This window comes from Tsukamurella soli (assembly GCF_039541155.1).
Taxonomy (GTDB): domain Bacteria; phylum Actinomycetota; class Actinomycetes; order Mycobacteriales; family Mycobacteriaceae; genus Tsukamurella; species Tsukamurella soli.
Map to the genome: position 1 here is coordinate 1 of NZ_BAABFR010000035.1, position 49,483 is coordinate 49,483.

General features: G+C 70.4%; 43 protein-coding genes and 1 riboswitch. Of the genes, 17 read left to right on the forward strand and 26 right to left on the reverse strand.

Features of this window, described 5'->3' with window-relative positions; all coding sequences use genetic code 11:
* Nucleotides 1–625 (reverse strand): GTP-binding protein (locus ABD908_RS12580; RefSeq protein ID WP_344996006.1); only part of this gene is annotated, 625 nt, incomplete at its 3' end.
* Nucleotides 626–676: 51 nt separating this feature from the next.
* Here ABD908_RS12580 and rpmB point away from each other — a divergent pair.
* The 7 genes from rpmB to ABD908_RS12615 all read left to right on the forward strand — a co-directional run bounded on the left by rpmB (nucleotide 677) and on the right by ABD908_RS12615 (nucleotide 4,385).
* Nucleotides 677–913 (forward strand): 50S ribosomal protein L28, encoded by a 237-nt coding sequence (rpmB, locus tag ABD908_RS12585; protein ID WP_344996009.1) that lies wholly within the window; start codon nucleotides 677–679, stop codon nucleotides 911–913.
* Nucleotides 914–1,078 (forward strand): 50S ribosomal protein L33, encoded by a 165-nt coding sequence (gene rpmG / locus ABD908_RS12590; RefSeq protein WP_344996012.1) that lies wholly within the window; start codon nucleotides 914–916, stop codon nucleotides 1,076–1,078. It begins immediately after the preceding gene.
* Between the two features lie 22 nt (nucleotides 1,079–1,100).
* Nucleotides 1,101–1,406, forward strand: a complete 306-nt coding sequence (gene rpsN, locus ABD908_RS12595; protein ID WP_344996014.1) for a 30S ribosomal protein S14 — start codon at nucleotides 1,101–1,103, stop codon at nucleotides 1,404–1,406.
* A 10-nt stretch (nucleotides 1,407–1,416) separates the two neighbouring features.
* The gene (rpsR, locus tag ABD908_RS12600; protein WP_344996016.1) at nucleotides 1,417–1,665 is read left to right on the forward strand and encodes a 30S ribosomal protein S18; all 249 of its coding nucleotides are present in this window, start codon (nucleotides 1,417–1,419) and stop codon (nucleotides 1,663–1,665) included.
* Between the two features lie 31 nt (nucleotides 1,666–1,696).
* Nucleotides 1,697–2,632, forward strand: a complete 936-nt coding sequence (locus ABD908_RS12605) for an AEC family transporter (protein WP_344996019.1) — start codon at nucleotides 1,697–1,699, stop codon at nucleotides 2,630–2,632.
* 173 nt (nucleotides 2,633–2,805) lie between these two features.
* Nucleotides 2,806–3,702: a hypothetical protein gene (locus ABD908_RS12610; RefSeq protein ID WP_344996022.1), complete on the forward strand. Its 897-nt coding sequence runs from the start codon at nucleotides 2,806–2,808 to the stop codon at nucleotides 3,700–3,702.
* Between the two features lie 107 nt (nucleotides 3,703–3,809).
* Nucleotides 3,810–4,385 carry a DUF1707 SHOCT-like domain-containing protein gene (locus tag ABD908_RS12615; protein ID WP_344996027.1) on the forward strand — a complete coding sequence of 192 codons (576 nt, stop codon included), beginning with the start codon at nucleotides 3,810–3,812 and terminating at the stop codon, nucleotides 4,383–4,385.
* Nucleotides 4,386–4,389: 4 nt separating this feature from the next.
* On the opposite strand, the gene ABD908_RS12620 is transcribed toward ABD908_RS12615, so the two are convergent.
* The 11 genes from ABD908_RS12620 to ABD908_RS12670 form a co-directional block, all read right to left on the reverse strand.
* Nucleotides 4,390–6,369, reverse strand: coding sequence for a VWA domain-containing protein (locus ABD908_RS12620; protein WP_344996030.1), 1,980 nt, complete (start codon nucleotides 6,367–6,369; stop codon nucleotides 4,390–4,392).
* 18 nt (nucleotides 6,370–6,387) lie between these two features.
* The gene (locus ABD908_RS12625; RefSeq protein WP_385923522.1) at nucleotides 6,388–7,767 is read right to left on the reverse strand and encodes a sigma 54-interacting transcriptional regulator; all 1,380 of its coding nucleotides are present in this window, start codon (nucleotides 7,765–7,767) and stop codon (nucleotides 6,388–6,390) included.
* Nucleotides 7,768–7,942: 175 nt separating this feature from the next.
* Nucleotides 7,943–8,815, reverse strand: coding sequence for an SCO6745 family protein (locus ABD908_RS12630; RefSeq protein ID WP_425584376.1), 873 nt, complete (start codon nucleotides 8,813–8,815; stop codon nucleotides 7,943–7,945).
* Between the two features lie 875 nt (nucleotides 8,816–9,690).
* Entirely contained in the window at nucleotides 9,691–11,247 is a 1,557-nt protein-coding gene (gene purH, locus ABD908_RS12635; RefSeq protein ID WP_344996039.1) for a bifunctional phosphoribosylaminoimidazolecarboxamide formyltransferase/IMP cyclohydrolase, read from the reverse strand.
* On the reverse strand, nucleotides 11,244–11,918 hold the full coding sequence (purN, locus tag ABD908_RS12640; protein WP_385923519.1) for a phosphoribosylglycinamide formyltransferase: 675 nt from the start codon (nucleotides 11,916–11,918) through the stop codon (nucleotides 11,244–11,246). The genes purH and purN overlap by 4 nt, the downstream gene beginning before the upstream one ends.
* 60 nt (nucleotides 11,919–11,978) lie before the next feature.
* Entirely contained in the window at nucleotides 11,979–13,637 is a 1,659-nt protein-coding gene (locus ABD908_RS12645; protein ID WP_344996042.1) for a cell division protein PerM, read from the reverse strand.
* Nucleotides 13,638–13,823: 186 nt separating this feature from the next.
* Nucleotides 13,824–15,140 (reverse strand): DUF5336 domain-containing protein, encoded by a 1,317-nt coding sequence (locus tag ABD908_RS12650; protein WP_344996045.1) that lies wholly within the window; start codon nucleotides 15,138–15,140, stop codon nucleotides 13,824–13,826.
* 149 nt (nucleotides 15,141–15,289) lie between these two features.
* Nucleotides 15,290–16,192, reverse strand: a complete 903-nt coding sequence (gene sucD, locus ABD908_RS12655; RefSeq protein ID WP_344996048.1) for a succinate--CoA ligase subunit alpha — start codon at nucleotides 16,190–16,192, stop codon at nucleotides 15,290–15,292.
* Between the two features lie 11 nt (nucleotides 16,193–16,203).
* Nucleotides 16,204–17,367, reverse strand: coding sequence for an ADP-forming succinate--CoA ligase subunit beta (sucC, locus tag ABD908_RS12660; RefSeq protein WP_344996051.1), 1,164 nt, complete (start codon nucleotides 17,365–17,367; stop codon nucleotides 16,204–16,206).
* 111 nt (nucleotides 17,368–17,478) lie between these two features.
* Nucleotides 17,479–18,351, reverse strand: a complete 873-nt coding sequence (locus ABD908_RS12665) for a hypothetical protein (protein ID WP_344996054.1) — start codon at nucleotides 18,349–18,351, stop codon at nucleotides 17,479–17,481.
* 396 nt (nucleotides 18,352–18,747) lie between these two features.
* Nucleotides 18,748–19,524: an SDR family NAD(P)-dependent oxidoreductase gene (locus ABD908_RS12670; protein WP_344996057.1), complete on the reverse strand. Its 777-nt coding sequence runs from the start codon at nucleotides 19,522–19,524 to the stop codon at nucleotides 18,748–18,750.
* A 138-nt stretch (nucleotides 19,525–19,662) separates the two neighbouring features.
* Here ABD908_RS12670 and ABD908_RS12675 point away from each other — a divergent pair, with 138 nt between their 5' ends.
* Nucleotides 19,663–21,495, forward strand: a complete 1,833-nt coding sequence (locus tag ABD908_RS12675; protein ID WP_344996060.1) for a glycoside hydrolase family 15 protein — start codon at nucleotides 19,663–19,665, stop codon at nucleotides 21,493–21,495.
* A 26-nt stretch (nucleotides 21,496–21,521) separates the two neighbouring features.
* Here ABD908_RS12675 and ABD908_RS27645 read toward each other — a convergent pair whose 3' ends face one another.
* A complete protein-coding gene (locus tag ABD908_RS27645; protein ID WP_425584375.1) occupies nucleotides 21,522–21,989 on the reverse strand; it encodes a DUF7373 family lipoprotein in 468 nt (155 codons plus the stop codon).
* Here ABD908_RS27645 and ABD908_RS12685 point away from each other — a divergent pair.
* Together ABD908_RS12685 and ABD908_RS12690 are read left to right on the forward strand one after the other, a co-directional pair.
* On the forward strand, nucleotides 21,898–22,173 hold the full coding sequence (locus tag ABD908_RS12685; protein WP_344996066.1) for a hypothetical protein: 276 nt from the start codon (nucleotides 21,898–21,900) through the stop codon (nucleotides 22,171–22,173). The genes ABD908_RS27645 and ABD908_RS12685 overlap by 92 nt on opposite strands.
* A gap of 142 nt (nucleotides 22,174–22,315) precedes the next feature.
* Nucleotides 22,316–23,053, forward strand: coding sequence for a TM2 domain-containing protein (locus ABD908_RS12690; RefSeq protein ID WP_344996068.1), 738 nt, complete (start codon nucleotides 22,316–22,318; stop codon nucleotides 23,051–23,053).
* A gap of 19 nt (nucleotides 23,054–23,072) precedes the next feature.
* Here ABD908_RS12690 and ABD908_RS12695 read toward each other — a convergent pair whose 3' ends face one another.
* The 4 genes from ABD908_RS12695 to ABD908_RS12710 form a co-directional block, all read right to left on the reverse strand.
* The gene (locus ABD908_RS12695) at nucleotides 23,073–24,008 is read right to left on the reverse strand and encodes a TIGR03564 family F420-dependent LLM class oxidoreductase (protein ID WP_344996070.1); all 936 of its coding nucleotides are present in this window, start codon (nucleotides 24,006–24,008) and stop codon (nucleotides 23,073–23,075) included.
* A gap of 83 nt (nucleotides 24,009–24,091) precedes the next feature.
* Entirely contained in the window at nucleotides 24,092–24,982 is an 891-nt protein-coding gene (locus ABD908_RS12700; protein ID WP_344996072.1) for a hypothetical protein, read from the reverse strand.
* Nucleotides 24,979–26,334: a protein phosphatase 2C domain-containing protein gene (locus ABD908_RS12705; protein ID WP_344996074.1), complete on the reverse strand. Its 1,356-nt coding sequence runs from the start codon at nucleotides 26,332–26,334 to the stop codon at nucleotides 24,979–24,981. The genes ABD908_RS12700 and ABD908_RS12705 overlap by 4 nt, the downstream gene beginning before the upstream one ends.
* A gap of 6 nt (nucleotides 26,335–26,340) precedes the next feature.
* Nucleotides 26,341–27,006, reverse strand: a complete 666-nt coding sequence (locus ABD908_RS12710) for a vWA domain-containing protein (RefSeq protein ID WP_344996076.1) — start codon at nucleotides 27,004–27,006, stop codon at nucleotides 26,341–26,343.
* 206 nt (nucleotides 27,007–27,212) lie between these two features.
* Between ABD908_RS12710 and ABD908_RS12715 the strand changes: the two genes are divergently transcribed.
* Both ABD908_RS12715 and ABD908_RS12720 read left to right on the forward strand, forming a co-directional pair.
* Nucleotides 27,213–28,001: an LppX_LprAFG lipoprotein gene (locus ABD908_RS12715; protein WP_344996078.1), complete on the forward strand. Its 789-nt coding sequence runs from the start codon at nucleotides 27,213–27,215 to the stop codon at nucleotides 27,999–28,001.
* A 27-nt stretch (nucleotides 28,002–28,028) separates the two neighbouring features.
* Nucleotides 28,029–28,400, forward strand: coding sequence for a DUF4189 domain-containing protein (locus ABD908_RS12720; RefSeq protein WP_344996080.1), 372 nt, complete (start codon nucleotides 28,029–28,031; stop codon nucleotides 28,398–28,400).
* Nucleotides 28,401–28,447: 47 nt separating this feature from the next.
* Here ABD908_RS12720 and ABD908_RS12725 read toward each other — a convergent pair whose 3' ends face one another.
* The 8 genes from ABD908_RS12725 to ABD908_RS12760 form a co-directional block, all read right to left on the reverse strand.
* A complete protein-coding gene (locus tag ABD908_RS12725) occupies nucleotides 28,448–30,304 on the reverse strand; it encodes an acetoacetate--CoA ligase (RefSeq protein WP_344996082.1) in 1,857 nt (618 codons plus the stop codon).
* On the reverse strand, nucleotides 30,301–31,983 hold the full coding sequence (locus tag ABD908_RS12730; RefSeq protein WP_344996084.1) for an AMP-binding protein: 1,683 nt from the start codon (nucleotides 31,981–31,983) through the stop codon (nucleotides 30,301–30,303). The genes ABD908_RS12725 and ABD908_RS12730 overlap by 4 nt, the downstream gene beginning before the upstream one ends.
* 16 nt (nucleotides 31,984–31,999) lie before the next feature.
* The gene (locus ABD908_RS12735) at nucleotides 32,000–32,839 is read right to left on the reverse strand and encodes an HpcH/HpaI aldolase/citrate lyase family protein (RefSeq protein ID WP_344996086.1); all 840 of its coding nucleotides are present in this window, start codon (nucleotides 32,837–32,839) and stop codon (nucleotides 32,000–32,002) included.
* Nucleotides 32,836–33,348 (reverse strand): MaoC family dehydratase, encoded by a 513-nt coding sequence (locus ABD908_RS12740; RefSeq protein ID WP_344996088.1) that lies wholly within the window; start codon nucleotides 33,346–33,348, stop codon nucleotides 32,836–32,838. Before ABD908_RS12740 ends, ABD908_RS12735 begins: the two co-directional genes overlap by 4 nt.
* Nucleotides 33,345–34,496 (reverse strand): acyl-CoA dehydrogenase family protein, encoded by a 1,152-nt coding sequence (locus ABD908_RS12745; protein ID WP_344996090.1) that lies wholly within the window; start codon nucleotides 34,494–34,496, stop codon nucleotides 33,345–33,347. Before ABD908_RS12745 ends, ABD908_RS12740 begins: the two co-directional genes overlap by 4 nt.
* Entirely contained in the window at nucleotides 34,493–36,568 is a 2,076-nt protein-coding gene (locus ABD908_RS12750; protein WP_344996092.1) for an acetyl/propionyl/methylcrotonyl-CoA carboxylase subunit alpha, read from the reverse strand. Before ABD908_RS12750 ends, ABD908_RS12745 begins: the two co-directional genes overlap by 4 nt.
* A gap of 11 nt (nucleotides 36,569–36,579) precedes the next feature.
* The gene (locus ABD908_RS12755; RefSeq protein WP_344996094.1) at nucleotides 36,580–38,112 is read right to left on the reverse strand and encodes a carboxyl transferase domain-containing protein; all 1,533 of its coding nucleotides are present in this window, start codon (nucleotides 38,110–38,112) and stop codon (nucleotides 36,580–36,582) included.
* Between the two features lie 304 nt (nucleotides 38,113–38,416).
* Nucleotides 38,417–39,010, reverse strand: coding sequence for a TetR/AcrR family transcriptional regulator (locus ABD908_RS12760; RefSeq protein ID WP_344996097.1), 594 nt, complete (start codon nucleotides 39,008–39,010; stop codon nucleotides 38,417–38,419).
* A gap of 61 nt (nucleotides 39,011–39,071) precedes the next feature.
* A riboswitch (M-box (ykoK) riboswitch) is annotated at nucleotides 39,072–39,246 on the forward strand.
* A 289-nt stretch (nucleotides 39,247–39,535) separates the two neighbouring features.
* Here ABD908_RS12760 and ABD908_RS12765 point away from each other — a divergent pair.
* The 5 genes from ABD908_RS12765 to ABD908_RS12785 all read left to right on the forward strand — a co-directional run bounded on the left by ABD908_RS12765 (nucleotide 39,536) and on the right by ABD908_RS12785 (nucleotide 46,092).
* Complete coding sequence (locus tag ABD908_RS12765; RefSeq protein ID WP_344996100.1) at nucleotides 39,536–40,246, forward strand: MgtC/SapB family protein; 711 nt, start codon at nucleotides 39,536–39,538, stop codon at nucleotides 40,244–40,246.
* 6 nt (nucleotides 40,247–40,252) lie between these two features.
* Nucleotides 40,253–42,013: an ABC transporter permease gene (locus ABD908_RS12770; protein ID WP_344996103.1), complete on the forward strand. Its 1,761-nt coding sequence runs from the start codon at nucleotides 40,253–40,255 to the stop codon at nucleotides 42,011–42,013.
* A gap of 38 nt (nucleotides 42,014–42,051) precedes the next feature.
* A complete protein-coding gene (locus ABD908_RS12775; protein ID WP_344996106.1) occupies nucleotides 42,052–43,365 on the forward strand; it encodes an ABC transporter ATP-binding protein in 1,314 nt (437 codons plus the stop codon).
* 159 nt (nucleotides 43,366–43,524) lie between these two features.
* Complete coding sequence (locus ABD908_RS12780; RefSeq protein ID WP_344996109.1) at nucleotides 43,525–44,820, forward strand: DUF6986 family protein; 1,296 nt, start codon at nucleotides 43,525–43,527, stop codon at nucleotides 44,818–44,820.
* A 150-nt stretch (nucleotides 44,821–44,970) separates the two neighbouring features.
* Nucleotides 44,971–46,092, forward strand: a complete 1,122-nt coding sequence (locus tag ABD908_RS12785; protein ID WP_344996112.1) for a M23 family metallopeptidase — start codon at nucleotides 44,971–44,973, stop codon at nucleotides 46,090–46,092.
* Between the two features lie 455 nt (nucleotides 46,093–46,547).
* Here ABD908_RS12785 and ABD908_RS12790 read toward each other — a convergent pair whose 3' ends face one another.
* The gene (locus ABD908_RS12790; RefSeq protein ID WP_344996115.1) at nucleotides 46,548–49,049 is read right to left on the reverse strand and encodes a UvrD-helicase domain-containing protein; all 2,502 of its coding nucleotides are present in this window, start codon (nucleotides 49,047–49,049) and stop codon (nucleotides 46,548–46,550) included.
* Nucleotides 49,050–49,483 lie beyond the last annotated feature (434 nt).

Genomic DNA, 49,483 nt, shown 5'->3' on the forward strand with positions numbered 1-49,483 from the left:
AGATCGGCACGCCGGGCGCGAGCCGGCGGACGACGGCGCGCAACCGAGCCGGGTCGGGCGCGTCGCCCGCGACGACGACCGCGTCCGCGTACGCCACCTGCGCGAGGGCGAGCTGGGCGAGGGTGCGGTCGTCGTCCGACGATGTCGGGTACCGCTCGCCGACCTCCTCCTCGCCGAGAGCGTCGTCCAGCCAGGTCGCCGCGTCGATGATGCCGATCACCGCCACCACCTCGACATCCCGGCCGGCGGGCCCACAGACCTCGCCGACCATGTCGACCGCCACGTGGTCGATCGCGTCGCAGACGGACTCGGCCTCGAGCACCGGGTCCAGCGCGAGCACGATCCGCGTGACCCCGGACCTGCGATGCATCGTCCGCAGCAGCGGCAGCAGGTCTTCACGCAGCGTGCACGAGACGCAGCCGTGCGCCAGCGCCACCACACTGATGCGCTGGTCCGGGCGATCCCCGAGCCACGTCGTCTCGGTGCGCACCACGAGCCCCTCCGCCACACCGGTCAGATCGTGGTGGAGGACGACGGTGCCGGGCGCGGCCAGCTCGGCCGCGCGCACGGCCGCTCCCACCCCGGTGACGAGCACCAGCGGCGTCTTTTTGGTAACCGTTTCCATTTGCGCTACGGTAGCACTAACGGAATTCATTACCAATATCGAGGAGGGTAGATGTCCGCACACTGCCAGGTCACGGGGCGGGTGCCGGGTTTCGGCACGTCGGTCTCGCACTCACACGTCCGTACCAACAGACGGTGGAACCCCAACATCCAACGACGCCGCTACTACGTGCCCAGCCTGGGCCGCACCGTCACGCTGCGGGTCTCGACCAAGGGCATCAAGACCATCGACCGCCGCGGCATCGACGCCGTGGTCGCCGAGATCGTCGCGCGCGGGGAGAAGGTCTAGATGGCGCGCAACGAGATCCGCCCGATCGTCAAGCTCAAGTCCACTGCGGGCACCGGTTTCACGTATGTGACCCGCAAGAACCGCCGGAACGACCCCGACCGCATGGTGCTGCGTAAGTACGACCCGGTGGTGCGGCGGCACGTCGACTTCCGCGAGGAACGATGAAACACAGCCGAAAGGAACACTGATGGCCACCAAGGCGAAGATCGCCAAGAACGAGCGCCGCAAGCGACTCGTCGAGAAGTACGCCGAGCGGCGGGCCGAGTTGAAGGCCGTCATCGCGCACCCGGATACCGCGCCGGACGTGCGCCACGACGCCGTCGTCGCCCTCGCGCGGCTGCCGCGCGACAGCTCGGCCACCCGGGTCCGCAACCGCGACGCCGTCGACGGCCGCCCGCGCGGGCACCTGCGCAAGTTCGGCCTCTCGCGGGTCCGGCTGCGCGGGATGGTCCACGACGGACAGCTGCCCGGCGTCCGCAAGTCCAGTTGGTAGGAGGAAGACGATGGCGCGCAAGCGCATTGAGAAGCCCCGCGAGGCACCGAAGGCGCGCCGCAACGCGCTGCTCGCGAAGGGCGTCACCGAGGTCGACTACAAGGACTCGGTACTACTGCGGACGTTCCTCACCGAGCGCGGCAAGATCCGCGGCAGCCGGGTGACGGGCCTGACGCCGCAGCAGCAGAAACAGGTGGCGGTGGCCATCAAGAACGCACGGGAGATGGCGCTACTGCCGTACAGCAGCGGGCAGCGCTGAGCGTGCCACCCGGCCGGTAGCGTGATCGACTGTGACGGGGGTGTTGGCCGGGTTCGCGGTGATCGCGATCGTGATCGTGATCGGCTACGTGTCGGGCCGCACCGGCGTCCTCGGTGAACAACCGGAGCAGGTGCTCTCCCGCCTGGTCTTCTACGTGCTCACACCCGCACTGTTGCTCGACAAGCTCGCGACCACCGATGTCGCGGTGCTGTTCTCGGACCGCCTCGTGGTGTCGTCGGCGGCGGCGCTGGTGATCGCCGCGCTGCACTACGGCATCGCGCGCCTGCTGTGGCGGCGCACGCTCGGCGTGGCGACCATCGGCGCGCTGGCGTCGAGCTACACCAACAGCTCCAATCTCGGCATCCCCATCGCGGTGTTCGTGCTGCACGACACCTCGTACGTCGCTCCGCTGCTGCTGTTTCAGATCCTGGTGTTCTCACCGATCGCGCTGACGCTGCTCGATGTCACCGAGCGCCGCGGCCAGGGGCGGACGGTACCGACGTGGCGCACCGCGATCACCCCGGTGGCCAATCCGATCGTGGTCGGGGCGCTGGTCGGGCTGGCGATCTCCCTCATGGGGTGGCACCCGCCGAACTGGCTGATGAGTCCGGTCCAGCTGCTCGGCGACGCATCGGTACCACTGGCCCTGCTGGTGTTCGGCCTGTCGCTGGGCGGCGTCCGGGTGCTCGCGAAGGGCGACTCGCCGCGCCGCGACACCGTCCTCGCCTGCGCGCTGAAGATGGCCGCGATGCCGCTGGTGGCCTGGGCGATGGCACGATTCCTGTTCGGCCAGACCGGCCACGCACTGTTCGCGCAGACGGTGACCGCCGCGCTGCCGACCGCCCAGAACGTGCTGGTGTACTCGCTGCGCTACAACCGGGCCGTGACCCTCGCCCGCGACGCCGGACTGATCACCACCGCCCTCGCGATCCCCGTCATCATGGGCGTGGCGGCGCTGCTCACGTGAGTCCTTCGCAGCGGTGATACGCGCCACAGATCACTTCGATGCCACACCTTACGACCAGGTCACATTCACGTGACCGTCGCCGTTTCGGCTTGGGAAACGGCCCCTACTCATGGGTTAATGACCCCACACCCGGCGACCTCGCGTCGCCTACAGATGGGATGAGGAGACTACACATGGCGAACCAGAGCACGCCATCGGGGTCGGCCGCGTCGACCACTGCACGCGCGGTCGAGTCGTTCGTCGCCGCCGTCGAGGCACGCGGCGGCGAGGCCGAGGTGACGGCGCGCGGGAGCGTCAAGATCGTCACCGTCACCGCCGCTGGGAAGAGCACCGCCGTGCGGATCAAGGCCACGGGCAAGGACGAGTGGCAGGCCCGTCGCACCGAGTCGATCGCCGGCAAGGCGGGCGCCGACGTGTGGGCCCTGATCGATCTCGCCGACGGCGCGCCGGTCGCGCTGGTGGCCGCCGACGAGTACGCGAAGTTCGTGGCGAAGCTGATCGGCGCATGGGAGGCGAAGAACCCCGGCAAGGAGGTCACCGCCAACACGCAGTTCGCGGTGACCGGCGACGATGTCGCCGCGTGGGAGGACGCGTGGTCGCTCGTCGGCCTGGGCGCCGACGGCGCCCCCGCGAAGCCCGCGCCAGCCAAGCCGGCCGCCAAGAAGACTCCGGCGAAGAAGACCCCCGCCAAGAGCGCGGCCAAGCCCGCCGCGAAGCCAGCCGCCAAGACGCCGGCGAAGCCCGCAGCCAAGGCCCCCGCCAAGCCTGCGGCGAAGGTTCCGGCCAAGGACGCCAAGATCACCCCGATCGCCGAGCAGAAGGATGCGGCCGCCAAGGGCAAGACCCCGGCGACGATCGAGCCGAAGCAGGCCGAGCCGACGAAGCCCGAGCCGAAGAAGGCAGAGGTCGCGAAGCCCGAGCCGAAGAAGGCTGCGGCGAAGGAGACCAAGAAGGTCGAAGCCGCGAAGTCGGAGGACAAGCCCGCCGCGAAGAAGCCCGAAGGGCACAAGCAGCCGACGGGCATCGCCCTGCTGCTCAAGCGGCTGCCGGTCGTCGGCCGCCTGATCTAGCACCAGCCGCGCGCAACACCCGGCCCGGGTGCGACGGACGATCCCCGTCGCACCCGGGCCGCGGTCGTCTCCGGGCCCGGTGTGGACGGGCTCACTACGCTGGGAGCATGGGCGATCTCCCCGCGACCAACCGAGACCGGCTCCGGGCATCGGACGACGACCGCACTCTCGTGATGAGCCTGCTGTCCGATGCGCTCGGCACGGGCCGCATCTCGTTCGCCGAGTACGAGCAGCGGTCGCACGGTGCCGTCGAGGCCCGCACGTACGGCGACCTCGACCGGTTGGTCGCCGATCTCCCGCTCGCCGGGCCGGCACCCGCTCCCGCGGCGCGGGGTCACGTCGCCCTCCCGATGCTCACCACCAAGGTGGCGGTCATGAGCGAGGCCAAGGTCCGCGGCCCGATCGCCGTCGGCGCCGGGCACAGCGTGGTGGCGTTCTGGGGTGGCGCCGACATCGACCTGTCCGAGGCCACGTTCACCGCGCCCGAGGTCACCATCACCGCCGTCGCAATCATGGGAGGCATCAAGATCGTGCTGCCCGCCGCGGCGACGGTGCACGTACCCGGGGTCGGCGTGATGGGCGCGTTCAGCCACAAGAACCCGGGCCTGGGCGATCCCGCCGGGCCACGGATCACTGTGCGCGGCATCGCCTTCTGGGGCGGTGTGGACGTGATCCAGAAGTAGCGGATCAGCGCCGGCGCCGCGATCGCAGGTAGTCGGACACCACCGCCGCGCCGAGCCCGTCGAGGTCCGGACTCACCAGCCGCCCCCCTACGCGCCGCACCACCGAGTCGAGGAACCGCGTGAGCACCGGCTCGTCGCCGAGCTGGAAGATGGTGGTCTGCGCGCCCAGGGCCGCCGCCTGATCGAAGCCTCGCACCGTGAGCGCCAACGTCCGCGGCTGGGGCGGGTAGCCGAAATACGCCTCACCGTCTGGCTCGAGGTGCGCCGTGGGCTCACCGTCGGTCACCACCAGCAGCACCGGCTGCGCCGACGAGTGCTTGCGGAAGTGCTCGGCGGCCAGCAGCAGCCCGTGGTGCAGGTTGGTGCCCTGCTCGTAGACCCCGTCGAGCCCGGTCAGCTCGCCGACGGTGAGCCGCCGCGCGTGCCGCCCGAAACCGATCAGCGCCAGCTCGTCACCGCGGAACCGGGTCGAGATCATCTGGTGCAGCGCGAGGCCCGTGCGCTTCATGGGGACCCAGCGGCCCTCCATCACCATCGAGAAGCTGGTGTCCACGAGCAGCGCCACCGCCGCCCGCGATCTCGCCTCGGTCTCGACCACCTCGATGTCCCGTGCGTCGAGCCGCACGCGCACGCCACCGTCGGGGGCCCCGATCCGGCCCGCGCCGGCGGTCCGCAGGACCGCGTTCGACACCGTCCGCGTCGTGTCCCACGGTTGCGTGTCGCCGAACCGCCACTCCCGGGAAGCCCCGGTCGGCTCCCCGATGACGCCGGCGTGGTTGGTCTGCCGCTCCCCGCCGCGGGCGCTGATCTGCCCCGCGATGTCCCGCAGGATCGACTGCCCGAGCTGACGGATCGCCTTGGGAGACAGCCGGAGTGCGCCGTCGGGAGCCCGCTCGAAGTAGCCGGCGTCGCGCAGCGCGCGCTCGAGCTCCTGCAACGCTCGGGCGTCGACCGCGGCCTCGTCGCCGAGTTGCCGGGCCAGCGCGTCGACGTCGATGTCCTCCATCGCCGCGCCGGCGTGCTGCTGGGCGAGCTGGTCGGCGAGAGCGTCGAGCTCCGCGATGTCCTGCATGGCGCCGGTCGCGTCGCCGAGCCCCATGCCCTGCCGGCCCTCGAACTGCTCGCCGCCGTACCAGTCCTCGCCGGGACGCGCCTGCTGCAGCGCCCCCGACAGCCGGTCCAACGCCTGAGCCAGCCCGGGCGTACCGAATGCGCTCTGCGCCAGCTGATCCAGCTCCGCACGCTGCTCGTCGGTGAGGCTGTTGCGCAGCCGCTGGGCGGCGGCCGCACGCTGGGCGAGCGAATCGATCAGCTCGTCGACGGTGCGCGGGTTCTCGGGGAAGTACTCGCCGTGCTGGTCCATGAACCGCTGGAAGTCCTCGGGCGTGTCCTCGCCCCGGTTGTGCTTGTCCAGCAGCTCGTTCAGATCGTCCAGCATGTCCTGGACGGCTTGCCGATCCTCGTCGGTCGCGTTCTCGAGCGCTTGTTTGATGCCCGCGAACTGCTGGTCCAGCAGCTCCCGGCCGAGCAGATCCTTGATCTTCTCGTAGTTCTCGCGCGCCTCGGGCGAGCGCCACTCGAAATCGCTCAGCTCCCGCACCGCCTGCGCGGTCGACGGTGGCAGATCCTCGAGCCGCATCTCCTGGAACCGGGCGTCGTCGTCCAGCGCCCGCGCGAGCTCCTTGCGCTCGGCGAGCACCGCATCGTCGAGCAACCTGCGGATGTCCTCGAACGTCTTCCCGAGGTTGTTGCGCTGCAACAGCTCCCGCCGACGCCGATGCACCTGCTCGGCCAATCTGTCCAGGCCGCGCTGCTGCTTCGAGCCGCGCCGCAGGTACTCCTGCAGCGCGCGCCGGGGCGACACGCCCTCCATCACGTCGCGGCCGATCGCGTCGAGCGCGTCCCGCAGGTCCACCGGCGGCGCGAGCGGATCGGGGCCGCCGGTGTAGCGGCTGTAGCGCTGCAGGCGGTGGTGTCTGGCCATGATCTCTCCTGACCCGCCCTAGCCGTACACCGTCTGGCCCGACGAGTCGGACTCCTTGCCGATCCGCCGCGCCAGATACAGCCCCTCCAGGGCGAACTCCGCGGCGGCCGCCCGCTCACCGTCGGACTGCGCGTCGAGCCGCTCGTACACGGCGGCCAGCGCGGTCACCTCGGGGAGCTCCTCGAGCAGCTCCTTGGCGGTCACCTCGTCCCCGGTCACCACCGGGCCGCTCTGCTCGAGCGCGGCGACCAGCGGACCCAGGTCGAGGCCGCCCAGGTGCTCGCGCGCGGCCTCGGCGGTGGCCCGCCGCAGCAGGTGGGTCAGCACCGCGATCTCGCGGCCCTCCTCACCCGCCTCGAACTCGACCTTGCCGCGGAGCACCTCGATCACGGTGTCGAGGTCCACGACCCGCGCCACCGGCAGATCCTCGCCGCCCAGCACGGCGCGGTGCAGCGCCGCCGCGGCCACGGTCTCCTGAGCGGCGATCGCGAACCGCGCCGACACGCCCGACCGCTGGTCCACCGACGACGACTCGCGCAACCCACGCGTGAACCGCGCCAGCACCTCGGTGAGGTAGGCCGGCACCGTCGCCACGATGTCGGCCTCCTGGTCGATCACGGCCACCTCATCGTCGAGATCGATCGGGTAGTGCGTGCGGATCTCGGCGCCGAAGCGGTCCTTGAGCGGCGTGATGATGCGGCCGCGGTTGGTGTAGTCCTCGGGGTTGGCGGACGCCAGCAGCAGCACGTCCAGCGGCAGCCGCAGGGTGTAGCCGCGCACCTGGATGTCGCGCTCCTCCATCACGTTGAGCATCGCCACCTGGATGCGCTCCGCGAGGTCGGGCAGCTCGTTCACGGCGACGATGCCGCGGTGGGCCCGCGGGATCAGGCCGAAGTGGATGGTCTCGGGGTCGCCCAGGCTGCGCCCCTCGGCGACCTTGATCGGGTCGACGTCGCCGACCAGATCGCCGACGGACGTGTCCGGGGTAGCGAGCTTCTCGGAGTACCGCTCGCTGCGGTGCCGCCACGCGACGGGCAGATCGTCGCCCAGCTCGCGGGCCCGGCGGATCGAGGCCGGGGTGATCGGGTGGTACGGGTGCTCGCCCAGCTCGGCGCCGTCGATGACGGGGGTCCACTCGTCGAGCAGGTTCACCAGCGTCCGGATCAGCCGGGTCTTCCCCTGGCCTCGCTCGCCGAGCAGCACCACGTCGTGGCCCGCGAGCAGCGCCCGTTCGAGCTGGGGGATGACGGTGTCGTCGAACCCCTGGATCCCCTCCCAGGGATTACTGTCCGATCGCAGCGCGCTGATCAGATTGTGTCGGATCTCGTCCTTGACGCCGCGGTAGACGTGGCCGGATGCCCTCAGCTCGCCGAGGGTCGTTGGTCGTGCATCGCTCACCCGAACCACGCTACGCCCGGCCCCGGGTACCGGCCACGCGACGAGTTCGCCCCGCAGCCGGTGTACGCCCGGCCCCGGTGAACACCCGGACCCGGTGTACGCCGGCCGAGAGACCACTCGCGCGGGAGCGGATCCCCCGTTCCCGGGAGCGTCCCCCGCTCGCCGTCGACGCCGATCAGCGCCGCTTCGTCCCCGGCAGGATTCCGGCGTCGATCACGGCCTTCACCACCGGCCGGGCACGCTCGATCAGTGCCGCCGCGTCGGGCCCGGCGAACGCGGCGCCCGTCACCACGTCGGTGCCCGCCTCGATCTCGCGGTACAGCTGCAGCCCGTCGGCGGTCAGCCGGTGCCCCGCGTCACCGTCGACGCGCTCTACCAGTCCGCGCGCGGCCAGCCGATCCACCGAGGCGTCCCATTCGCCGTCGGACCAGCCCCGGGTGCCCTGATAGAACCGCCGGCCCAGCGTCCTGCGCCGGATGCCGGCGTCGTCGGGAAGCCCGGCCTCGTGGAAGGTGCCCGCGTCGATGCCGTCCAGGCCGTGCCGGATCAGCTCGGCGATGTGGTTGTCGCCGCGCCACTCCCGCAGCACCGAGATGTGTCGCCACAGCGCGAGCGACGGCGAATCCGGTACGGGCGTACCTGCCCACGCTGCCGCGAGGGGCCGACCGGTCAGCGGCAGCTCATCGACCAGCCGCCCGAGCCCGCGCGCCACTTCCTCGACCGGCGGGCCGATCGCACCGAGGATCGCCCGGTACTGCTCGTCGAGCATCGTGTAGCGGGCGTCGTCGATCTCGGCCAGGCCGACGGCGACGGCGTTCCGCCAGGCGACCGCGATCAGCGCCGGCGAGAAGTTGTAGAACGTCGCCGCCACCACGGCCGCAGCGCACTCCCCCAGCGGCGCCCCCCGCGCGCCGACATAGAAGGCATGCCCGTCGAGGCCGAGTTCCGCGGCCGCCACGTGGATCGCCGGGTTGAAGTAGGCGACGACGTGATACGGCTCGAGTGTCTCGTACGCGGTGCGTGCGGTCTGGGCGGGGGTGAGCGTCATACCCCAACCGTCGCCGGACGCCGTCGCCGCTGTCAACCGTCGTACGATCGGACGCAGTCGAGGGTATCGCGACGCAGACGTTCGGCGAGTCGCAGATGCAGTCGGGCGGCCACCCGAGCACGCCGACGATCTCGCGCGACTCCGCGGATGCGAACTACGTGGTCGTCTCGAACACGCTCGCCGAGCGCATCCGATGGAACGGGCCCATGCCCGAGGACGTCAGCACGGCCGGCCGGATGACGATGGTCGCCGGCGACGGGCGGCTCCGACACCCGACCGATGGGTTCGGATCCATGTGCGCCGCACCGCTGTTGCAGGTCGGCCGGTGCTACCCAGCGCTGTCACCGGAAGGCCCTGAACCTCGACGATATCGCCCGGGTCCAGCCACCGCCGCCGGGTCTCGATCCGGTACGAACCGGGGTCCCTCAGCCGCCGCCCCGTCGGGACCGTGACGGTCACCGTCGGCGGGAGGTCGTCGGACACCCCGTGCCAGAACAGCGCGGCGCGGCAGTCCGGGACGCCACCGGCCAACAGCGCACAGACTCGCAGTCGCGCCCGCTCGGAGTGCTCATGCATCGCGGAGCGGTACACGCCCGGCCCGCAGCGGATCAGCTCGCCGGCCTTCAGCCGGTGCCCGATCGCATCGTGATCGAGCCCGATACCGCGCAGTCGTGCCGACGATACGACGCCGTCGTGATCGGCGGGAAGCGCCGCATATGTCTTCCGCCGAGCCGCGGAGCGCCGTCGTCGTCCCGTGGCAGGTTGGTCCCCCATACCAATTGGACGCACCAGCCCCGGGTGCGGTTCCACCCCGCAGACACCTGTGGTCGCCCAGTCGCGGAATCCGCGGGTGGGCGACCACAGGAGCGAGTGCCCTAGTGCGCGAAGTGGCGCGTCCCCGTGAAGTACATCGTCACGCCCGCCTCCTGGGCGACCTCGATGACCTCCTTGTCGTGGATCGAGCCGCCCGGCTGCACGATCGCCTTGACGCCGGCGTCGATCAGGATCTGCGGGCCGTCGGGGAACGGGAAGAACGCATCGGACGCGGCCACCGAGCCCACGACGCGGTCACCGGCGCGATTCACGGCGAGCTGCGCCGCGTCGACCCGGTTGACCTGCCCCATGCCCACGCCCACCGAGGCGCCGCGCGACGCCAGGAGGATGGCGTTCGACTTCACCGAACGAACCGCCCGCCAGGCGAATTCGAGGTCGGCAAGGGTGGCCTCGTCGGCAGCCTCCCCGGTGGCGAGCGTCCAGTTCTCCGGGTTGTCGCCGGGGGCGTCGACCTTGTCGGAGTCCTGCAGCAGCAGTCCACCGGAGATCTGCTTGACCTCGGTGCTCAGGACCGGCGGCTGCGCGAGCAACACGCGGATGTTCTTCTTCCGGGTCAGCGAGGCGAGGGCACCGTCTGCATACCCGGGCGCGATGATCACCTCGGTGAAGATGTCCGCCACCTGCTCGGCCATCTCGATGCTCACCTCGCGGTTGGCCGCGATCACGCCGCCGTACGCCGACACGGGGTCGCAGGCGTGGGCGCGCCGATGTGCCTGCGCGACGTCCTTGCCGATCGCGATCCCACAGGGGTTGGCGTGCTTGATGATCGCCACCGCCGGGTCGACGAAGTCCCACGCGGCGCGCCACGCGGCGTCACCGTCGGTGTAGTTGTTGTAGCTCATCGGCTTGCCGTGCAACTGCTGCGCCTCGGCCAGCCCGAGGCCGCCCTGCGTCACGTACAGCGCGGCCTCCTGATGCGGGTTCTCGCCGTACCGAAGCACGTTCGAGCGGTTCCACGTACCGGCCATCCACAGCGGGAAGCGGGCGCCGGGTCCGTCGGTCGGCTGCGGCGCCACCACATCGGTCATGTAGGTCGCGACGGCCACGTCGTAGTCGGCAGTGTGCCGGAACGCCTTCGCGGCGAACGCCTTCCGCTGCTCCAGCGGGAATCCGACGCGTGCGTTGTCGACCACTGCGGAGTAGTCGTCGGGCGACACGATCACCGTCACCGACTGATGGTTCTTGGCCGCGGCACGCACCATCGACGGCCCGCCGATGTCGATCTGCTCGACGCACTCGTCCTCAGTCGCCCCGGACGCGACGGTGTCGGTGAACGGGTAGAGGTTCACCACCACGAGCTCGAACCGCTCCACGCCGAGTTCCTTGAGCTGCTGCACGTGCTCGGGCAGCCGGGTGTCGGCGAGGATGCCGGCGTGCACCCGCGGGTGCAGGGTCTTGACGCGGCCGTCGAGGCACTCCGGGAAACCGGTCAGGTCCTCGACTCGCGTCACGGGCACACCCGCATCCGCGATGGTCTTGGCGGTAGAGCCGGTCGACACGACCTCGACGCCCGCCTGGGCGAGCCCCGTCGCCAGCTCCACCAACCCTGACTTGTCATACACGCTGATCAAGGCGCGCTTGAACGGGATGCTGCTCATCGAAGTGTGACCTTTCGTCCTTCCAGGGTGTAGCCGCGCACGGCCACGTCGGCGACGACCTCGGCTAGAAGCCGCCGTTCTACGACCTTGATCCGCTCGTGCAGGGTCTCCACGGTGTCGCCCGCCTGCACCGCGACGGGCTCCTGCGCGAGGATCGGCCCAGTGTCCAACCCGTCGTCCACCAGGTGCACCGTCGATCCAGTGACGGCGACGCCGTACGCCAGCGCGTCCGGCACCGCGTGCGCCCCGGGGAAGGCGGGAAGCAGCGCGGGGTGTGCGTTGATCACCCGGCCACCGTACGCCCGGATGAACCCGGGACCGAGGAGCTTCATGAAGCCCGCCGCGACGACCAGGTCGGGTGCCAGCCCGTCGACCGCGGTGAGCAGCGCATCGTCCCACGCGGCCCGGCCCGGATGGTCACCGAGACGTACGACGGTGGCGGGCAGGCCCGCCTCGGCCGCGATGTGGACGGCACGGCAGTCGCGGTCCGCGACGATGCCCACGACGGAGCCCGGGTAGCCCGGTGCCGCGGTCGCCGCGAGCAGCGCCTGCAACAGCGAGCCGGTCCCCGACGCCAGGACGACGATCCGAGCGGGCGCACACGGCGGCACGACGGTGACGGGTGGGGTGTCCAGCGGAGGTCTCCTCGGGGAACGGGCAGTACCGGGCAAGGGTAGTCGCCGCGGCCGACGGTGCCGGCCGCGGCCCCGTCTGCACCGCCTCGCGTGTGGTCACTCGCCGAAGGTGTAGCTGTCCAGCTCCTCGACATCGGAGACCACCTGGTCACGGCCGGAGCGCCCGGCCGCAGACGATGCTCGACGGCCCGCCGGCCGCCCCGCCGACAGTGCCGGCCGAGTTCCGCGCTCGGGACGGCGCTCCGGACGTTCCGCGCGCGGCGGGTCGACGACGACCGGCACCCGGGTCGGGCGCAGGTCCTCGGTCGGCTCGTCGCTCACGGCATCGAAATCGCCTGTGTCGTCGTCGGACTCGTCGGCGTCGGACTCGGGCGCGGGCTCGCGCGCGGACTCCGGCTCGGCTGCGTGATCGTCGGGCTCGGCTGCGCCGTCCAGCTCGCCGCCGCCACCGGCGACGCCGGTCTCCTCGGGGGCCCCCTCGCGGTGGGCCACGGATCCGACCGGAACCTCGTCGTCGACCGGCTCGGCCTCGTCGCTGTAGGTCGCGTACCCGGCGGGGCCGGCCACGGCCTCCTCGCTACGGCGGGTCGCGCGCACGGCGCGGGTGTCGCCGAACTGCTGCACCGCGAGCGCGGTGAGCGCACCGACCAGCGCGATCCAGGCGAAGGTGAACCCGAACAACTGCGGCAGGTCCACCCCCGCGTGCCCGATGCCGCCGAGTTCGCCGCCGGCGACCCAGGTGATCGCAGCCAGGCCGGCCGCCGTCAGCAGCGCGGTCAGAACCAGCGCGCGCAACACCGGCCACACCTCGTATTCGCGCGCCGCGCAGCGACGCCCCACCGAGACGGCGACCGCAGCTGGGACCAGCAGCAACACCAGGAGGTAGTGCGGCGCCTCCCCGCCGGGCAGCACCGCCAGAATCGGCACCGCGGGGACCTGACCCGGCGCGGCCGAGAACAGGCTCGCGGCGACGGGCCCCACCTGCGCGCCGGCACCCACGGTGATCCCAGCGGCGCCGAGCATCACGTTGGGCAGATACAGCATCGACAAGACGGTCAGGCAGAACATTCCGACACCGCCGTTGCCCGTCTCGACCAGCGCTGCCACGGTGTGCCACTGCACAGCCAGGCGCACCACGACGATCGCGGCCCCCGCCACCGCGAACGCGGCCAGTGCCCGGGCGGTGTCCACCACCACGTCGTCCATCCACCGTGGGATGCGCAGCAGGTCACCGATCTCGCGCCAGTACGCGGGAGCCAGCCCGATCAGAGCGCCCAGCAGGTGGACACCCACCGTGTAGAGGAACGCGGCGAGCGGCGGAGGGGTGCCCACGGTGAACGTGCCGGTCGCGTCGTTGACCACCGCCAGGGCGATGGCAGTGAACAGCACCGGCCCGGCGATCGCACACAGCAGCACCGTCCGCAGCTCCGAGAGCGGCCGACCGGGACGGGTGGCCGTCCGGCACACCCGAGCGACTCCGGCCAGCAGCAGCACCGTAGGCATGAGCGGTAGGACGCTGACGGTGATGTCGCTGACGGTGACGGGCACCTGGTGCACGGCCAGCCACAGCTCCGCGACGGTGGCGAACGCGGCGGCCAGATCCGACTGCTGGGTGACCATCACCAGCGTGCCGACCACCGCCACCACGACGAGCGTCACCATCGACGGACCGAAGGCGACGGCGAACAGGGAGCGGGCATCGCCCATCGGGCGAAGGCGGGCGGGGCGGATGTTCATCGCACCCCACGATGTCATCGCGCACCGCGCGAGTCGATCAGGCGCGCCGCACGTGAGGAACGACGCAGCTGCGTCGCACCCGCACCCGCGCCGCGTCGACGTCTCCGTTCCCGATCACGGTGCAGGAAATACGCACCGAGCCCGTCTCCCTCGTCCAGGGAAACGGGCTCGGCGGTGCGTTCGCAGTCGCTCAGCGACCTCGGGTCAGGACGACTGCGTCGGTCCGCTGTCGCGCGTGTCCGACGATCCCTGCCCCGTCGACGACGTGCCCCCCGAGGGGCGGAACGCGGTGGTCTTCTCGTCGTACGGGTTCTCCGACGGGGTCGCGCCGGAGCCCGCGGACGGCGCCGAGCCGTAGCCCGACTGCCCGGACGGGCTCGCGCCCTGCTGGCCAGCGCTCGACTGGCTCGCCCCGTACGACGGCGAGTAGGACGAGGATGCAGCCGGGCCGGACTGCGACGGCGAGGACGGCGTCTGGCCCGCCTGCGGCTGGCCGGTGTACTGCCCCTGGTACCCGCCGTAGCCCTGCCCTCCTGACGACTGCCCCGCCTGCGACGCGGCCGGCTGCTCAGCGGCGGCGCCGTAGCCGTAGCTCGACGCGCTGGTCTGCGGCGCACCCGAATGCGTTCCACCGGACTGCGCGCCGGTGGACTGACCGCCGGCACCGGACTGCGCGGCACCCGACTGTCCGTAACCGGGCCACTGCTGGCCGCCTGCCGAGGACGAGCCCGCCACCGTCGTCGCCGACGCGTCGGCACCGGTCGACGAGGCCGCACTCGCGGCCGGTCCGCCCACGATTCCCGCCTCGACCAGGACGAGCCCCACGGCGGCACCCGCGGTGAGAAGCGCGAACACCAGCGCGATCCACAGGCCGAACGACGCGCCCGAGATCTCGAACGAGCCGAACAGCAGCGTCAGGAAGCCCGCCACCGCAAGCCCCGCGGCCGGAGTCCGGCCGGTGTGGTTCCGCGAGACCAGGCTGAGCCCACCCGACACCCCCGCGGCGAGCACCAGCCCCAGCGCAGTCAGCAGCGGCGTCTGGAAGCCGTTGGCGGTGCGCGTGATGCTGATCAGCGCAGACGACTCGGTCTGGCTGAAGAACTCGAGGAAGCCGGTGAGGAACGTGATCACGCCCGCCGCGGCGACGGCGATCGACAGGATCCGGCCCAGGTCCACCGGCTTGCGCGGCGCGGCGGGCGCGATCTGCTGCGGACCGCCACCGTACGGCGAGTACTGCCCGTACCCCTGCGCGGGCGACCCGGCCTGCTGGCCATACCCCGGGTAGCCGTACCCCGACTGGCCCTGCTGGCCGTAGCCCTGGCCCTGCTGACCGTGGGACTGACCCGACTGCCCGTAGCCGCCCTGACCGTAGCCTGGCGTCTCACTCTGCCCGTACGAGCCCCCCTGTCCGTAGCCGGACTGGCCCTGCTGGCCGTACCCGGACTGCCCCGACTCACCCTGCTGGCCGTACCCGGACTGGCCCGATTGGCCCGATCCGTAGCCCCCGCCTGAATACGTCATGACCTACTCCCGCCATCGCATGTCGCTTCGTTCGGTTCCGAAGAACCCTCGCCTCACCTTATACACGGCGCATCCGACAAGGCCGGGACGAAACGCACCCGACCCCGCCGCGAACCATGCGCGGCGGGGTCGGATGTGGTACGGACGAACTACAGTGCCTGCAGGATCTCGCGGGCGAGCGCCGCGGTCTCCGACGGGGTCTTGCCGACCTTCACACCGGCCGCCTCGAGGGCGTCCTTCTTGGCCTGTGCGGTGCCCGAGGAGCCGGAGACGATGGCGCCGGCGTGACCCATCGTCTTGCCCTCGGGGGCCGTGAAGCCTGCGACGTAACCGACGACCGGCTTGCTGACATTGGCCTTGATGTAGTCGGCGGCGCGCTCCTCGGCGTCGCCGCCGATCTCACCGATCATCACGATGACCTTGGTGTCGGGGTCCTTCTCGAACGCCTCGATGGCGTCGATGTGGGTGGTGCCGATCACCGGGTCGCCGCCGATGCCGATGGCGGTGGAGAAGCCGAAGTCACGCAGCTCGTACATCATCTGGTAAGTCAGGGTGCCCGACTTCGACACGAGGCCGACGGGGCCGGTCCCGGTGATGTTGTTCGGGGTGATTCCGACGAGGGCCTCACCGGGGGTGATGATGCCCGGGCAGTTGGGGCCGATGATGCGGGTCTTCTCGCCCTTATCGACGTTGTAGGCCCAGAAGTACGCCGAGTCCTGCACCGGAATGCCCTCGGTGATCACGACGAGCAGCGGGATCTCGGCGTCGATGGCCTCGATCACGGCGTCCTTGGCGAACTTCGGCGGGACGAACGCGATGGAGACGTCGGCGCCGGTCTTCTCGATCGCCTCGGCGACCGAGCCGAAGACGGGCAGCTCGACGGGGTTGCCGTCGGAGTCGGTGTGCGACACGGTGGTGCCGGCCTTGCGGGCGTTGACGCCGCCTACCACCTGGGTGCCCGCCTTGAGCATCAGGGCGGTGTGCTTGGTGCCCTCGCCGCCGGTGATGCCCTGGACGATGACCTTGGAGTCCTTGGTGAGGAAGATAGACATTCTTGCGTCCCTTACTTGTTCGCCAGCTCGGCGGCCTTGTCAGCCGCATCGTCCATGGTCCCGACCACCGTCACCAGCGGATGGTTGAAGTCGGCGAGGATCTTGCGTCCCTCCTCGACGTTGTTACCGTCGAGGCGCACCACCAGCGGCTTGTTGGCCTCGTCGCCGAGGGTCTGCAGGGCGCCGACGATGCCGTTGGCGACCGCGTCGCACGCGGTGATGCCGCCGAAGACGTTCACGAAGACGCTCTTGACCTGCTCGTCACCGAGGATCACGTCGAGGCCCGCGGCCATCACGGCCGCCGAGGCGCCGCCGCCGATGTCGAGGAAGTTCGCGGGCTTCACGCCGCCGTGCTTCTCGCCGGCGTAGGCCACCACGTCCAGCGTCGACATGACGAGGCCGGCGCCGTTGCCGATGATGCCGACCTGGCCGTCGAGCTTGACGTAGTTGAGGTCGTTCTCCTTGGCCTTGAGCTCGAGCGGGTCCGTCGACCCGGCGTCGGCGAATGCCTCGTGGTCGGGGTGCCGGAAGTCGGCGTTCTCGTCCAGCGTCACCTTGCCGTCGAGAGCGAGGATCTGGTCGTCGGGGGTGCGGACCAGCGGGTTGACCTCGACGAGGGTGGCGTCCTCGCCGACGAAGACCTCCCACAGCTTCTGGATGGTGACAGCCGCGGCGTCGAGGACCTCGGCAGGCAGCTTGCCGGCCTCGGCGATCGAGCGGGCGGTCGCGAGGTCGACGCCCGTCACGGCGTCGACGGGGATCTTGGCGAGGGCGTCGGGGTTCTCGACCGCGGTGACCTCGATCTCGACGCCACCCTCGACGGAGCACATGGCGAGGTAGGTGCGATTGGCACGGTCCAGCAGGAAGGAGATGTAGTACTCCTCGGCGATGTCGCTGGCCTCGGCGACGAGGAGCTTCTTGACGATGTGGCCCTTGATGTCCAGCCCGAGGATGGCCTCCGCGTTGGCCTGGGCGGCGTCCGCATCGGCGGAGTACTTCACGCCCCCGGCCTTGCCGCGGCCACCCACCTTGACCTGAGCCTTGACCATCACAGGCTTGCCGATTTCCTCGGCGATCGCGCGTGCGTCGGCGGCGTTGTCCGTGACCCGACCCGGCGAGGTCGGCACGCCGTGCTTGACGAACAGTTCCTTCGCCTGGTATTCGAAGAGATCCATCAGCTCACCATCTGTTGTCTACATGTGTGCGCCCGCTTCGGCACGGGTCCGGCGTCGACTCTATTCCCCGTCGAATTCCCTATTGTGCGCACCCGCGACAAGTGTGCTAGGTCACTGTGCGGGGCGCCGCCCGACCATCGGGACCACCACCGCGACCAGCACGAACAGCACCGCACCGGCTACCGAGCAGTAACTTCCGGAGGCCGCCGTGGCACCGGCAGGGCCGCGTGCCAACAGTGCGTAATCGGTGGCGACCAGCGCGGCCCCGAGCGCCAGCGCGACGGCACGCGCAGGGCGGGATCGGGGTACCAGAACGGCGACGACGGCGAGTGCCACCGCCACCCCCGACTGCGTCCAGGTCTCGACGGCCGGCAGCGCGTCGCGCCCGATCCACGGGGCCGAGCCGAGCGGCGAGGAGTACGCCGGGAGCAGCAGCCCGACGACGGCGACGACCCCCGCCACCGCCGCCGCAGCACGGAGCGCGGCAGGTGGGCCACCGCCGTCGTCGCCCGGCATGGCAGGGGCCGCGTCGCGATCGGCGTTGCCGGCCACGAGGCACGCGATTCCCGCCGCCACGCCCAGCACGGCCCCCGAGATCAGCAGCCAGGCGCCGAGCGAGAGGGTGAAACGGGGCAGCGCGGCCCCCAGCGTCACCAGCGCGTCCAGGCCCGACGGCGCCGCGGTCGCCGCCAGTGCCGGCACCAGCACGGCGACGACGGTGAGCGGCAGCCCCGACCACGCCACCGACAGCGCCGGGCGCACCCGCGCCCCCAGTACCGTGACTGCGAGACCCAGTGCCGCACACACTATTCCGGCGATTCGGGCGGCGAACGTCGCGGGGAACGACGGTGCCGGTACGCCCAGCGCCAGCTCCGACGCGTGCACCGTCACGGCGGGTAGCGCGGCGCCGATCGTCACCAGCAGGCCCGCCACGATGCCGAACAGTCCGGCCACCACATGCGCTCTGCCACCCGCACCCATCACGCGGCCACGGTAACAAGTGGACCGCGACACCTCAGCCGACGGAAGCCGGTGACCGAGCAGGTTCCGCTACCACCGCGCCGTGATCGGGGCCGGCATCCCGAGAGCGCCCTGAGATCGCCGACTGAGCGGCGCGCCCCCGCGCATACCGCGGGTCGGGCCGCTCCGTGGTCGATTTCAGGGAGCAGTCTTCGGCGCGAGCGCGCTCCGCCAGGCCGTTCAGCCGTCAGAAAGCCTCCGTTAAGCGATCTAACACAACATGTTATTCGTACGATGACTCAGATCTCACCCGTCCGACAGACCGTGTCTGCGGAGTACCTCATGTTCCAGCACGCCCCGAAGTAGGCTCACGCCGCTTCGTGTCCCGACAGGGTTCGTCGGCGAAGGCGGTTTCGATCTTCACAGCCCGACGCTGCCCTGCGTGATGCCGCCGTCGACGACCACGGTGGTCGCAGTCATGTAACCGGCCTTTCCCGAGGCGAGAAACACTGCGATGTCGGCGATCTCGGCGGCGTGCGCCATCCGGCCGAGGGGGATGGCCGCGTCGAGGGCCTTCATCTTCGCGGCATCGGCTTCGGTCGCTGCGTTGATGGGGGTGGCCACGGCACCGGGGGCGATGTTGATGACGCGGATGTCGTGGGGTCCGAGTTCGACTCCGGCGGTACGGGTCAACATCCGGATGCCGCCTTTGGACACGCAGTAGGCGATGTTGCCGGGCATCGGCCAGTCCTCGTGCACCGAGGAGATGTTCAAGACCAGACCGCCACCACCCTGGCTGATGAATTGCCGTGCGGCTGCCTGGGTGCCGAAGAACGCGCTCTTCATGTTGACCGCGACGACCTTGTCGAAGTCGGCCTCGCTGGTATCCAACAGGGAGGTGCGTGTCTCGATCCCGGCGTTGTTGATCAGCACGTCGAGCCGACCGAAGGAGTCGACCGCCTGCTGGACCAGCGCCTGCAGGTCCGCAGGCTGCGACACGTCGGCGCGGACTCCGACGGCGCGGCCGCCGGCGCCCTCGACCTTCGCGATCAGCGAGGTGGTCGCCTCGGGATCAGCGACGTAGTCGATGACGACGTTCGCGCCCTCGGCCACGGCGGCGAGCACGATCGCCTCCCCGATGCCGCTGTTGCCGCCCGTGACGACGATCGACTTGCCCTGTAGCAACACGGCGAACATCCCGTCAGATCGATTCGTGGTATGCGCTCTCGCCCGCCGGGCCGCCCGTAGCTGGATCCGCCCTACGTCGTGCACCTGCACTGCCACCGTACCCGTGTTCCGTCGAGTCGAACCGTTCCCGCTGGCATGCTGGAGGCTATGACCCGCATCGAGGACTACGCCCTGCTGGGTGACCTGCATACCGCTGCGATGGTGAGCACCACCGGGTCGATCGACTGGCTGTGCCTGCCCAGGTTCGATTCACCAGCCTGCTTCGCAGCGCTGGTGGACACCCCGGATGCGGGGCACTGGACCGTCGCGCCGGTAGCGGGCGGGCCCTGCACGCGCCGTCGCTACATCGGCGACACCCTGGTGTTGGAGACGGAATGGGTCACCCCTGAGGGAACCGTTCGGGTCATCGACTTCATGCCGCCACGCGGACACGCCCCCGACGTCGTCCGCATCGTGGAAGGCGTTCGCGGGACGGTCGCGATGCACTCCGAGCTGAGGCTGCGATTCGAATACGGCCGGGTCGTTCCGTGGGTCCGCCAGCACGGCGACCGCACGGAGGCCCTGGCCGGCCCGAACCGGGTCCGGCTCCGCACCCCTGTCCCCACACGCGGCCACGAGATGAACACGGTGTCGGACTTCACCGTCCGCCGCGGTGACCGAGTACCGTTCGTACTCACCTGGAACCCCAGCCACGAACCGCCGCCGAAGACCGTCGACGCCGAAGACGCCTTGGCCGACACCCTGCGTTTCTGGACCGACTGGGTCGCGCAGGGAAACCCCATGCGTGGCGCGTACCGCGACCCGATCACGCGATCGCTGCTGACCTTGAAGGCGCTCACCTACAAGCCGACCGGCGGAATCGTGGCCGCGCCGACCACATCGCTGCCCGAGCAGATCGGCGGCCCCCGCAACTGGGACTACCGCTACTGCTGGCTGCGGGACTCCACGTACACCCTGCAGGCCCTGATCTCTGCCGGGCATCTCGCCGAGGCGAAGGCGTGGCGCGAATGGCTACTGCGCGCCGTCGCCGGCGACCCGGCCCGACTGCAGATCATGTATGCCCTCGACGGCACCCGCTACATCCCCGAAGCCGAACTGCCGTGGCTGGCGGGTTACGAGCACTCCACACCGGTGCGCACCGGCAACGCCGCCTCCGATCAGCTGCAACTCGACGTGTGGGGCGAGACCCTGGACAGCCTCTCGCTGGCCCGCAACGCCGGCATCACCGCGCACGACACCGCCTGGGACATGCAGGTAGCGCTGATGGACCATCTGGAGGGCACGTGGGACCAGCCCGATAACGGGCTCTGGGAGATGCGCGGAGCCCGCAGGCAGTTCACGCACTCCAAGGTCCTGGCCTGGGTGGGCGCCAACCGGATGGCCTTCGCGGTGCGCTCCCGTCCCGACCTGGAAGGGCCGGCCGACAGGTGGGAGGCCCTTGCCGACACCATTCACGCCGACGTCCTCACCCACGGCTACGACGCCGACCGCAACACTTTCACCCAGTCCTACGGCGAGCCCGGCCTGGACGCGGCGCTACTGATGATCCCCCGCGTCGGCTTCCTGCCGGGGAAGGACCCTCGGGTGCTGGGCACCATCGCCGCCATCCAGAACGGACTCACGGAGGACGGACTGGTGAAACGGTACGACACCGGCGACTCCGATGACGGGCTCGTCGGCGGGGAAGGCCTGTTCCTGGCCTGTTCGTTCTGGCTCGTCGATGCGCTCCACCTGGCCGGCCGACGAACCGCGGCCACCGCACTGTTCGACCGTCTGCTGACCCTGCGCAACGACGTCGGCCTGCTCAGCGAGGAATGGGACCCTGTCGCCAAGCGGCAACTGGGAAACACCCCGCAGGCATTCAGCCACTTCCCCCTGGTCACCAGCGCCCTGCAGCTGCACGTGGGGCGGGGGCACCGAAGTAACCACCCCATCGTCAGCAACCACCTCATCGCCGTACCCGACCACCACGACGCGTGACGGATCCATGCCGCGACGGCGGCGACTCAGCCTGCGCGGCGGAGGATCAGGTATGCGGCAGACGCCTCCTGCTCGGCGTCGGCCCGCGACGAATTGACGCTCAGGGTGACGTAGCGACCCGACGTCACGCCGCACTGGTAGTCGGCATCGCTCTGCACGCATTCACCACTCCCCGCGGCGATTCCCGGCAGTTGCGTGCGCGGCAAGCCGGGGTCGAACGCCTCGTCGCGCAGGTACGCCCGTGCCTCGCCGGGGTTTCCAAGCCGAACGACCATCGTCGTGAGCGTCTCCCCGATCAGTTCGACACCGGACGTCCGATCGCCCGCGATCGCCTCGCGCGGCGGTGCCAGGGACGACGCCAGGTGATCGGCGTAGCTCGTTCGATAGCCGTCGTACAGACTGATGCCCGACGACAGGCCCAGGGAGGTCGTCGTCGAACGTCTCCCGGCCGAAGTCGACGACGTGCGCGAACTGGACCAGCGACGGTGGCGCACCAGTGAGGACCCGGCGCAGGAGTCCCCCACCCACCCGTCCCTCGCCGAGCGGCGCCGTGAGCAGCTCACGCGGTCGGACGACCCACGCGAGCGCGCGCCGCGCCGGCTCATGCTCGTCCTGCTCGCGGTCGGCATCGGCGTGGTGATCTGCGTGGCCATCGTGCTCGTCGCGGTAGCGCCCTGATCGAGCGCGATCGGCCGACGGTCCTCCGCCGGTCAGCCGAACGCGCCCCAATCCGGAGGTAAGCGCGCGGCAAGAACCGGTCGGCACGATGTGATCCGTCCCCCTCCCCCCGGAGGCCCACCGAGCACGGAGCCGATCACAGATGACCGATCCCTACAGCCCGTACCCGCCGCGGCCTACGGCCGAGCCGCAGTTCCCCCCGGGTGGCCCGGTGAAGTCGTACCGCCCGAGCTACGGCGCCGGCGCGCAAGCCGCGCCCACGCGGCCTCCCCAGGACCCGCAGCAGCCGGAGCAGCCGAATCCGAGCGGGCCGCAGATCCCGCGGTACCAGCAGGCATTCACCGGCGCGCAGCCGGAGCAGCCCCCATTCGGGCAGCAACAGTTCGGGCAGCAACAGTTCGGGCAGCAACAGTTCGGGCAGCAACAGTTCACCCCCGGACAGTCCGGCGCGGGACAGTTCGACGCAGGGCAGTTCGGTGCGGGGCAGTTCGGCGCGGGACAGTTCGACGCGGGACAGTTCGACGCAGGGCAGTTCGGTGCGGGGCAGTTCGGCGCGGGACAGTTCCCGTCCCCGACGTCCGACAAGAGCAAGGTGGCCGCGGGGGCGTTGCAGCTGGTCCCGGGAGTAACCCTCGGGATCCTCGGTATCGGCCGGATCTACGCGGGCTCGAAGAAGCTCGGCACCATCCAGCTGGTCCTGTCGACGTTGGGCTTCATCGGCCGCATCCTGTTCTACGTGGCCGGGAACAACGGCCCGCTGATCGTGATCGACGGGATCCTGCTCGTCATCGGGCTGGCCATGCTGGTCTGCGCGATCATCGACGGCATCCTGATGTTCACCGGAAGAGTCCGCGACGACCAGGGCCGTCCGCTCCAGTAGACGGGCTTCGGCGACCACATCACCGACCGACCGTGGCGGCCACCTCCCACGTCGCGCGCTCGACCTCGCGCCCGAGCAGCCCGGTCTGCGTGAGGATCAGCTCGGTCGCCCCCGCGTCCAGGTACTCGTGCAACCCGGCCCGCACGTCCGCGGCCGAACCCACCAGGCCGATCTCGCCCGCACGCGTGGCGCCACCGAGCTCGAGCACCCTCCGATACGACGGCACCCTTTCGTAGAAACCCGTTGCGGCGAAGAGCCTCTCGCGCCCGGCAGCGGGATCGTCGGTCACCAACGCGGTCACCGCGGCCACGATCCGAGGTGCCGGCCGTCCAGCCTCTTCCGCCGCCGCGGTGACCGCGGGGACGATATGCCCCTCGAGCACGCGCGGCGCGGCGAGATTGGGCAGGATCCCGTCGGCATACCGCCCCGACACGGCGAGCGCGCGCGGCGACAGCGCGGCGACCAGGATCGGTGGCACCGGATCCGCACCCGGAAGCGAGGTCGGCAGGGGCGCCTGCGCGCTGAGCTCCTCCCCGCGGAAGTCGACGGTGCCGGTCGCGAACAGCTCGCGGGTCGCGATCAGGAACTCCTGCAGACGCAGCGCCGGGCGCCGGAACTCGATGCCGAACGCCTTCTCCGTCAGCTCCGCCGCCCCCAACGCCAGCCCCAGTTGGAAGCGGCCGTGCGTCGCCGCCTGGGCGGTCTGCGCCTGAGCTGCAACGATGATCGGGTGGCGGCCGAAGATGGGCACCGCCGAGCTCCCTACGGTGACGCCCGGAATCTCGCGGCCGATCAGTGCCGCAAGCGCGATCGCGTCGTAGTCGAACCGCTGCCCCAGCCAGACCGCGCCGAGCCCGGCGGCCGCGGCGACCCGGGCGCGTTCGATGACGTCGTCGACCGCGTTGCCCGTGCCCGCGAACGACAGTGCGGCGCCGATGACAGGTTCGGTACTCATACAACGACGAACGCCGGCGGCGGCCGACGCATGCCCACCCGCCGACTACCGATCACAGGGATTCGAATACAGCGTCGGGGACGCTACCGGGTCATGCCCTGCCGGACGTGGGCGGCGCGTACCGCCTGCACGAGGACGCGATCCCACACCGCCGGCCCCGGCCGCTGCCGGGCCGGACGGGTCAGCGTGTCGGTCACCAACTGCCGCAACATGGGTGTGACGAACGCCGGCAACATGCGGGGATCCGTGACGTCCTGCTCGGCGACCAGGAGCCGCAACGCAAGCAGCCCGAGCTTGTACGAATCCGACTGTGGCGTAGCGAGTTCCTCGCCCGCGGGTACCGACCAGCCCGGCGTCTCGAGCTGGGGCATCACGCTCCGGCCGCCCACGCGCATGGCGTCGCAGTCGATGAAGTAGCTGTGCGGATGCGAACGGTCGAGGGAGAACAACAGATTCTTCGGCGAGAGGTCGCCGACGACCACGCCGTGCGTATGTAGGAAATCGAGGTTGTCGGCGACGCTGCGGAGTAGCGAGTAGCGCTCGACCTCCGACACCAGCAGCCCGCGCTGCCGTAGTATGTCCACCGGGTTCAAGATGTGCTGCAACTCGGCCATCTGGCGGGACACGCCCTTGACCGTCGTGATAGAGACGAAGAACTCGTCCGGGATCCTGGGCATCACGAAACCGGTTGGACTACCGTTCTTCTCGACGATCGCGCACGGCCACGCCGATAGGTTGATCATCCGCCTCCCCGCCGCCGCGGGAAGTGATTCGAGGAACACCGGCATCGCGGCCAGGGCGGCGCCGTCGAGCTGCGCAAGCACCTCGGGCCGGTACTCCTTGTAGACCATGTGCGGGGTGAACGCGGTTCGCACGGCCGGTGCCGCATAGACGACGCCCTGACCACCCTGGCTGATCTTGGCCATGCCGCCCAAGCGGTCTCGATCGATCGCACCGGCCACCGTCGTCGTCACCCCTGCTCTCGCGTGTCTCCGGTCTCGCGCCCGTCGACCTCGACGACGGCCGTCGACTCGGCTCCATTATGAGAGTCGGTCTGCTGCGCCTGCGGGGCGGGGCTCGGTGGAAGCGACTCACCGGTGGACCAGACCGCGACCAGCGTGCGGTCGTCGTCGAAGGTCTCTCGGCTGAAGTCCAGCGCGTTGGCGAACTCGAGCTGCGACGGCGGACCAGGGCACAGCACCGCGCGCAGAAGGTCCCCGACCCCGCCCGTCCCCGCGCCGAGCGGGTCGCCGATACCGTCGGTGCCCACCAGGAATGCCACTCCTGCAGGGATTCTCGTCGTGACCGGAGCGACGGTGTCGGGCACGCGCGGCAGTCCCGACACGGCCGAGCTGGACAGCCCGGCGGCGTCGGCGGCCTTGCCGCCGAGCAACGGGTGGAAGGTCCCGTCGGCGAGTACCCAAGCGCACGAGTCGCCGACGCCGTACACCTGCACGGCGAGTTCCCCGGTCTCGGTCGGGTCGAGCACCGCGACCACCAGTGTCGTGGCGAGGTTCTTCTCCGTGGCCGCCGGATCGGGCGCGTCGCCGCCGAGGATCGCTTGCGCCTGCTCGACCAGGACCCACGCGGCCCCCTTGACCAGCGCGGTCCAGTCGACCGGCGCGCCGACCTCGGCGGCCCGTGCCGCGATCCACTGAGCAACGAAGCGCACCACGGCGGTCGAGCCGAAATGCGAGAACCGCGCCGACGACACCCCGTCGGCGACCGCGATCACGACCCGACCGCTGGGCAGCCTGTGCAGCGCCATGTCGTCCTGCCGTGGCGCCCCGTTGTACCGGTGGAACTGCCCGCGCAGCGAAGCCCCTCGCACACAGGCGAACTCGCTGCTCCAACCGTCGACGACGGTGTCCGGGCGGAACGGCAGCGTACGGAAGCGTGCGTCGGTGGGCACCGGCTCGACGGTCGGCGAGGGCGTCCCGACCACGACGGGAGCGATGCGTATCGTGCCCTGCACCGGCGCCGGCGGGGCGCCCTGCGGCACGCGGACCGCCGTCTGCGGGGGCGGCACCTGCCCGGGCGCCGACGGTGCCGGACCGCTGGGTCCCGGCTGCGCCACCCGCGGGCCGGCGGCGGCTGTCGGCACGATCACCGTCGTCTCGTGGGAGCCGTCGCCGGCATATCCCCCCGGCCCGCCGTATCCCCCCGGCCCGCCGTGGCCCCCGAACGCACCGTATCCCCCAGGAACCTGCTGGGGACCACCCTGCGTTCCCGGACCGGTACTCGCGTCCAGATCCCGCTGCGCGGCACCGAACAACTCGCGAGCGCTGTTCTTGAGGTTCTCCCAGGCGTGCCTGCTCTCACCCATCTCCCGTCACACCAGGTCGACGGCGAGCGAGAAGCCCTCGGGCTTCTCCATCTGCAGCTGACCGGCGCCGGACGCGAGGGCCTGCCCCGAGCTGATCACGGACTGGGTGAGCGACGTGATGAACTCACTGATCGCCATGCCGGTGTCGACCCCGCGCGCGGCGATGAAGGCGTACTGGTCCTTGGTCGCGACCTCCCGGACGGTGGCGGCATCGGCCTGGCCGATGCCGAACGCCAGGATGTTCGCCGCGGCAGGCTGCGCAAGCAGGTAGTCGCGGGCGGCGCGCCAGTCCTCGCTGTTGTTCGGCGCACCATCGGTGAGGAAGAAGACCGCAGGCCGGTTGACCATATAGCCCTCGGCCTTCAGCGACGGGACATCCACCGAGATCCGGTACCCGATCTGGTCGAACGCGGCCTGGTACGAGGTGAGGCCGCGAGCCTGCAGCGCGGGCATCTGGGGCAGCGACCGCAGGTCCGCCGGCTCGAGGTAGGTGCGGGCGTCGTCGGCGAAGCCGATCACCGAGAACCGGACCTTGGCCGCCGCGAACGACTCCCGCTGCAGCGCGTCCTGCAGATTGATCAGTCCGTCGTTGAGCTCACCGACGTACGGCCCCATCGAGCCGGACTCGTCGGCGACGAAGTAGACGGGGAGGATCGTGCCCTGCGGTTCCATGTGATCGTGCCCTCTCGTGTAGCGATCTCTCGGACTCGTATCGAATCCGTCGGAAGTAGCTTCGTCGGCCGGCCTTAACACCTCCTTGCCCACCACTTGAGCGCGCGCATCCGTCGACACCAAGGCCGAATGAAGCGCCGCTTAAGAGCTTCCGGCCATCGTCTGTCTCGACACCGCCAGACCATCCGCCCTCCAAGGAGAACCGAATGAAGCCGAAGCCCCGGATCGCGATCGCCGCGACCTCGACGGCCATCGCCCTGTCCGTCGCCCTGACCGGCTGCTCGAACGATACGAGCGGGATGTCCACGAGCTCGGCCGCGGCCCCCTCCGGCGGGGCCGACGCCAAGACGCTGCTGCAGGACGCCGCACAGGCCTCCGACGACGTGGCCACCGTCCACTTCGCGATGGCGACGTCCGGCAAGGTCCCGAACCTGCCCGTCACCGCCGTCGACGGGGACCTGCAGAACAAGCCGACCGTCGCCGCGCAGGGCACCGCGACGGTGAGCCTGGGTGCCGCCACCGTCGATGCGAAGTTCGTGTTCATCGACGGTCACATGTACGCCGACCTCACCGGCGGCAGGTACATCGATTACGGCAAGGGGGACTCCATCTACGACGTCTCGGCTTTGTTCGACCCATCCACGGGCATACCGCACATCCTGTCGACGATGAACGACCCGACGGACGCCGGCACCGACACCGTCGGCGGCGCGCAGGTCGAGAAGATCACCGGCACCGTCAGCGCCGCAGACGTCTCCACGATCAGCGGCGCACACGTCTCGAAGGACAAGGGCACGACGCCGGTACCCACCACCGTGTGGATCCAGCCCGCCGGCGATCACGAGCTGGCACAGATCCAGATCACGCCCACAGCAGGCGCCACGCTCACGCTGACGTTCTCCCAGTGGGGCGAGACGGTCACCGTCACCAAACCCGTCATCACCACCATCGCCCCGAAGCCCGGCGGCGGCCACGGATCCACCCTCGGCAACTGACACCACCGGACAGGAAGAGAACCGACGATGTTCACCTTCAGCAGGATCACCACCCGGACCACGGCCGCTGCCGTGGCCGCCGCCATCAGCATCGGCACCGCAGGACTCGTGGCGCCCGCCGCGCACGCCTACGGGACGTGGGGCGCGATCGCCGTCGACCACGACGGCACCTGGGGCCGGACCCTCGACTACGAATCACCCGCCGCCGCCCGCGAGGCCGCATTGGCGGAGTGCGGGTTCGGCGGGTGCAAGGTCCTCACGGTCTTCACCGGATGCGGCGCCGTCGCGCACAGCGACGGCATGTACGGCGGCGGTAACGGCGACGACCTGTGGTCCGCGGAGCAGGACGCGATCGACGAGGCCGGCGGTGGGTACATCCTGGTGTGGGGCTGCAACTGACGGCAGGCACACCGACGGCTCGAACGGTATCGGTCACGACGGCAGGTTCACCAGGCGTGCGCGGTGCCCTGCTCCCGATACCAGTCCAGCGCCGCGGGATCGTCCACCGACCGCGGATCCACGTTGACCTCACGCCCGGCGAGGATGGCGGTCACCGGGATCTCCAGCTTCTTGCCGGTCCGCGTGTGCGGGATGGCGGGCGCGAGCACCACCTCGTCGGGAACGTGCCGGGGCGACAACCGGTTCCGCACATCCGTGCGGATCCGGCCCACCAGGTCGTCGGTCAGCGAGGCGCCCGGCACCAGCGTGAGGTACAGCGGCATCCAGTACTTCGCGTCCGGGCCGTCGACCCCCACGACCATGGCCTCGGCGACCTCCGCGATGGCCTCGACCACCTCGTAGATGTCCGCCGACCCCATGCGGATCCCGTTGCGGTTCAACGTCGCATCGCTGCGGCCGCGGATGATCATCGAACCGCGCTCGGTCAGCTCCACCCAGTCGCCGTGCCGCCAGATGTGCGGCGCGGGTCCGTCCGCCCACTCGTGCTCGAAGTACGCCGCCCGGTACTTCGCCCCGTCGGGGTCGTTCCAGAAGTGCACGGGCATCGACGGCATCGGCGCGGTGATCACCATCTCGCCCACCTCACCCACCAGCGGTGTCCGGTCCGGCGCCCACGCCTCGAGCGCCACGCCCAGGTAGCGCACCGACAACTCGCCGGGGACCACCGGAACTCCCGGTGATCCGCCCGCGAACGCGGTCACCACATCGGTGCCACCGCTCACCGACGACACCGGAATACCCTGCCGCACATGCTCGTCGATCCAGACGAACAGATCGGGGGCCAGCGCCGACCCGGTGGATCCCACCGTACGCAGCGCCAGCCGGTGCCCCGATCCCGGGTCCAGGCCCGCCTTCCGCGACGCCTGCAGCTGTCCTGGACTGGTGCCGAAGTAGGTGACGCCCTCGTCCTCGAGTAGCTGCCACAGCCGGTCGGCGTCGGGGTACAAGGGGTTTCCGCTGTAGCAGACGATGGTCGAACCCACCAACAGCCCGGCGGTCTGATAGTTCCACATCATCCAGCTCAACGCGGTGTGCCAGAAGAACACGTCACCGGGACCCAGATCACTGTGCAGGGCCATCACTTTGAGGTGCTCGATCAGCACGCCGCCGTGCCCGTGCACGATGCCCTTGGGTCGCCCGGTGGTACCGGAGCTGAAGAGCACCCACAGCGGGTGGTCGAACGGCACCTTCACCGCCTCGACCGCGTCCTCCGACGCGGGCGGCAACGTGGTCACCACGCGCTCGGGCGGGACCCCCAGCAACTCGGCCAGGGCGGCGTTGTCGGCGGACTTGTCGATCCACTTGCCGCCGTATCCGTACCCCTGCGATGCGACCAGCACCCTCGGCTCCAGCTGCGCCATCCGCCCGGCGGCCCCCTGCGGCGCGTAGTCCTGCCCGCACCCCGACCACACCGCACCCAGCGCGGCGGTCGCCAGGAAGGCGATCACGGTCTCGGGCACGTCCGGCATGTATGCAGCGACCCGATCGCCCCGGCCCACACCGAGCTCCGCCAGCAGCCGAGCGGCCGCCGCGATCCGGCCCGGAAGCTCCGACCACGGCACCTCGATCCGGGTGCCGTCGTCGGCGATCCCGACGATGGCCGGCCCAGGCAGCGACGCATGTCGCAGGACCTGATCGACGTAGTTGACCTGCACCTCGGGAAACCATCGCGCACCGGGCATCTCGGCCGATGCGAGCACCGGCCCGGGCCGTGGGCCGAGGTCGAGGAAGTCCCACAATGCGCCCCAGAACGCATCGGGCCGGGCTACCGACCAGTCGTACAGGGCGGTGTAGTCCCCGGCGGCGAACCCCTGCCGAACCGCGAAGTCGTCGATCCGCGTCATCCCCGTGTCCCCTCGTCCACCGCCTCGGCACCGCGCAGGAGCGCGACCGCCTCCTCCCGCATCGCCACCTTGCGGACCTTGCCCGACACCGTCATCGGGAACTCCTCGACCACGTGCACGTAGCGCGGGATCTTGTGTCGCGCGATCCTGCCGTCCGCGAACGCATGCAGGTCCGCGGCCGTGAACGACGTGACGCCGGCCCGGAGCCGCACCCACGCCATCAGCTCCTCGCCGTACTTCTCGTCGGGCACGCCGATCACCTGCGCGTCGAGGATGTCCGGGTGGGTGTACAGGAACTCCTCGATCTCGCGCGGGTAGATGTTCTCGCCGCCGCGGATCACCATGTCCTTGATCCGGCCGGTGATCCGCACATACCCGGTCTCGTCCATCGTCGCGAGGTCGCCGGTGTGCATCCAGCCGTCCGGGTCGATCGCCTCGGCGGTCTTCTCCGGGTCGTTCCAGTAGCCCCGCATCACCGAATACCCTCGCGTGCACAGCTCTCCGGTCTCGCCGCGAGCCACGATGGTTCCGAGGAACGGGTCGATCACCTTGATCTCGAGGTGCGGGCCCACCCGCCCGACGGTGCCCACCCGCCGCTCGAGCGAGTCGCCGGGCCGGGTCTGCGTGGACACCGGCGACGTCTCGGTCATGCCGTAGCAGATCGACACCTCGGCCATGCCCATCCGGTCGATCACCTTGCGCATCACCTCTTCCGGGCACGGCGAGCCGGCCATGATGCCGGTACGCAGGCTCGACAGGTCGTAGCGGTCGAAGTCCACGAGCGCGAGCTCGGCGATGAACATCGTGGGCACGCCGTACAGGCTGGTGCACCGCTCCTGCTCGACCGCGCGCAGCGTCGCGGCAGGGTCGAACGACGGTGCCGGGATCACCATCGCCGAGCCGTGGCACACGGCGGCGAGGTTGCCCATCACCATGCCGAAGCAGTGGTAGAACGGCACGGGGATACAGACCGAGTCGTACTCGGTATACCCCACCAGCTCGCCGACGAAGTAGCCGTTGCCCAGGATGTTGCTGTGCGACAGGGTCGCCCCCTTGGGGAACCCCGTGGTGCCGGACGTGTACTGGATGTTGATCGGATCGGTCGCGGCCAGCCCCGCTCCGATGCGGTCGAGCTCCACCAGTTCCGCGGGGGTCGGCTCGTCCGACAGCCGCGTCCAGTCGTCGGTGTCGTAGCAGATCACCTCCCGTAGCGCCGGCGACACGGGGCGCGCGTCGGCGAGCATCGCGGCGTACTCCGACGAGCGGAACCTGGTGGTGGACACCACGACCGAGATCGCCGCCTGGTCGAGCGCGTACTCCAACTCGCGTTGCCGGTACGCGGGATTGAGGTTGACCAGCACGATCCCCGCCAGCGCGGTGCCGAGCTGCACGATCACCCACTCGGGCACGTTCGGCGCCCAGATACCCACGCGGTCACCGGGTTGCACGCCCATCCTGAGGAATCCGACGGCGGCCGATCGGGCATCGCGAAGCAGCTCCGCATAAGTCCAGCGGCGCCCGGTGGGGACGTCGACCAGGGCGGTCCGGCCGCCGTGCGTTGCCGCGGTGGCGATCAGCCGGGCGCCGATGGTGCCGGTCGGCAGCGGCGGCTCGACCTCGCCGCAGGCGTACGACGGTTCCGGGTCTGCGACGGCGGTCGACTGTGACGGGGTGGACATCGATAGGCGCTCCTGTTCAGTTCTCGGCGGGGGCTCGGGACACGATGGCGCGGGCCTGCGCGAGCAGCGGGGCGTCGATCATCTGCCCGCGGACCGCGAACACGCCGTGCGCCCCGGCCTGGGCGCCGAGTACCTCGCGCGCCCAGGCGAGCTCGTCGTCTGTCGGGCGATAGGCCGCACGGATCATCGGCACCTGCGACGGGTGGATGCAGACGGTGGCGGCGTACCCGAGCGCGACCGCATCGAGAGCCTCGGCACGCAGGCCGTCGACGTCGGCGATGTCGATGTGCACCGCGTCGAGCGCGAACCTGCCGAATGCGGCTGCGGCGAGCCGGGTCGCCGACCGCACGTGCCGGGCGACGTCGCGGTACGTCCCGTCCGGGAAGCGACTGGACCGCCCGCCCATCGCCGCGACCAGGTCCTCGGCGCCCCACATCAGGCCGACGCACCTGGGATGCGCGGCGATCGCGGCAGCGTTCACCGCGCCCAGCGGCGTCTCGATCAGGGCCACGACATCGTGGTCCACCAGGTCGAGCTGCACCGGTTGCTCGGTCTTGGCGAGCATGATCGCACGGTAGTCCGTTCGCGCCAGCGCCTGCAGGTCGTCGGCGAAATCGGCGGTCCCGGCGGCGTTCACGCGGACGATGGTGCGGGCGGGATCGAGGGGTCTGTCCACCAGCGCGCGCCGGGCCGCCGGCCGGTCGGCGGCCGCGACTGCGTCCTCGAGGTCGAGGATCACGGCGTCGGCGCGGTCGGCTGCCTTCGCGTACCGCTCGGGTCGGTCGGCGGGGCAGAACAGGATCGCCGGCCCCGGAGGGGCCCACGGTTGCCCAGCGCCCAGCCCGCCCGCCGTCACGCGTCCGCCCCCGACTCGTCGGCCGGTGCCGTGCGCACCAACGTCGCACGCTGCGCCACCGCGACCACCACGCCGTCCTGATTCCGAGCGACGTGGCGCAGGTTGACCACGCCCTCGCCCGGCCGCGACTTCGACTCGCGCTTGCCCACGCACAGCGTCTCTGCGTACAGCGTGTCCCCCGCGAGCACCGGATGCGGGAAGGCGATCTCGGAGAAGCCGAGATTCGCCACGAGCGTGCCCTGGGTCAGCTGCGCCACCGACAGTCCCACCAGCGTCGACAGGGTGAACATCGAGTTGATCAGCCGCTGCCCGCCGAAGCCGGGCTGCTGCGCCGACCACGCCGCATCCAGGTGCAGCGCCTGCGTGTTCATGGTGAGGGTGGTGAACAGCACGTTGTCTGCCTCGGTCACCGTCCGGCCCGGGCGGTGCTCGTAGAGCACCCCCTCCTCGAACTCGTCGAACCACAGGCCGCGCTGGGTGACCCGACGGACGGGCTGCTGCTCGCTCACGCCGGAAGCCCCAGGGAGCGCGCGATGAGCATGAGCTGCACCTCGGTGGTGCCCTCACCGACCTCGAGGATCTTGGAGTCGCGGTAGTGCCGCGCCACGGGATATTCGTTCATGAAGCCGTAGCCACCGTGGATCTGGGTCCCCATGCGCGCGTTGTCCATCGCAGCCTCGGACGCCACCATCTTGGCGATCGACGCCTCCTTCTTGAAGGGCTTGCCGGCCACCATCTTCGCCGCCGCGTCGTAGTACGCGGTGCGGGCCGCGAAGGCCCGTGCCTCCATGCGGGCGATGGCGAACGACACCGACTGGTACTCGGCGATCGGCCTGCCGAACGACTTGCGGTCCTTGGCGTACTTGATGCACTCGTCCACGCACCCCTGCGCGGCGCCGGTCGCCAGGGCTGCGATCGCGACCCGACCCTCGTCGAGGATCGACAGGAAGTTGGAGTATCCGCGGCCGCGCTCGCCGAGCAGGTCGCCGTACGGGACCCGGACGTCGGACAGCGACAGCGGGTGAGTGTCCGAGGCGTTCCACCCGACCTTGTTGTAGGCGGGCTCGACGGTGAATCCCGGTGTGCCGTTGGGCACGATGATCGTCGATATCTCCTTGCCGCCGTTCGGTCGCGTCCCCGTCACCGCCGTGACCGTGACGAACCGGGTGATGTCGGTGCCCGAGTTGGTGATGAACTGCTTGGCGCCGTTGATCACCCAGCTGTCGCCGTCCTGCTTGGCGGTGGTGGCGGTACCGCCCGCGTCCGACCCGCAGCCGGGCTCGGTGAGGCCGAACCCGGCAAGCGCGCGGCCGGCGGCGAGATCGGGGAGCAGCTCCCGCTTCTGTTCCTCCGTACCGAATCTGAAGATCGGCATCGCGCCGAGGCTGACGCCCGCCTCGAGGGTGATCGCGACCGACTGGTCGATCCGGCCGAGTTCCTCGAGGGCGAGGGCGAGGGCGAAGTAGTCGCCGCCCATCCCGCCGTACTCCTCGGGGAAGGGCAGCCCGAACAGGCCCATGTCCCCCATCTGCCGAACCACGTCGTAGGGGAAGGTGTGGTCGCGATCGTGCTCGGCGGCGACGGGCGCCACCACCTGTTCGGCGAAGTCCCGCACCGTCTTCCGCAGGTCTTCGTATTCGGTCGACAACTCGGTCATCGCGATGCCTCCTCGGTATCGTTCTGTGTGGTCTGTGTGGTCTGTGTGGTGTCGGCGCCGGGTGCCGTGACTGTCGCCAGCACCTGGTCGGCGGCCACCTTGTCACCTACGGCGATCGCCTTGTCCCCCGCCGCTCGCGCGAGGGATACGACGCCGTCGTGCGGTGCGGTGAGCGGGTGCTCCATCTTCATCGCCTCGACGATCACGATCGTCTCGCCCTTGGCGACCGGCTGGCCGTCGGTGACGGGCACCGCCACGACGGCGCCCGGCATCGGGCTGGTGATGTCGTCGTCGTGGCGGTCGTCGCCGGCGCGGGTCGCGAGCCGGGCGCGATGCACGATGTGCGCACCGTCCGCCCCTGCGTACCAGTACCGTTCGAACCCGGACGCGGGATCGCCGGCACCGTCGGCGACGACGGTGACAGGCCGCCCGAACCCGTCCACCACGAGGCGGCCGCCGTCCAGCACCGCACCCAGGGAGGTCGCGCCGTCTGCGGTGGTGACGGTGACGGACCGGGGCAGGACGGCCACGTCGGCGCCCTCGAATCGGACCACGGTCGGCTGGGGACCGCCTATCCGCCAACCGGTCTCGGTGCCCCACGCACCGTCCTCCGTGCGGGCGTCGGCCACCGCGCGCAGCCCGGCGGCCGCGTAGGCGTCGACGGGGATCGGCGGCCGCTCGTAGGTCGGGGCGAGACGGTCGAGCAACTCCGTGTCGAGCTCTCCCGACACCACCGCCGGGTCGGCGAGCACGAAGCGGCAGAAGTCGACGTTGGTGCGCAGCCCCGCGATCTGGGTGCCCGCCAGTGCCTCGTCGAGCCGCGCGATCGCGTCGGCGCGGTCGACGCCGTACGCGATCACCTTGGCCAGCATGGGGTCGTAGTCGCTGCCCACCACGTCACCCGCCGCGATGCCGGAGTCGACGCGCGCCCGGTCGGGCCAGCGCAGGCCGAGCACCGTGCCGCCGGTGGGCAGGAACCCGGCAGCCGGGTCCTCGGCGTACACGCGGGCCTCGATGGCGTGCCCGGTGAGAGTCACGTCGCCTTGCGTGAGCGCCAGCGGCTCGCCGGACGCGACGCGGATCTGCTGCTCCACCAGGTCGATTCCGGTCACCAGCTCGGTGACGGGGTGCTCCACCTGTAGCCGCGTGTTCATCTCCATGAAGAAGAACTCGTCGGGGCGGTGCGCCGAGACGATGAACTCGACGGTCCCAACGCCCGTGTACCCGACGGACCGCGCCGCATCGCACGCCGCGGCGCCGATCCGGGCGCGGGTGTCCGCGTCGAGCAGTGGCGAGGGGGCCTCCTCGATCACCTTCTGGTGGCGCCGCTGCAGCGAGCACTCCCGCTCACCGAGATGGACGACGGTGCCGTGCGTGTCGGCCAGGACCTGCACCTCGATGTGCCGCGGGGTGTCGACGAACCGCTCGAGGAACAGGGTGTCGTCGCCGAACGCCGCACCGGCCTCACGCCGGGCAGCGGCGAGGGCCGCCCGCAGGTCCGCGGGATCGACGACGCGGTGCATGCCCTTGCCGCCGCCGCCCGCGCTGGGCTTGATCAGCACCGGGAATCCGATCTCGTCGGCGGCCGCGATCAGGTCGGCGTCGGTGAGGCCGGGACGCGAGATGCCCGGCACCACCGGGACGCTGCGCGCGGAGACCGCCGCGCGGGCGGTGATCTTGTCGCCCATCGTCTCGATGGCGCCGACCGGCGGGCCCAGAAAGAGGATCCCGGCGTCGGCCAGGGCGTGGGCGAAGGCGGCGTTCTCGGAGAGGAAGCCGTAGCCCGGGTGCACCGCGTCGGCACCGGTGCGGCGGGCCGCCTCGACCACGCGGTCGATGCGCAGGTAGCTCTCAGTGGCCGCGGCGGGCCCGAGGCGCACCGCCTCGTCGGCGAGCCGCACGTGCTGGGCGTGCGCGTCGGCGTCGGAGTACACCGCGACGCTGGCGATGCCCAATCGGCGCAGCGTCGCGATGACGCGGCAGGCGATCTCGCCGCGGTTCGCGATCAGGACCTTCTCGATGACCCGGGGCACGGCCTGCGCGCGCGACCTACGGGGGGTGGTGGTTGCCATGTGTCGATCCCTCACATCCGGAAGACGCCGTAGTTGACCTCGGCCAGCGGCGCGTGCTGCGCCGCGGCCAGTGCGAGGCCGAGCACCGTGCGGGTGTCGGCCGGGTCGATCACGCCGTCGTCCCACAGCCGCGCCGTGGAGTAGTAGGCGTCCGACTGACGCTCGAATTGTCCGCGCACCTCGGACTTGAACTCCTCGACGCCCTCGGGGTCGCGCCGCACCGAGGCCAGCGTGTCGGCCGCCTGCGGGCCGCCCATGACGGAGATCCGCGAGTGCGGCCACATCCACAGGAAGCGCGGCGAGTACGCGCGACCGCACATCGAATAGTTGCCCGCGCCGAACGAGCCGCCCACGATGACGGTGAACTTGGGCACCCGCGCGCACGCCACCGCGGTGACCATCTTGGCGCCGTTCTTGGCGATACCGCCCTGTTCGTACTGCCGTCCCACCATGAAGCCGGTGATGTTCTGCAGGAACACCAGGGGGATCCGCCGCTTGTCGCACAGCTCGATGAAGTGCGCGCCCTTGAGCGCCGACTCGGAGAACAGCACGCCGTTGTTGCCGATGATCCCCACCGGGTGCCCGTGGATCCGGGCGAACGCGGTCACCAGCGTGGTGCCGTAGCCCGCCTTGAACTCGTCGTATTCGCCACCGTCGCACACGATCTCGATCACCTTGCGGACGTCGTACCCCATTCTGGAGTCGGTCGAGACCACGTCGTACAGGTCCGTCTGCGGGCGCGTCGCGTCGCGGGCCGCCGTCACGTCCCACTGCGGCGCGCCGACCGGGCCGAGCCGACCCACGATCTGCCGGACTCGCGCGAGCGCCTCGTCGTCGGAGTCGACCAGGTGGTCGGTCACGCCCGACACCGTCGAGTGCATGAGGCCGCCACCCAGGTCCTCGGCGGTGACGTCCTCGCCGGTGGCCGCCTTCACCAGCGGCGGGCCGGCCAGGAAGATCGTGCCCTGATCGCGCACGATCACCGTCTCGTCGCACATCGCCGGCACGTAGGCGCCACCGGCGGTGGAGCTGCCGAGCACCGCGGCGATCTGCGGGATGCCGGCGGCACTCATCGTGGCCTGGTTGTAGAAGATCCGGCCGAAGTGATCGCGATCGGGGAAGACCTCGTCCTGCATCAGCAGCATCGCGCCGCCGGAGTCGACCAGGTACACACAGGGCAGCCGGTTCTGCAGCGCGATCTCCTGCGCTCGGAGGTGCTTCTTGACGGTGATCGGGTAATAGGTGCCGCCGGACACCGTCGCGTCGTTGGCGAGGATCATCACCTGGCGGCCGCTGACCGTGCCGATCCCGGCCACCGCGCCGGCCGACGGCGCCCGGTCGTCGTACATGCCCTCAGCCGCCAGTGGCGCGATTTCAAGGAACGGGCTGCCGATGTCCAGCAGCCTCCGGATCCGCTCGCGCGCCATGAGTTTCCCGCGGCCGGTGTGTTTCGCGCGGGCGCGCTCGCCGCCCCCCTGCGCCACCCTGTCCAGGCGGCGGCGCAGCTCCTCGACGTTGGCCTCGTGCACCTCGCGGAACGTCACAGAGCGCCTCCACTTTCAGTTAATGTTTAATAACTGAATACCAGAATAGGGTGGCGTATGCCACATGTAAACCCCATCCGAATGTCGATGTGAGCGTGGAGGCGCAGCCGCGATCCGGCTCCGGAATCGAGATGATGGCCCGACTGCGGCCGCGCGCCAGGAACATCCGACTGCGGATCGAGGAACGCCTCGCGGGGTCGACATCGTCGACTTCCTGATCGGCCGTCGGTTGATCCTCGAGGCCGGCCGGCCCTATTCGGCGACGCTCAGAGAGCCACGCCGACCCGCTCGGCCCGACAGTCCGTCAGCGATCGATCCCCAGCGCCGCCACCGCCATCGACCGCAGCAGTTCCCGCAGCTCGTCCACCGGCAGGACGGGCAACGACGGTGCCGCGTTGAGCAGACCGAAGACCGCGTGCACCCGCGCCCGGTTGACCACCACCTCGCCCCCCACCCGCGTCAGCTCTGCGGCCCATGTCTCGACGTACCGCCGCTGCAACTGCCGGACCCGGTGCGCGTCGTCGACGGCGAGCGACCACAGGTCGCGATACTGCACCCGGATCAGATCGGGCTCGGTCACCGCGAAATCCACGTGGAAGTCGACCAATTCAGCCAGTGCGGCCCGTGGATCCGGTTCCCGTTCGACCACCTCGCGGCCGCCGGCGTAGAGGTGCTCGGAGATCTCGACGAGCAGTGCCGCAAGCACCGCCTGCTTCCCCGAGAAGTGGCGGTACATGGCGGGGCCGGACACGCCCGCCTCGGCACCGATGTCCTCGAGCCGCACCCCGGCGAACCCCCGCTCCGCCATCAACCGAGCCGCCGCGGCGAGCAGCTCACGCCGTCGCGCCGCCTTTGCCCGTTCCCGCGGCGTCGCGTTGTCCTCGATGCCGGAATCCATGCGGCGTCACATTACCCCGCCTTGCGGCGCTCGATGATTCGTGCAAGCCTTAACTCGCAAGGCGCCGAATTGTTCGCTGAGGCTCCTTCGCGGAAACAGGCCAGCGACCCCGAACGTCGAGAGACGCCCCGGGTCAGGACAGGACCATCCGGATTAAGGGTGGCCCCCGACTGGCTCCCGCCTTCCGGCGGGTTCACGCCGCGAAGTGCCAAAGGTCTGACGTGGAGGGGCGCCTCTCCCTCTCGGGAGATCCCTCCCGGCGCACGGAAACGCACGCGTGCTGCCGACCTGCGGGAGGTGACGATGCCAGACGGCTCTGATAGACGTGGCGTCCGCCCCCGCGGATGCCACTGACACACACTCTCGATCCGATGGATCCGCACGCCCAGGCGTGCCGAACACCCGATCCCATCCACAGCCAGACATCACTGCGCGCTGAGCACGCCGTCCCGGAGCGGGTCGCCCCGGAACGGCATGCACTCGCGCAGCGGTGAGGCGCGCTCGAAAGGCGCTGTCCCCATGCATATGCCAACTCTCGAAATGTTCATCCGGATCGCTTCCGGGGTCGGCTTCGGCACCCTGATCGGTCTGGAACGCCAGTACCGCGCCCGCATGGCGGGCCTGCGGACCAACGCCCTCGTGTCGCTCGGCGCCACCCTGTTCGTACTGCTCTCCGCGTATGGATTCGGCGGCGGCGACCCCACCCGGGTCGCCGCCCAGATCGTCTCGGGCATCGGCTTTCTCGGCGGCGGAGTGATCCTGCGCGACGGCCTGACGGTGCGCGGCCTCAACACGGCCGCCACCCTGTGGTGCTCCGCGGCAGTGGGCGCGCTGTCCGGCTCGGGGCTGTATCTCGCCGCAGGCGTCGGCACGGTGGCGGTGGTGATCGTCAACACCTTCCTGCGCTCGGTCGGCCACGTCGTCGACCGCGCCCCCGACCCGTCAGGCGGCAAGGAGGAGCCCAGCACGTACGAATTCGTCGCCGTGACCGCCGACGAGTCCGAGTCGCATGTACGAGTCTCCCTGGTACAGGCCATTACCCGCACCAACTTCCACCTCCGGTCGATCGCCAGCCACAACATCGCAGACGGGCTGGTCGAGGTCCGGGCCGCGCTCACCTCCGACGAGCGCAACGACCGTGCCATGGAGTCCACGATCACCCAGCTGAGCATGGAGCCTGCCGTGACGCGGGTCAGCTGGAATGTCATCACCGCCACCCCACAGAAGGAGCTGTAGCAGCTCATGACCATCACTCTGTTCCCACCACGTGTCGCCACCCGGCCCGACGCGCCACGCCGCGGCCGCGGCATCGCTGCCGACATCCTCGTGGTCGTCGGTGCCGCCGCGCTCATCTGGGCGATCATCCGGATCAGCCAGGGCATGGGAGCGTCCGTCGATCTGGCCAAGGCCCCCAGCTCGATCGACACCGACCCGGCCAAGCTCCCCTACTACGCCGCGCGGTCGCTGCTGCGGATGTTCATCGGCCTGGTGGCATCGCTGATCTTCACTTTCGTATACGCGACGATCGCCGCCCGCTCGCGGCGGGCCCGCACCGTCCTGCTGCCGATCCTCGACATCCTGCAGTCGGTGCCGATCCTCGGTTTCCTGTCGATCACCGTGACGATGTTCATCGCGCTGTTCCCAGGCTCCGAACTGGGCCTGGAATGCGCCGCGATCTTCGCGATCTTCACCTCGCAGGCGTGGAACATGACGTTCGCCTTCTACCACTCCCTGATCAGCCAGCCGCGCGACCTCACCGAGGCCGCGATCAACCTGAGACTGTCCAAGTGGCAGCGCTTCTGGCGGCTGGACGTACCGAGCGCCATGATCCCGCTGGTCTGGAACACGGTGATGAGCTTCGGCGGCGGCTGGTTCTTCCTGACCGCCTCGGAGGCCGTGTCGGTGAGCGGCAAGAACTATGCGCTCCCCGGGATCGGCGCATACGTCGCGTCGGCATCCGCCGAGGGCCGGCTGGGCGACATCTGGTGGGCGATCCTCACGATGGTGATCGTCGTCGTCGCAGTGAATCTGCTGTTCTGGAGCCCGCTCATCGCGTGGGCCGAGCGGTTCCGGATCGGGGACTCCGAGTCGCTGCACGAGCCGCACTCGACGGTGCTGTCGGTGCTCCGCCGCTCGCACGCCTCCGACCTCACCGCACGCGTGATGAGCCCGCTGATCACGCTGTTGGACAAGGTATTCGGCGCGGTCATGGGCCGCACCCAGCCCGTCCTCACGGTGAATCAGACCCGGCGCCGGGCCGGTGACAGCGTGTTCACCGTCGCGGTGGTCGCCGTCCTCCTCTACACGGTGTACCGGATCGTCGAGATCGTCCTCGAGGGCGCCGGCGTGCACGAGGTCGGATACACCTTCCTGCTCGGCCTCGCCACGATGTCTCGCGTCGTGGTGTTGATGCTGGTCGTGACCGCGGTCTGGGTGCCCCTCGGGGTGATCATCGGACTCAACCCGAAGCTGACCAGCGTCGCGGCGCCGTTCATCCAGATCGCCGCCAGCTTCCCCGCGAACTTCCTGTTCCCGATGGTCACCGCGGTGTTCCTGGCCTGCCACATCAGCCTCGACTTCGGCGGGATCCTGCTGATGGCACTGGGTACGCAGTGGTACGTCGTGTTCAACGTGATCGCGGGTGCCAGCGCGATCCCGAACGACCTGCTGGAGGCGGCGGACAATCTCCGGCTGCCGCGCCTGATGCGATGGCGGAAGGTGCTGCTGCCCGGCATCTTCGCCAGCTTCGTGACCGGCGGTATCACCGCCGCCGGCGGCGCGTGGAACGCATCGATCGTCGCCGAGGTGATGACCTACGACGGCACGACCTACCACGCCCACGGGCTCGGCGATTACATCGCCAAGTGGACCGCATCCACCGACCCGAACCACGGCGCCCACCTGCTGCTCGGCATCGTCGTGATGTGTGTGTTCGTGGTCGCCACCAACGCCGCGTTCTGGCGCCGCCTGTACGCCCTGGCCGAGCGACGCTACGCCCTGTAGAAACCCGCACGCCACCACCGCATCCAACAGGAGCAATCATGCCCACCACCACACCGCTGATCGAGATCGCCGACCTCACCAAGAGCTTCGAGGGCTCACGGGGCGACACACTCACCGTCCTCGACGGGATCGACCTGCGCATCGAGTCCGGCGAGATCGTCGCCCTGCTCGGCCGCTCCGGCTCGGGCAAGTCCACCCTGCTGCGCATCATCGCCGGCCTGATCCCCGCCACATCGGGCACCGTCAACGCCGCCGGGAGGCCGCTGCGCGGCGCCAACCCGGGCACCGCCATGGTGTTCCAGTCGTTCGCCCTGATGCCCTGGCTCACCGTCCAGGACAACGTCGAGCTCGGTCTGGCGGCGCGGGGCGTGGACAAGGAGGACCGGCACGCCCGAGCCCTGGCCGCGATCGACACGATCGGCCTGGACGGCTTCGAATCCGCGTACCCGCGCGAACTCTCCGGCGGCATGCGACAGCGCGTCGGCTTCGCGCGCGCGCTCGTGCTGCAGCCGGACCTGCTGCTCATGGACGAGCCGTTCTCCGCGCTCGACGTGCTGACCGCCGAGAACCTCCGCAACGAGATCACCGATCTGTGGACTCACGACAGCTTCCCGACCAAGAGCGTCTGCATCGTGACACACAACATCGAGGAGGCTGTGCTGCTCGCCGACCGCGTCGTGGTCCTGGGCAGCAAGCCCGGCCGGATCATCCACGAGGCGCACGTCCCGTTCGCGCGCCCGCGCGACCGCACGGCGCCGGAGTTCGAGGCGATCGTGGACGAGCTGTACGGGGCGCTCACCGGCCGCGACACCACGCCGGAGATCGCGGTGCCCACCACCGATGCGACCCCGGTCAGCCGTCCGCTGCCCGACGCCACCGTCGGCGGCCTGGCGGGTCTCGTCGAGTTGGTCGCAGCCCGCGGTGGCAACGCCGACCTGCCCGACCTCGCGGGAGAGCTGAGCTTCGAGATCGACGACATCCTCCCGCTGGTGGACGCGGCCGCGCTGCTGGGCTTCGTGCAGGTGGACGACAACGACATCGAGATGACCCCGGCCGGAATCCGGTTCGTGTCGGCCAGCATCACCGAGGCCAAGGAAGTGTTCGCGCAGCAGGCCCGGGAGCGGGCCCCGCTGGTGCGCACGATCCTCAAGGCCCTGCAGACGAGCAACGACGGCAGCCTACGCCTCGGGTTCTTCCTCGATCTACTGCGGCGCGGTTTCGCGCTCGAGGACGCCGAGCGGCAGATGCGGATCGCCATCGACTGGGGCCGCTACGCCGAGCTGTACGACTACGACTCCGACGACGACAAGGTCCGCCTCGACCCCGCGGTGGCCGGCTCCGCGGTCGCCTGACCGCGACCGCACGTCGTGGGGCGTCGAGGCTCGATCCGCGGATATACCGGGCGAATCCGCCGCGGCCGCATCCGCGATCGATAGCGGCGTCCGGCGACGTCGCGGCGCGGACGGAGCGCGCGCCCGGCGAGATCGCCCCGCCTCTGCGAGGATCGAAGGATGATCGAGGATCGCCGGGTGGCCGAGATCCGGGACACCGCCCCGGATCGTTCCCCGGCATCCGGTCCACGAGCGCGCGTCCCGCAGCGGGGATACGCACGCATCGAGGAGATCCTCGGCAGCGTCGACCGGGCGTTGGCGGAGCAGTTCCCCGGCGATCGCCGTGCGCCGCAGCCGATCCACACCGCCTACATCGGCGCCGCCGACGCCACCGTCGAGACCCCCGACAGATGGGGGGCCGCCGCGCTCGCCCTGCTCGAGGAGCACGCGGACACCGTCGCCGGGCTGGCCCCCGACGTCGATCTCACGGCCGTCCGCGCCGCACTGGCCGGCCGTCCGATCCGTGACCTTCGCCTCGACTTCGAGGACGGCTACGGGTTCCGCGGGGACGCGGCCGAGGACCGCGACGCGATCGCGGCCGGGCGGACCCTCGCAGGGCTTGCCGCGGCACCGACTGCGCCCACTTCGCTGGGGATCCGCGCCAAGGGGCTCGGCCCCGTCGAGCGGGCGCGCGGCTTCCGCACCCTGGAGCTGGTGCTGTCGGCCGCGGGTGGCGTCCCGCCGGGGTTCGTCTTCACGGTGCCCAAACTGCGCGCCGCGCAGCAGGTACACGCGGTCGTGGCACTGTGCGAGGAGATCGAACGCGCACACGGACTGCCCGAACGCTCGCTGCGGTTCGAGCTGCAGATCGAGAGCCCGCAGGCGATCGTCGGGCCCGACGGTGGCGCCACCGTCGCCCGCGCGATACACCTCGCGGCGGGCCGCTGTCGGGGCCTGCACTACGGCACCTACGACTACAGCGCGGCGTGCGGCATCGCGGGGCGGTACCAATCGCTCGACCACCCGGTAGCAGACCACGCCAAGGCCGTGATGCTCGCGGCCGCGGCGCAGACCGGCGTGTGGGTGTGCGACGGCTCCACCCAGGTGACGCCGGTCGGTACCGACGAGCAGGTGCGGGCCGCCCTGCAGCGCCACTTCCGGCTGGTCACGCGTGCGCTGGAACGCGGCTTCTATCAGGGCTGGGACATGCACCCCGGGCACCTGGTGACGCGCTACGCCGCGACGTTCGCGTTCTTCCGGGCGGCGCTCGAGCCGGCGGTCACGCGCCTCGCCGCGTACCTGGATCGGCTCGGCGGCCCCATCGTCGACGAGCCCGCGACCGCCGAGGCCCTCGCCGCCGTGCTACTGCGCGGCGTGGACTGCGGAGCCTTCGCCGAGGCCGACGTCGTCGCGATCGCACCGGCCTGCACCGTGTCGGTCCTACGGCGGGTGGTTGCGCGTCGTCCGAGCATGTGATCAAGCCCACAAAACCGGCGACCCGGACAGGACGGGTTGTCCCGTCGCAACCTCTTCGTTATCGTCTGACGACGTGCATCACGAACTGGTCACGATAGTGATCATGCAGTGACCGAAAGCATGACTACAGTAGAGCGGATTTGATTGAGTATGGCACACGGTGACGGCTCGCGCACGCGCGGCACGCAGCTGCTCGACGGCGACTCCGTCACGTCCATCATTCCGGTCGACGAACTCGAGCAGCGCCTCCAGGCGGCCTACGGCCAGCAGTGGGAGGAGTCCTGGGTCACCGAGGACGACCACGACGCCGAGTGGGCCGAGGACGACACGCTGATCGTCTACGAGGACGACGAGACCGGTAACGCCTTCGTCTACGAGGCCGGCACCGCCGAGATCACGCAGGACATCGTCATCCCCGTCGCGGTGCTGCGCAACCACGTGGACACCCACCAGTTCCGCATCCCAACGCCGGCAGATCTCGAAGCGACCGCGCCCGCCGAGACCGCTGCCGTCGATGTCGTCGCACCCGCACCGGTCCGCGAGGTCGCGCCCGCCGAGATCCCCGTCGCCACCCCGAAGCCGGTACGCGGCGCCGGCCGCCACCGTCTAGCCGCCCCGCCGCAGGCCCTCAAGGGTCGCGTGGCGCTGCTCGCGCTCGCCGCCGGTGCGACGATGACCGGCGCCGCCCTGGGAGCACCGTCGGCGAAGGCACCGCACGGCTCCCCCGTGGCCCCCCTCACGCAGGAGCCGTCCCACGCCCGTGCCGCGGCGCTGCCCGCCCCGCAGGACATGGAGCAGTTCGGCCAGGCGCTGCCCGACGGCGCCGCGCGCAAGGCCGCCGACGACGCCGCCATCGCCGCGACCGAGCGCCCGCTGTTCGTGCTACCCGCGCACGGCGAGTTCACCTCGGTGTTCGGCGGGCGCTGGGGCACAATGCACGCGGGCGTCGACATCGCGGCCCCGATCGGCACGCCGATCGTCGCGGTCGAGGACGGCACCATCATCAGCGCCGGTCCCGCATCCGGGTTCGGCCTGTGGGTCCGCCTGCAGGCGGCCGACGGCACGATCACGGTGTACGGCCACGTCAACACGATGACGGTGACGGTGGGCCAGAAGGTCATGGCCGGGGACCAGATCGCCACCATCGGCAATCGCGGCGACTCCACCGGCCCGCACCTGCACTTCGAGGTGTGGCAGAACGGCACGACCAAGATCGACCCGCTGCCCTGGCTGGCGGCGCGCGGTATCTCCCTCGGCAACTACGTGGGCTGAGCGCGCGGGATTGCTGCGAACAGTCGCCGTGGGTGACCATTCGCAGAATCCGCCGCTAGCGCAGCCGCCTCCGCCCGGTCACGACGAGTAGGACGTCCGCGGCGGGCATCGTCACCACGTGTCCCTCGCTGACGACGTCGCAGTCCCAGCGGGCTCGGTGATGTCCAGGCAGTGGATCACCTCGTGGCTCAGCGCCCCGGCCTGCCCACCGCCCGGCGGAGTCGTCCGACAGCCGCGTCACGACGCGCCATCCGCAAACCGGTTGAAGCTTCCTCGGGCGCAAGCAATCCCGCCAGTCGGCACCGCTGCGCCACCGTCGCGTCGTACAGGTCCATGCCCGCTCCTCGCTCGACCGAGGGAACGCCCCACCCCTCGCTATCAGTGCCGGATCAGCGGGGCGGCGCGGGGCCTCGAGCTCGTTCAACGGCGGGGCCGCTCCGACCCCACCTCAGCTGCTACAGCTTCTCGAGCGGCAGGCCGCCGAAGGTCATCAGCGTCACGGTGCCACCGCTACCGAAGTCGAAGGTGACCCGCTCCATCGGACCCGCGCCCGCGACCGCGGTGACCACGCCGAGACCGAACGAGTCGTGCGAGACCCTATCCCCCACAGACAGATTCACCTTCTTGCCACGCATCGCCGGCTTGGGGCCGCCAGCGTCGGCCCGGCGCGAGCGCCACGCCGGCGCGGCGGACGATCCCCGGTCGGATCCGCCGAACCCCTCGCTCCGCCCGAACACCCCGCGGCCCTGCCCGCCGAATCCGCCGCCGAACGCGTGGCCACCGGCGTCGCGCCGCGGCTCGGTGCGCCGCCAGTCGATCAGGTGCTGCGGGATCTCGGTGAGGAAGCGCGACTCCGGGTTCTGCATCGGGTCGCCCCATGTGGAGCGCACCATCGCACGGGAGACGTACAGCCGCTGCCGGGCGCGGGTGATGCCCACGTACGCCAGGCGCCGCTCCTCGGCGAGCTCGGCGTCGTCGCCCAGGGCCCGCATGTGCGGGAACTGGCCGTCCTCCCATCCGGTCACGAACACCACCGGGAACTCCAGCCCCTTCGCCGTATGCAGAGTCATCAGGGTCACGACGCCCTGATCGTCATCGGGTACCTGGTCGGCGTCGGCGACGAGTGACACCTGTTCGAGGAACGCGGCCAGCGAGCCCGGCTCAGGCGTGCCGTCGTCCGGCTCGACGGCATCCTCCCCCGGCTCGGCGGCATCCAGCTCGGCGGCATCCAGCTCGGCGGCATCGGGCAGGTCACCACGTACGTCACGCTCGGGCAGGTCGCTGCGCCCTTCGTGCACCTGCGCCGCGAACTCCCGTGCGACGCCGACGAGCTCGTCGACGTTCTCCAAGCGGGCGCCGTCCTGCGGGTCGTTGGAGCCCTCGAGCTCTGCGCGGTAGCCGGTCTTCTCGCACACCGCGTCGAGCAGGTCGCCGAGATCGGTGTCGGGGTCGGCGGCGCGCGACCGCAGGTCGGCGAGCAACCCCGCGAACGAGGCGATCGCGTTGCGCGAACGCGGGTTGAGCATCGGAACCCCGCCGTCGACGGCGTCCAGGACGGCCTGGTAGAAGCTGACGCCGCGATTCTCGGCATGCACGGTGAGGCACGCCTGCGCGCGGTCGCCGATGCCGCGCCGCGGGGTGTTGATGATGCGCTGGAGGCTGACGGTGTCGGCCGGATTGTCGATGGCACGCAGGTAGGCGATGAGGTCACGCACCTCTTTGCGCTCGTAGAACCGGACGCCGCCGACCACTTTGTAGGGGACGCCGTGCCGGATCAGGACGTCCTCCAGCGCGCGGGACGCGGTGTTGGTTCGGTAGAAGACCGCGACGTCACTGTAGCGGGCGTCGCCGGCCGCCACGAGGGAGTCGATCTCGGAGACCACGAACCTGGCCTCGTCGTGCTCGTTGTCGGCGACATAGCCCACGATGAGCTCCCCGTCGCCCTGGTCCGTCCACAGCCGCTTCTCGCGCCGCCCGGAGTTCCGCGAGATCACGGCGTTGGCGGCCGACAGGATGGTCTGTGTGGATCGGTAGTTCTGCTCCAGCAGGATGGTCTGGGCATCGGGGAAGTCGCGCTCGAACTCCTCGATGTTCCGGATCGTGGCCCCGCGGAAGGCGTAGATCGACTGGTCGGCGTCGCCGACGACGCACAGCTCGCTCGGCGGCACCTCGTCGTCGACGCGACCCGCATCCGGGTGGTCGGCGTGTCCGACCAACTCGCGGACCAGCACGTACTGGGCGTGGTTGGTGTCCTGGTACTCGTCCACCATCACGTGCCGGAACCGCCGCCGGTAGTACTGCGCCACGTTGGGATGCGCCTGCAGCAGTGCCACGACCTCGCCGATCAGGTCGTCGAAGTCGAAGGCGTTGGCGCCGCGCAGGCGCGACTGATACGTGCCGTACACCTTGGCGACGGTGACCGCGAACTGCTCGCCGGTCTGCTCCGCGGCGGCGACGGCGTCCTTCGGCACGATCAGTTCGTTCTTGAGGTTGGAGATGTGCGTCGCCAGCGCGCGCGGCGCGAACTTCTTGGGGTCGAGCCCCATCTCCTTGACGATCATCGTCAGTAGGCGACGCGAGTCGTCGGCGTCGTAGATGGAGAAGTTCGAGTTCATGCCCGCGAGCAGACCCGACTGGGCGCGCAGGATCCGCACGCAGGTGGAGTGGAACGTCGACACCCACATGCTGTTCGCGCGCGGCCCGACCAGCGCTTGGACGCGCTCGCGCATCTCGGCGGCGGCCTTGTTGGTGAAGGTGATCGCGAGGATCTGGCCGGGCCCCACGCCTCGCTCGGCAAGCAGGTACGCGATACGCCGGGTGAGTACCGCGGTCTTGCCCGACCCGGCCCCGGCGACGATCAGCAGGGGCGAGCCGGCATGCAACACCGCGGCCCGCTGCTGCGGGTTGAGTCCGTCGAGCAGCTCGTCACCGCGGCTGCGTGCTGCCGGGCGGTCCACGCGGGCGGCCCGGGCGGCCAGCAGACGTGCGGCGGTCCGACCGGATCGCGGCGGTCCGTCAGATCGATCGGATGGGGCGTGGCGGGGCAAGGGGCTACTCATCTCCTGTTCAGGATATCGAGCCCCACCGACAAGTTCGTGAGCGCAGCCGCCGGTCGTCGTGTCGCCCGACTCGGACGCCGCTCGAGCCCGTCGACCGGTTACCGGTCGACGGGCCCGAGAGCAGACGACGCTCAGCGGTGAGCCACCGCAGGGGTCAGTCGATATTCGCGATCACTGGAGGTCGCCGATCAGTGGTTGCCGCCGCCGCCCGAGTGCGACCCACCGGCGCCGGAGCCCGATGAGTGCGAGCCCGCGGCCGAGGACTGCCCGCCGCCGGCCGTCGACGACGAACCCGTGCCCGCGCTGCTCGTCCCGGTCGCGCCGCTCGTCCC

Bases quoted from the DNA above. Each gene is read 5' to 3' on its own strand.
- rpmB (WP_344996009.1), top strand. From the start codon at position 677: ATGTCCGCACACTGCCAGGTCACGGGGCGGGTGCCGGGTTTCGGCACG.
- rpmG (WP_344996012.1), top strand. From the start codon at position 914: ATGGCGCGCAACGAGATCCGCCCGATCGTCAAGCTCAAGTCCACTGCG.
- rpsN (WP_344996014.1), top strand. From the start codon at position 1,101: ATGGCCACCAAGGCGAAGATCGCCAAGAACGAGCGCCGCAAGCGACTC.
- rpsR (WP_344996016.1), top strand. From the start codon at position 1,417: ATGGCGCGCAAGCGCATTGAGAAGCCCCGCGAGGCACCGAAGGCGCGC.
- ABD908_RS12610 (WP_344996022.1), top strand. From the start codon at position 2,806: ATGGCGAACCAGAGCACGCCATCGGGGTCGGCCGCGTCGACCACTGCA.
- ABD908_RS12615 (WP_344996027.1), top strand. From the start codon at position 3,810: ATGGGCGATCTCCCCGCGACCAACCGAGACCGGCTCCGGGCATCGGAC.
- ABD908_RS12620 (WP_344996030.1), bottom strand. From the start codon at position 6,369: ATGGCCAGACACCACCGCCTGCAGCGCTACAGCCGCTACACCGGCGGC.
- ABD908_RS12630 (WP_425584376.1), bottom strand. From the start codon at position 8,815: ATGACGCTCACCCCCGCCCAGACCGCACGCACCGCGTACGAGACACTC.
- purH (WP_344996039.1), bottom strand. From the start codon at position 11,247: ATGAGCAGCATCCCGTTCAAGCGCGCCTTGATCAGCGTGTATGACAAG.
- ABD908_RS12645 (WP_344996042.1), bottom strand. From the start codon at position 13,637: ATGACATCGTGGGGTGCGATGAACATCCGCCCCGCCCGCCTTCGCCCG.
- ABD908_RS12650 (WP_344996045.1), bottom strand. From the start codon at position 15,140: ATGACGTATTCAGGCGGGGGCTACGGATCGGGCCAATCGGGCCAGTCC.
- sucD (WP_344996048.1), bottom strand. From the start codon at position 16,192: ATGTCTATCTTCCTCACCAAGGACTCCAAGGTCATCGTCCAGGGCATC.
- sucC (WP_344996051.1), bottom strand. From the start codon at position 17,367: ATGGATCTCTTCGAATACCAGGCGAAGGAACTGTTCGTCAAGCACGGC.
- ABD908_RS12670 (WP_344996057.1), bottom strand. From the start codon at position 19,524: ATGTTCGCCGTGTTGCTACAGGGCAAGTCGATCGTCGTCACGGGCGGC.
- ABD908_RS12675 (WP_344996060.1), top strand. From the start codon at position 19,663: ATGACCCGCATCGAGGACTACGCCCTGCTGGGTGACCTGCATACCGCT.
- ABD908_RS12685 (WP_344996066.1), top strand. From the start codon at position 21,898: ATGCCCGACGACAGGCCCAGGGAGGTCGTCGTCGAACGTCTCCCGGCC.
- ABD908_RS12690 (WP_344996068.1), top strand. From the start codon at position 22,316: ATGACCGATCCCTACAGCCCGTACCCGCCGCGGCCTACGGCCGAGCCG.
- ABD908_RS12695 (WP_344996070.1), bottom strand. From the start codon at position 24,008: ATGAGTACCGAACCTGTCATCGGCGCCGCACTGTCGTTCGCGGGCACG.
- ABD908_RS12705 (WP_344996074.1), bottom strand. From the start codon at position 26,334: ATGGGTGAGAGCAGGCACGCCTGGGAGAACCTCAAGAACAGCGCTCGC.
- ABD908_RS12710 (WP_344996076.1), bottom strand. From the start codon at position 27,006: ATGGAACCGCAGGGCACGATCCTCCCCGTCTACTTCGTCGCCGACGAG.
- ABD908_RS12715 (WP_344996078.1), top strand. From the start codon at position 27,213: ATGAAGCCGAAGCCCCGGATCGCGATCGCCGCGACCTCGACGGCCATC.
- ABD908_RS12720 (WP_344996080.1), top strand. From the start codon at position 28,029: ATGTTCACCTTCAGCAGGATCACCACCCGGACCACGGCCGCTGCCGTG.
- ABD908_RS12725 (WP_344996082.1), bottom strand. From the start codon at position 30,304: ATGACGCGGATCGACGACTTCGCGGTTCGGCAGGGGTTCGCCGCCGGG.
- ABD908_RS12730 (WP_344996084.1), bottom strand. From the start codon at position 31,983: ATGTCCACCCCGTCACAGTCGACCGCCGTCGCAGACCCGGAACCGTCG.
- ABD908_RS12745 (WP_344996090.1), bottom strand. From the start codon at position 34,496: ATGACCGAGTTGTCGACCGAATACGAAGACCTGCGGAAGACGGTGCGG.
- ABD908_RS12750 (WP_344996092.1), bottom strand. From the start codon at position 36,568: ATGGCAACCACCACCCCCCGTAGGTCGCGCGCGCAGGCCGTGCCCCGG.
- ABD908_RS12760 (WP_344996097.1), bottom strand. From the start codon at position 39,010: ATGGATTCCGGCATCGAGGACAACGCGACGCCGCGGGAACGGGCAAAG.
- ABD908_RS12765 (WP_344996100.1), top strand. From the start codon at position 39,536: ATGCCAACTCTCGAAATGTTCATCCGGATCGCTTCCGGGGTCGGCTTC.
- ABD908_RS12770 (WP_344996103.1), top strand. From the start codon at position 40,253: ATGACCATCACTCTGTTCCCACCACGTGTCGCCACCCGGCCCGACGCG.
- ABD908_RS12775 (WP_344996106.1), top strand. From the start codon at position 42,052: ATGCCCACCACCACACCGCTGATCGAGATCGCCGACCTCACCAAGAGC.
- ABD908_RS12780 (WP_344996109.1), top strand. From the start codon at position 43,525: ATGATCGAGGATCGCCGGGTGGCCGAGATCCGGGACACCGCCCCGGAT.
- ABD908_RS12785 (WP_344996112.1), top strand. From the start codon at position 44,971: ATGGCACACGGTGACGGCTCGCGCACGCGCGGCACGCAGCTGCTCGAC.